General features: G+C 31.3%; 36 protein-coding genes and 1 tRNA gene. 19 read left to right on the top strand and 18 right to left on the bottom strand.

Annotation, left to right across the window (positions count from 1 at the left end):
* On the top strand, nt 1–740 hold a 740-nt coding region (locus OCU55_RS13475), incomplete at its 5' end, for an OmpL47-type beta-barrel domain-containing protein (protein WP_427847053.1).
* 269 nt (nt 741–1,009) lie between these two features.
* Here OCU55_RS13475 and polC read toward each other — a convergent pair.
* Entirely contained in the window at nt 1,010–5,353 is a 4,344-nt protein-coding gene (polC, locus tag OCU55_RS13470) for a DNA polymerase III subunit alpha (protein WP_261852832.1), read from the bottom strand.
* A gap of 441 nt (nt 5,354–5,794) precedes the next feature.
* On the opposite strand from polC, the gene ahpC reads away from it, so the two are divergent.
* Both ahpC and ahpF read left to right on the top strand, forming a co-directional pair.
* Entirely contained in the window at nt 5,795–6,358 is a 564-nt protein-coding gene (gene ahpC, locus OCU55_RS13465; RefSeq protein WP_261852831.1) for an alkyl hydroperoxide reductase subunit C, read from the top strand.
* A 10-nt stretch (nt 6,359–6,368) separates the two neighbouring features.
* Nucleotides 6,369–7,898 carry an alkyl hydroperoxide reductase subunit F gene (gene ahpF / locus OCU55_RS13460; RefSeq protein ID WP_280923802.1) on the top strand — a complete coding sequence of 510 codons (1,530 nt, stop codon included), beginning with the start codon at nt 6,369–6,371 and terminating at the stop codon, nt 7,896–7,898.
* 53 nt (nt 7,899–7,951) lie between these two features.
* On the opposite strand, the gene OCU55_RS13455 is transcribed toward ahpF, so the two are convergent.
* A complete protein-coding gene (locus OCU55_RS13455) occupies nt 7,952–8,458 on the bottom strand; it encodes a sterol desaturase family protein (protein WP_261852829.1) in 507 nt (168 codons plus the stop codon).
* Between the two features lie 263 nt (nt 8,459–8,721).
* Here OCU55_RS13455 and OCU55_RS13450 point away from each other — a divergent pair, with 263 nt between their 5' ends.
* The 8 genes from OCU55_RS13450 (at nt 8,722) to OCU55_RS13415 (ending at nt 18,714) form a co-directional block, all read left to right on the top strand.
* Entirely contained in the window at nt 8,722–10,302 is a 1,581-nt protein-coding gene (locus tag OCU55_RS13450; RefSeq protein ID WP_261852828.1) for a glycosyltransferase family 39 protein, read from the top strand.
* Between the two features lie 3 nt (nt 10,303–10,305).
* Complete coding sequence (locus OCU55_RS13445; RefSeq protein WP_261852827.1) at nt 10,306–10,491, top strand: hypothetical protein; 186 nt, start codon at nt 10,306–10,308, stop codon at nt 10,489–10,491.
* Nucleotides 10,492–10,875: 384 nt separating this feature from the next.
* Entirely contained in the window at nt 10,876–12,579 is a 1,704-nt protein-coding gene (locus OCU55_RS13440; protein WP_261852826.1) for an AMP-binding protein, read from the top strand.
* Nucleotides 12,572–12,799 carry an acyl carrier protein gene (locus OCU55_RS13435; protein ID WP_261852825.1) on the top strand — a complete coding sequence of 76 codons (228 nt, stop codon included), beginning with the start codon at nt 12,572–12,574 and terminating at the stop codon, nt 12,797–12,799. The genes OCU55_RS13440 and OCU55_RS13435 overlap by 8 nt, the downstream gene beginning before the upstream one ends.
* Nucleotides 12,796–13,338 carry a 4'-phosphopantetheinyl transferase family protein gene (locus OCU55_RS13430; RefSeq protein ID WP_261852824.1) on the top strand — a complete coding sequence of 181 codons (543 nt, stop codon included), beginning with the start codon at nt 12,796–12,798 and terminating at the stop codon, nt 13,336–13,338. The genes OCU55_RS13435 and OCU55_RS13430 overlap by 4 nt, the downstream gene beginning before the upstream one ends.
* Before the next feature lie 15 nt (nt 13,339–13,353).
* Nucleotides 13,354–14,058 (top strand): ABC transporter ATP-binding protein, encoded by a 705-nt coding sequence (locus OCU55_RS13425; RefSeq protein ID WP_261852823.1) that lies wholly within the window; start codon nt 13,354–13,356, stop codon nt 14,056–14,058.
* 1 nt (nt 14,059) lies between these two features.
* Nucleotides 14,060–17,314 (top strand): FtsX-like permease family protein, encoded by a 3,255-nt coding sequence (locus tag OCU55_RS13420; protein ID WP_261852822.1) that lies wholly within the window; start codon nt 14,060–14,062, stop codon nt 17,312–17,314.
* Between the two features lie 32 nt (nt 17,315–17,346).
* Nucleotides 17,347–18,714: a condensation domain-containing protein gene (locus tag OCU55_RS13415; RefSeq protein WP_261852821.1), complete on the top strand. Its 1,368-nt coding sequence runs from the start codon at nt 17,347–17,349 to the stop codon at nt 18,712–18,714.
* 66 nt (nt 18,715–18,780) lie between these two features.
* Here the strand turns inward: OCU55_RS13415 and OCU55_RS13410 are convergent, their stop codons facing one another.
* Nucleotides 18,781–19,074 (bottom strand): CD3324 family protein, encoded by a 294-nt coding sequence (locus OCU55_RS13410; RefSeq protein ID WP_261852820.1) that lies wholly within the window; start codon nt 19,072–19,074, stop codon nt 18,781–18,783.
* Nucleotides 19,075–19,891: 817 nt separating this feature from the next.
* On the opposite strand from OCU55_RS13410, the gene OCU55_RS13405 reads away from it, so the two are divergent.
* Entirely contained in the window at nt 19,892–20,551 is a 660-nt protein-coding gene (locus OCU55_RS13405; protein ID WP_261852819.1) for a FusB/FusC family EF-G-binding protein, read from the top strand.
* Between the two features lie 304 nt (nt 20,552–20,855).
* Here the strand turns inward: OCU55_RS13405 and OCU55_RS13400 are convergent, their stop codons facing one another.
* The 10 genes from OCU55_RS13400 to OCU55_RS13355 all read right to left on the bottom strand — a co-directional run bounded on the left by OCU55_RS13400 (nt 20,856) and on the right by OCU55_RS13355 (nt 29,429).
* Nucleotides 20,856–21,446, bottom strand: a complete 591-nt coding sequence (locus OCU55_RS13400; RefSeq protein WP_261852818.1) for a TetR/AcrR family transcriptional regulator — start codon at nt 21,444–21,446, stop codon at nt 20,856–20,858.
* 142 nt (nt 21,447–21,588) lie between these two features.
* On the bottom strand, nt 21,589–21,906 hold the full coding sequence (locus OCU55_RS13395) for a rhodanese-like domain-containing protein (protein ID WP_261852817.1): 318 nt from the start codon (nt 21,904–21,906) through the stop codon (nt 21,589–21,591).
* Nucleotides 21,907–22,049: 143 nt separating this feature from the next.
* Nucleotides 22,050–22,529 (bottom strand): 23S rRNA (pseudouridine(1915)-N(3))-methyltransferase RlmH, encoded by a 480-nt coding sequence (gene rlmH, locus OCU55_RS13390; protein ID WP_261852816.1) that lies wholly within the window; start codon nt 22,527–22,529, stop codon nt 22,050–22,052.
* Nucleotides 22,530–22,953: 424 nt separating this feature from the next.
* Complete coding sequence (locus tag OCU55_RS13385) at nt 22,954–23,595, bottom strand: lactate utilization protein (protein WP_261852815.1); 642 nt, start codon at nt 23,593–23,595, stop codon at nt 22,954–22,956.
* A 213-nt stretch (nt 23,596–23,808) separates the two neighbouring features.
* On the bottom strand, nt 23,809–25,806 hold the full coding sequence (locus OCU55_RS13380; protein ID WP_261852814.1) for a methyl-accepting chemotaxis protein: 1,998 nt from the start codon (nt 25,804–25,806) through the stop codon (nt 23,809–23,811).
* A gap of 242 nt (nt 25,807–26,048) precedes the next feature.
* Nucleotides 26,049–26,552 (bottom strand): SEC-C metal-binding domain-containing protein, encoded by a 504-nt coding sequence (locus OCU55_RS13375; protein WP_261852813.1) that lies wholly within the window; start codon nt 26,550–26,552, stop codon nt 26,049–26,051.
* An 82-nt stretch (nt 26,553–26,634) separates the two neighbouring features.
* Nucleotides 26,635–26,799 (bottom strand): CxxH/CxxC protein, encoded by a 165-nt coding sequence (locus OCU55_RS13370; protein WP_261852812.1) that lies wholly within the window; start codon nt 26,797–26,799, stop codon nt 26,635–26,637.
* Between the two features lie 26 nt (nt 26,800–26,825).
* On the bottom strand, nt 26,826–27,620 hold the full coding sequence (locus OCU55_RS13365; protein WP_261852811.1) for an MBL fold metallo-hydrolase: 795 nt from the start codon (nt 27,618–27,620) through the stop codon (nt 26,826–26,828).
* Between the two features lie 25 nt (nt 27,621–27,645).
* Nucleotides 27,646–28,908, bottom strand: coding sequence for a UDP-N-acetylglucosamine 1-carboxyvinyltransferase (gene murA / locus OCU55_RS13360; protein WP_261852810.1), 1,263 nt, complete (start codon nt 28,906–28,908; stop codon nt 27,646–27,648).
* A 356-nt stretch (nt 28,909–29,264) separates the two neighbouring features.
* Nucleotides 29,265–29,429, bottom strand: a complete 165-nt coding sequence (locus tag OCU55_RS13355) for a DUF1540 domain-containing protein (RefSeq protein WP_261852809.1) — start codon at nt 29,427–29,429, stop codon at nt 29,265–29,267.
* A 162-nt stretch (nt 29,430–29,591) separates the two neighbouring features.
* On the opposite strand from OCU55_RS13355, the gene OCU55_RS13350 reads away from it, so the two are divergent.
* From OCU55_RS13350 to OCU55_RS13330, 5 genes are all read left to right on the top strand, one after another.
* Entirely contained in the window at nt 29,592–30,140 is a 549-nt protein-coding gene (locus OCU55_RS13350) for a 2'-5' RNA ligase family protein (protein ID WP_261852808.1), read from the top strand.
* Nucleotides 30,141–30,509: 369 nt separating this feature from the next.
* Nucleotides 30,510–30,986, top strand: coding sequence for a dUTP diphosphatase (locus OCU55_RS13345; RefSeq protein WP_183279536.1), 477 nt, complete (start codon nt 30,510–30,512; stop codon nt 30,984–30,986).
* A 159-nt stretch (nt 30,987–31,145) separates the two neighbouring features.
* Complete coding sequence (locus OCU55_RS13340) at nt 31,146–31,574, top strand: DMT family transporter (protein WP_261852807.1); 429 nt, start codon at nt 31,146–31,148, stop codon at nt 31,572–31,574.
* 16 nt (nt 31,575–31,590) lie between these two features.
* The gene (locus OCU55_RS13335) at nt 31,591–32,406 is read left to right on the top strand and encodes an MBL fold metallo-hydrolase (protein WP_261853079.1); all 816 of its coding nucleotides are present in this window, start codon (nt 31,591–31,593) and stop codon (nt 32,404–32,406) included.
* A gap of 166 nt (nt 32,407–32,572) precedes the next feature.
* Nucleotides 32,573–33,766: a S8 family serine peptidase gene (locus OCU55_RS13330; RefSeq protein ID WP_261852806.1), complete on the top strand. Its 1,194-nt coding sequence runs from the start codon at nt 32,573–32,575 to the stop codon at nt 33,764–33,766.
* 40 nt (nt 33,767–33,806) lie between these two features.
* Here the strand turns inward: OCU55_RS13330 and OCU55_RS13325 are convergent, their stop codons facing one another.
* The gene (locus OCU55_RS13325) at nt 33,807–35,006 is read right to left on the bottom strand and encodes a peptidoglycan DD-metalloendopeptidase family protein (RefSeq protein WP_261852805.1); all 1,200 of its coding nucleotides are present in this window, start codon (nt 35,004–35,006) and stop codon (nt 33,807–33,809) included.
* Nucleotides 35,007–35,378: 372 nt separating this feature from the next.
* Here OCU55_RS13325 and OCU55_RS13320 point away from each other — a divergent pair, with 372 nt between their 5' ends.
* Entirely contained in the window at nt 35,379–36,380 is a 1,002-nt protein-coding gene (locus OCU55_RS13320; protein WP_261852804.1) for a DnaD domain protein, read from the top strand.
* Nucleotides 36,373–37,350 (top strand): ATP-binding protein, encoded by a 978-nt coding sequence (locus OCU55_RS13315; protein WP_261852803.1) that lies wholly within the window; start codon nt 36,373–36,375, stop codon nt 37,348–37,350. The genes OCU55_RS13320 and OCU55_RS13315 overlap by 8 nt, the downstream gene beginning before the upstream one ends.
* Before the next feature lie 60 nt (nt 37,351–37,410).
* On the opposite strand, the gene mglC is transcribed toward OCU55_RS13315, so the two are convergent.
* From mglC to OCU55_RS13295, 4 genes are all read right to left on the bottom strand, one after another.
* Entirely contained in the window at nt 37,411–38,442 is a 1,032-nt protein-coding gene (mglC, locus tag OCU55_RS13310; RefSeq protein ID WP_261852802.1) for a galactose/methyl galactoside ABC transporter permease MglC, read from the bottom strand.
* A gap of 17 nt (nt 38,443–38,459) precedes the next feature.
* Complete coding sequence (gene mglA, locus OCU55_RS13305) at nt 38,460–39,983, bottom strand: galactose/methyl galactoside ABC transporter ATP-binding protein MglA (RefSeq protein ID WP_261852801.1); 1,524 nt, start codon at nt 39,981–39,983, stop codon at nt 38,460–38,462.
* A 75-nt stretch (nt 39,984–40,058) separates the two neighbouring features.
* On the bottom strand, nt 40,059–41,102 hold the full coding sequence (gene mglB / locus OCU55_RS13300) for a galactose/glucose ABC transporter substrate-binding protein MglB (RefSeq protein WP_261852800.1): 1,044 nt from the start codon (nt 41,100–41,102) through the stop codon (nt 40,059–40,061).
* A 499-nt stretch (nt 41,103–41,601) separates the two neighbouring features.
* Nucleotides 41,602–41,676: transfer RNA gene (locus tag OCU55_RS13295), tRNA-Thr, on the bottom strand.
* Nucleotides 41,677–41,700 lie beyond the last annotated feature (24 nt).

Genomic DNA, 41,700 nt, shown 5'->3' with positions numbered 1-41,700 from the left:
ATGCTACTGATTCACAAAGTGTGGTTGCTAGAACTTTCTATTCAATTGATGGTTCTGATTACATCGAAGGTACTTCATTTACAATACAAACCGAAGGAATTCATACAGTTTCCTTCTACTCAGTAGATGCAGCAGGAAACATTGAATCAGCTAAAACTGCTTATGTGAAAATTGATAAAACTATTCCAACATTATCGATGTTATTAAGTGGAGAATATAAGCTTGGTACATTACTTCAGCTAAATTATAATGTATCAGATAATCTTTCCGGTATAGCTAGTGAAAAAATGTTGGTTTTCGCACCAAATCAAACTACTGGAGTAATCATGAATAATGGTTCGACTCTTAACCTCGATAAGCCTGGAGTTTATAAGGTTGTTATAACTGCAACCGATGCGGCTGGCAATAGCTATACAATAGAAAGACAATTTGTAGTTTACATTCCAGCAAACATTGAAGTAACATCTAAAGTCATTAAAGGAAATAATGGAGTATTTACTGTTCGTGTTGATCTTCCAACAGGATATTCCACTTGCGGATTAGATCTTAATACTGCAAAAGCTAACGGTGTAAGCGCACTTAATAGCAATAACGGATACTACAATCAAGCAAAAATCGGTCAATTTAAATTTGAACGTTCTGATTTTTCTTGGTCTTCTTCGGAAGTTGTTATTGAATTCCGTTGTTATATTAATGGCTATTTGGTTATAGGTCAAACCACTGTTAAAGTTCAAAAATAACTTTTCTTAAAACTTTTAATCCCTCTGTAAATAGCAGAGGGATTTTAACTTTACACAAGCTAACTATAAATTATGTTGAATTATTATTTTTCAATCGAATTAATATCACTTTTCTCATAGAATGAAAAGGCCCCAGGAAATCCCTGAGGCCTTTTTACTATATAAACTTATAAAAACTTTCAAGTTAGCTAAATTTCATAATTTCAACTACTTTAACAGCTTTTTAAGAGTAAGCAGTAAAAAACCACTTAACTTAAATATTTCATCTATTAAATCAAATCAAAGAAGCTCAACTGATCTTTTTCAGGAAGACCGTTTAAACATCCAAACTTTCTAAGTGAATCTATAGCTGAATTACCTATTTTAGCACGTTTCTTTAAATCTTCTATAGAATTTATCGGTGTATCTTCTTTTATTGCCTCTTGTATTGCATTGTATATTCCTTCTGCCGCTACATTTCCCATACCGGATATACTATTTATAGGAGGTCTTATCCCCTCTTCTTCTACAATAAAATTTGTAGAGTGAGACTTATATAAATCAATTGGAAGGAACTTAAGGCCTCTCTCATACATTTCCAAAACCAATTCTAAATCATCATACATATCTTTATCTTTAGGAGCTGCTTGAATGCCTTGCATTTCAATTTCCTTCATCTTAGCCTTAACTCTTTCTTTTCCAAATATCATAAACTCTGCATCAAAAGCCTTTGCTCTGATAGTAAAGAAAGCCGCATAATAAGCTTTAGGTATATGAACTTTAAACCAGGCTATTCTGAAAGCCATCATTACATAAGCCGCTGCATGGGCCTTAGGGAACATGTATTTTATCTTTCTACAAGAATCTATATACCACTCAGGAACTTGACATTCCCTCATGAGAGCCTCATATTCTGGCCATTTAGAATCCTTTAATGCCTTACCCTTACGCACTGTTTCCATTATCTTAAAGGCAGTGTTTGGAGGAAGACCTTTTTTAATAAGATAAATCATGATATCATCTCTCGTACATACTGCTTCACTTAAAGTTACTACTCCTTGATCAATTAAGTCTTTAGCATTTCCAAGCCATACGTCAGTACCATGTGATAATCCTGATATACATATCAGATCTGTAAAAGCTTTTGGCATAGTATCTAAAAGCATTCCTCTTACGAACTTAGTACCAAACTCAGGAATACCAAAGGTCCCCACCTTAGAATTTATCTGCTGTGGTGTTACTCCTAGTGCTTCAGTAGATGAGAATATAGACATAGTTTTCTTCTCATCCATCGGTATTGTTTTTGGATCTACTCCAGTTATATCTTGAAGCATTCTTATAACTGTCGGATCATCATGCCCAAGTATATCTAGCTTTAATAGATTCTGATCAATTGAGTGATAATCAAAATGTGTTGTTATAATATCCGAGTTCGGATCATCAGCAGGATGTTGAACTGGACAGAATTCAAAAATTTCTCTTCCCTTAGGTACAACGATAATTCCTCCTGGATGCTGTCCTGAAGTTCTTTTTATTCCTGTACAACCTTTGGAGATTCTCATAATTTCAGCCTTACTTACTGTCATATTCTTTTCATCAAAATACTTCTTTACATATCCAAAGGCTGTTTTTTCAGCAATAGTACCAATAGTTCCAGCTTTAAAAGTTGTTCCTTTTCCAAAGATAACTTCAGTATATTTATGAGCTTTTGCTTGATATTCACCTGAAAAGTTTAAGTCTATATCTGGTTCTTTATCTCCGTTAAAGCCAAGGAAGGTTTCAAAGGGAATATCTATTCCATCCTTGGCAAGTTGCTCCCCACAAACAGGACAAACTTCATCCGGCAAATCGAAACCATTCTTAAATCCATGATCCTCAAAATCAGAATACTTACATTTTGGACACCTATAATGAGGAGGTAATGCATTTACTTCTGTTATACCAGTCATGTATGCAACAACAGAAGAACCAACAGAACCTCTGGAACCAACCAAGTATCCATCTTCGTTAGATTTCCAAACTAGCTTTTGAGCTATTATATACATAACTGAGAATCCATTTTTAATAATAGAATCTAGCTCTTTCTCTAGCCTTTGCTCAACTAATTCAGGAAGGGGATCTCCATATAGTTCATTAGCCTTTTCGTAAGTAATGTCCTTTATAGTCTGCTCACAACCATCTATATGTGGAGTTGCCTTATCTGGAGATATTGGACTTATAGGGTCACACATATCAGCAATTTTATTAGTATTTGTAACTACTACTTCATACGCCTTTACTTTTCCTAAATAGTCGAATTCCTTAAGCATCTCTTCGGTTGTTCTCAGATATAGCGGTGCTTGATTATCTGCATCCTTAAAGCCCTGTCCTGCTTCAAGTATACGTCTGTATATCTCATCCTCAGGATCCATGAAATGCACATCTCCTGTAGCTACTACAAGCTTATTAAGCTTTTCACCAAGGGCAACAATTTTTTTATTTATTTCCTTTAGATAATTTCTATCAGGTACCTGCCCGTTTCTCACTAAATAGTCATTGTTTCCTATAGGCTGAATTTCTAAATAGTCATATTCTTCTGCAATAGCTTCGATTTCCTCATCAGATCTTCCAAGAAGTATTGCTTGATATAACTCACCATCACTGCAGGCACTGCCTATAATTAAGCCTTCTGAATATTTTTTGTACATGCTTTTTAATATACGCGGCTTTTTATAAAAATAATCTAAACTAGAGTAGGATACAAGCCTATATAAGTTCTTTAGACCCACATAATCTTTTGCAAATATTATTGCATGATGTGTTCTCAGCTTTTTATACTCTTCTTTTTTAGATTCTTCATCAGAACCATATAAGTCTATATCTTCGATAGTTGTTGCGCCTCTTTCCCTTAGCACTTCAAGCATTACCTCAAAAACCTTTACTGTAGTATCTACATCATCCAATGCTCTGTGAGCAACTTCTACTTTTATGCCAAGGTTTTTAGCAATCCTCCCCAGCTTATAACTCTTATACTCAGGGAAAAGTGCTTGAGCAAGAGATAAGGTATCTAAATATGTAAAATCAAAGTCATAGCCTAATACCTTTGCATTATGCTTTAGAAAACCAACATCAAATCCAGCATTATGAGCTACCAAAACACTTCCCTCGATAAACTCCAATAACTTAGGAAAAACCTTCTCTATGGTTTCTGCGTCTTTTACCATATCATCAGTTATATTGGTAACCTCAATAACCCTTTCAGGAATTGGTTTCTCAGGATTTACAAAGCAGCTGAATTGGTCTATTACCTTACCACCTTGATATTTCATTACTCCTATTTCAGTAATTTTTTCAGTTACTGGGGAAAAACCTGTAGTTTCTAGATCTAACACACAATAGATGGTATCAATATTTTGTCCTTTTGGATTTGTTACAGACGGCTTTTTATCTGGAGCTAGATAAGCCTCCACCCCATATAGAACCTTCATATCAGGATTATTTCTTCCTAGGAGCTTATGAGCTTCTGGAAAAGCCTGCACTACTCCATGATCTGTTATGGCAATTGACTTCATGCCCCAGCTCATAGCTCTCTTTATTAAATCAGTGGCACTGTTCATAGCATCCATTTGGCTCATCTGTGTATGCATATGAAGTTCTACTCTCTTAACTTCCGCATTATCCATCCTCTTAGCTCTCTTAATACCTTGAGTTTCAATTATAATATTGGCAATCATCTCAACTTCACCAGAGAACTTACTAAAGCTTGCACTTCCAACCAGTCTGACACCCTTTGCTTTTTTTAGCCTTGATAGTACAACCTCATATTCTCCTGGTTTTAAGAAAGACTTACAGGTCATAGAACTAGAACCATCGTATAAATCAAAAGACACCAGTGTCTTTCCACTTCTTAATTCCTTCGCTTCTATATTAGATATTTCACCTTCTAAAGCTATTCTTCCTTCATCCGGCGTAATATCAGTTATTTTTATCACAGGGTCCTTAATCTTAGAGCTTCTTCCTAGGATTACAAACGGATCCCCTTTCTTCCCATCCGATTCCTCTTTTACTTCTTCTTTTTTAGCCGGAGCTTCTTTAGGCGCATTATTGCTTTGTTCAGTTTTAATTTGTTTTATAGCAGCTAACATTTCTTTTTCACGTGCTTCCTCATGAAGAATTAAATCTTCATTATTTACCTTATCAACAAATTTTATATTATATGTAGTACCGTAAAGAGACTTTATAGCCTCACGAAGCTGCTTATCATAACTCATAGCTTTTAAAAAACCTGATGCTGCAATTTTAAAATCAAAATGTATGGTATTCTCATTCACATTATATTCACTGTTATTTATAATTGTCTTCAGCATAGGATGCTTATCTGCCATAAGGAGAATGATATTCCTAATTTCCTGTTCTATTGGCTTTTTATCCGTTCCATCAGCATAATTAACAGAAATTATAGAATCATTTAAAGAGAATCTTTTCTTTATAAATTTATTAAGTCTTTCAAATTCATTTACTTCAATATATTTATCTGAGCTGATTTTCATCTCCAGCCGTTTACTTTTCTTACTTAAGACTACTGATTCTACAATAGCAGTATTTATGTTACCACTTGTTTCATAGTCACTAAAAATTTCATTTATTCTTTTCATGGTATACTTTAACCCCTCTTCAAAACTTTTAGTACCTTATTATTATATAAAAAGACTTATTCTCTGTCATGTAGAAATAATATCTATATTCAAATTCCTTATTTAAAATCTTCTATACTTACACTTTATATCTTTAATTATAAACAATATATAACAAATGCAATCTTTATAAAAATTAATCATCTCTAATTGAAATTTATCTTTTATTACATACCTATAATCATCTTACTTCAATTGTTAGTTATTTATTAATGGGCATACTAACCTTGGGTTAAATAGTCCATGGAATAAATTAAGAAAATTTATACAAAACTATTGACAAATAATTGTTTAGTTTTATAATTAATATCAAGTAATAATTATTATTACTTAGAACCAATTACAATATGTATATAAAATCCAATTTTAATTATAAAACCAAATTTAGGAGGTATTTTTATTATGTCACTAATAGGAACAGAAGTAAAACCATTCAAAGCATCAGCTTATCAAAACGGTAAGTTTATAGACGTTACTGAAGCAGATTTTAAAGGAAAGTGGAGTGTAGTTTGTTTCTACCCTGCAGATTTTACATTTGTATGTCCAACTGAATTAGAGGACTTACAAGATAACTATGAAACTTTAAAGTCACTAGGAGTTGAAGTATATTCAGTTTCAACCGATACTCATTTTACTCACAAAGCATGGCACGACACTTCAGATACTATCAAGAAAATTACTTATACTATGATAGGAGATCCTTCACATACTGTATCACGTAATTTTGATGTATTAATCGAAGCAGATGGTTTAGCTGATCGTGGTACTTTTATAATAGATCCAGATGGTGTTATTCAAGCTCTTGAGATAAACGCTGGTGGTATAGGTCGTGATGCAAGCATTCTTGTTAATAAAATTAAAGCCGCTCAATACGTTAGAAATAATCCTGGTGAAGTTTGTCCTGCAAAATGGAAAGAAGGTTCTGAAACACTTAAACCAAGTCTTGATCTTGTAGGAAAGATTTAAGGAGAAGCTAATTATGCTTGATTCCGATATTAAAGGTCAATTAGCCCAATATCTTCAATTAATGGAGGGCGATGTCCTTATTAAAATCAGTGCAGGATCTGATAATATATCAAATGACATGATTTCACTAGTAGATGAACTAGCCTCTATGTCACAAAAAATCAAAGTAGAGAGAGTAGGATTACCAAAAACACCTAGCTTTAGTGTCAATCGTATGGGCGAAGACACAGGAGTAATTTTTGCCGGTATTCCTTTAGGCCATGAGTTTACTTCATTGGTGTTAGCTTTATTACAAGTTAGCGGAAGACCTCCAAAGGTTGACCAAAAAACAATTGATCAAATTAAAAACCTTAAAGGACAATACAATTTTGAATCTTACATCAGTTTAACATGCCACAATTGTCCAGAGGTAGTTCAGTCATTAAATCTAATGAGTATTCTTAACCCTAACATTACCCATACAATGATTGATGGTGGAGCTTTCAAAGAGGAAGTGGAAAGCAAAAATATAATGGCTGTCCCATCAGTGTTCTTAAATGGTGAATTCTTTGGCAGCGGACGTATGACTGTGGAAGAAATTCTTGCAAAGCTTGGTACTACTCAAGATCCATCAGAATTCAGTAACAAAGAGCCTTACGATATTCTTGTTGTTGGAGGTGGCCCAGCAGGAGCAAGTGCAGCCATTTACGCAGCACGTAAAGGAATTCGTACAGGAATCGTTGCTGAACGTTTCGGAGGTCAAGTAATGGATACTGTAGGAATTGAAAACTTTATAAGTATAAAATATACCGAAGGTCCTAAGCTTGCAGCAAGCCTTGAAGAACATGTAAAGGAATATGATGTTGATATCATGAATTTACAGCGAGTAAAAGGATTAACAAAAAAGGATTTAATAGAAGTAGAACTTGAAAATGGTGCTATTTTAAAGAGTAAAGCTGTAATAATTTCAACAGGTGCTCGTTGGCGTAATGTTAATGTTCCTGGAGAAAATGAGTTCAAAACAAAAGGCGTAGCATATTGCCCTCATTGTGACGCTCCTTTATTCAAAGGAAAACATGTAGCAGTAGTTGGAGGAGGCAATTCTGGTATCGAAGCAGCCATTGATCTTGCAGGAGTTGTAAATCATGTAACTGTTTTAGAATTCCTACCAGAACTAAAAGCTGATGCTGTACTTCAAGAACGTCTTTATAGCTTGAAAAATGTAACTGTTATAAAGAATGCTCAAACAAAAGAAATCACTGGTACTGATAAGGTAAATGGCATTACTTACATTGAACGCGATACTCAAAAAGTTAAGCATATTGAGTTACAAGGAGTATTTGTTCAAATTGGTCTTGTACCAAATACAGATTGGTTAGGTGATACAATTGAACGTAACCGCATAGGTGAGATAATTGTTGATAATCATGGTGCTACAAACGTACCTGGAATATTTGCTGCTGGAGATTGCACAAACAGCCCTTATAAACAGATAATTATTTCTATGGGCTCAGGCGCAAATGCAGCTCTAGGAGCATTCGATTACCTAATAAGAAATTAATATTAATCAAAAAATCGCTGAAGTAACTTTCTTCAGCGATTTTTTATCTTTATCTATACCTTTTTTATAGTTCTAAACATAACATCCCAGAAGCTAGTTCCAATTCCAAAATTATATCCATACATATAATGATGTATTCTATGATGCTCCTTTAATTTCTTAAACAACTTAAGTTTAAATACAAATAACTTCTTGTTCTTTTTGTGAAAATAATAATGCACAAATTCCTCCCATAGGTTGTAAACAATACACACTATAAGAAACAAAACTCCAAAAACCCTACTTTTCATAAATATTGCAATAGCTACTGGAAGATACAGTACTATATTTCTTAAAATTTCACCTAAGCTTGATAGAACTGTTTCCTTATCTATCACTTCAAGTTCATAGGAATCTATTCCATGAAATACTTTATGATGAACTTTCACATGTTCTTGCTCATAAGAATTGTGAAGTAGAAACCTATGAAGACAATATTCAACTAAAGAAGAATATAACAAGCCTAATATTATAGTCATTACTAATATAATTAAACTAGATAATTCTTTTATCTCGTACAAAATCTAGCCTCCTTTTTGTGGATTAGAATACTCTAAGACTACGCAAATGATAATAATTCTCACACCATTTATTATAAACTATTTTTAAAAATTTGTTAATAGTAACTACTTACCAAACATTGTATTTATATTTATACTATAAGTTATAGCTATAATATTTGTGAATAAGCATAAAAAGTATATATTGAATATATATTTTTTATGCTTTATTTAAGGTATCCACCTTATACTGCATATAGTTAACATCTAAAAGGAGGTTTAATATGATAGTGTTTTTTAAAAAGGGATTATATTTAATACTTGCTTTCTTTCTAGGAATATTTATAATATCTTCATTTTTTATTAGAGCAAAATATAGTTTTTCTGTATATGGAGATAACCCTATTTTAGAAAGACAGACCATTAGTATTTTTATTATCGTTATAGCAGGGCTAATTCTATTGAATATAGCATTATATAAACTGTGCTTAAAACTCAACAGGTATAGTAAAAAAGTAGTAATTCCAATTATCTTATTACTATCCTTTCTTGTGCAACTAGGTATTATATTTGAATTTACAGTTTTACCTACAGCTGATTCTCAAACAGTACTTTCATTAGCCTTAAACATGCTATATAACAATGATTATTCTTCATTCCAGGCTGGTGGGTATCTTTATATGTTTCCATTTAACTACTCCATAGTATTGTATTTAAAAACTTTATTAGCTATATTTCCAGATAATTATCTTGTTATAAAGATATTTAATATATTCTTTACTCTTGTTACGACTTTAATGATTTACTTAATATACAAGCAAATTAATTATAAATCAAAAGAAAATGACTACGGTGTTTTAGTATTTGGTGCTTTTTATATTCCAACATTACTGATGAGTAACTTCATATATAATGACATTATAGGAACATCCTTATTAACTAGTACTATATATTTTATAATTAGATTTGTAAGAGAAAAAACTATCAAACACATCATTATTTCCTCCATACTTTTATCGATGGGTAATTACTTAAGAGGAATAGGAGTTGTTTATCTCATAGCTGCGATTATCTATATTTTGCTGAGCTCAAAGAAATTAGGCTTAAAAAAAGTTGCAACAGCCCTATTAATAATAATTTCATTATTCAACATACCAAGTTGGACTCAAAATATAGCTCTTCAATTAACAAATATCGTTAGTGAATCTGTTACTATCAATTCTGCACCGGTCTATATGTGGCTAAACATGGGAATTAATATGGACAGGTTTGGTTTTTGGGACAATATGCAAAGTTATAATATATATCAACGACAAGCAAATTATAATAAAGAACAAAGTATTGAGTTATATAAACAGTCAATTGAAAATAAATTATCCAATGCGACCTTCAGTGATTTAGTAACCATGTATTATAAGAAAATTGTATGGACTTGGACGGAAGGAACCTATCAAATTGATAGATATGGCATTGGTGATGGAGGAACCACAAGCCAAAATCAAAGAATGAGTATGATGAGTGGTTATAGCTATACTACCTTTGCAACAGACTTGTTTAAAGGTAATTCACCATACAGATGCTCCTTGCTTTTAATACTGTATGTAATGAACTTTTTGATGTATTGCTTTATCCTTATTAGATTAATAAGTTCAATACAAAGCAAAAGATATGAGGAAGTATTCTTAGTCTTAGTGATATTAGGATTTATCGGATTTTATATACTATGGGAGATAAAATCCAGATATATATATCCAGTTTACCCATTGTTAATAGTTTTATCTTATATGGGCTTTAAAGATACTTACGACTTCTTTTTAGAAAACAACATAGTAAAACGTATTTTATCAATTAAAAGGAGACCATGAAATATGAGGAAGAAACTATATAATAGTCTATTTAAGATTGTCCTTTTACTTATTTGCTCCTTACCGCTTATATCTTGTGAAGCGATTAATGCTCAAAAAATAACAAATACCAGTACTAATCCAGGGCTGAACGGTGGAAATGGTTTTAATAATGATCCATCCTCTAAATTTAATGGACCTCATAACTAAAACTAAAGCCTCTAGCAATTTTTGCTAGAGGCTTTAGTTTTATACTATAAATTATATTAATAAGACATTAAAAATAATGTAATTAAAATAATTTTATAATCATATATATCTTTATCTACCGCTATATGAATACTATAGGGTTTTATGTTTAACTATCAATTCATGCATACCTTTAGGTTATAAGCGTATGCTTTTCCAATGGTCATGAATTAAGTTTATATGACAGAATCCTATGATTACAAACAATTCTTAATAAGTCTTCTATGCTTTTATAAACAGGCTATTTCAACTCTCTAACTAAAGTGATTTAATATTTTATACCATTTAAAAATATTAAATATTATCTCTTACCCTAAAAGTAATAAAACTAGGAGGATATTATGTATGTCCAAAAAATTTTACAAATCTGAACCTTTGCGGGATATTAGGGTACTCCTGAGAAGGTCTAGTAAACTTTATACTGATCAAATTGCTTATGAAGAAATCAAACCTCATAAACAAATCACCAAATATTCTTTCAATCAACTAGAAAGTGATGTAAATAGCCTAGGCACTAAGCTTATGCATATGCATATGCACGGTTATCATTTTGCTATTTTATCAGAAAACTCATATGCTTGGGTGGTCAGCTATCTTTCTATAATAAACGGCTTAGGTATTGTTATTCCTCTAGATAAGGAATTAACTGATGAAGATATTATTAAGCTTCTTATAAAAAGTGATACTGATGTAATCATATGCTCAAACACCTTCGCTTCATCAATGCAATATATCCTCACCCAATGCCCAAATATAAAAGACTGTATTATCATTAATCCCAAACAGGATTATCCAGAGTTTCTTTCACTAAATAAACTCATTGAAGAAGGTAAAGAATTAGTTGAAAACGGCAACAGAGAATATTTAGATACTCCCATTGACACAGAATCAATGTGTGAAGTAGTTTTCACTTCTGGAACCACTGGAGCAAACAAAGGTGTCATGCTAAGTCATAAGAACATTATGGCTGTTGTATATGGCTCGCTTTCTCTTATTGAAGCAAAAGGTGTTAGCTTTTCAGTACTTCCAATTAATCATACTTATGAATGTAGCTGTCATATCCTAGGTGGACTTTATAGCGGAATAACTATATGCTTTAATGATAGTTTAAAAAGGGTAATGGATAATATGAAACTCTTTAAACCAAATATGAGTTTGATGGTTCCCATATTTTTAGAATCCATGCATAAGAATATTTGGAAAGAGGCTAAAAGAACTGGTTTAGAAGCACATTTAAAATATGGTATAAAATTTAGTAATGTCATTAGAAAACTCGGTATTGATTTAAGAAGAAAACTATTTAAGCCTGTTTTAGATAACTTCGGAGGAAATTTATGTCAAATAGTATGTGGAGGAGCACCTTTACGCTTAGACATCATTGAATCCTTTGACTCTATGGGTATAGAAATTCTTAATGGATATGGTATAACTGAATGCGGTCCTCTTGTTGCCACCAACTCTTACATGTGGAAAAAAACAGGATCCGTAGGTCGTGTTATGCCTGGTTGCAAAGTTAGAATTAGTACACCTAATGAAAATGGCTATGGAGAAATTCAAGTAAAAGGCGATAACGTAATGCTTGGATATTACAATGATCCAGAAAGCACAAAACTTTCCTTCACTGAAGATGGTTGGTTCAAAACAGGAGACCTAGGTTATCTTGATAATTCAAACTTTTTATATATATGTGGAAGAGAGAAAAATCTAATTATCTTACCTAACGGTAAAAATGTTCATCCTGAAGAGATAGAAGATATAATTAGCAAAAATCTATCTTATGTTAAAGAAGTAGTAGTTTATTCATCTACTATATCTGAAAGCAATGAAGAATGTATCACAGCTTGTGTATATGTTGATGAAGATTTTATAAAATTAGCTAATATTGATATAAAAGATAAATTAAATCAAGACATCAGGCTTCTAAATAGAAACCTTCCCGTATATAAAAGAATAACAAATATTTTAGTTAGTGAGTCCGAATTTGAAAAAACAACTACAAGAAAAATAAAAAGAGCTTTAGTTTTAGAGAGGAGTGCTGAAAATGCTTAACTTGATCATAAGAACTATTCAAGAATTTGCAGATGTAGATGAAAGTCTCATTACAGAAGATACTAATTTCATTAGTGATCTTCATCTTACCTCCTATGACATTGTGGGTATAATCGGAAAAATAGAAAGTGACTTAGGTATAGAAATTCCAGATAGAGAAATTAGAAACCTAGACACTGTAGGAGAATTAATTAAATACTTAAATAACAAATTGCTATGATATATACATGTACTTTAAAAATTCAAACCTATGAAATTCACTCTAATATATCTCATCTTTTAGGACAAAAATTACTTACCTATGCCTTACAAGAGGAAAAATCAATCAAATATAGAGATGAACCTTTAACCTTAAATCCATGGGGCAAACCTAGCCTTAAAAATCATCCTAATATTCATTTTAATATCAGTCATAGTTTTAACTGCATAGCATGCGTAATTTCTGATACTTATGCAGTTGGAATTGATGTGGAAAAAATTCGCATATTCAACCCTTATGCTGCCAAAAAAGTATGTACTACTGAAGAAATTAAAAAAATATATTCTTCATCAAATCCAGACAGAGTGTTTTTTAAATTTTGGACTTTAAAAGAAAGCTACATTAAAGCTATAGGTAAAGGCCTTTCTCATCCTATGAAAGATATCAACTTTGAAATCTATCCTGATGGACAAATATTGTCCAATTTATCAGAGTGCAGATTTCATTTAATAGAAGATACTAATGAGTTTATAACAGCAGTTTGTTATTTAAACATATAGGAAAGGAAGTGAAATATGGATAATTTTATTGAATTTAAGAATGTAAAAAAAGTATACAAAATGGGTGAAATAGAAATTGAGGCTCTATCAGGAGTAGATTTTTCAATCAATAAAGGTGAATTTGTGATTATTGCAGGTGCAAGTGGTGCAGGAAAAAGTACCATTCTTAATATTTTAGGGGGAATGGATAACCTTTCTTCTGGGGAAATATTTGTTGATGGTGCTAATATAAGTCGTTATTCCACAAAGGAATTAATAACTTATAGGAGACATGATGTAGGATTTGTATTTCAATTCTACAACTTAGTTCCTAACCTTACTGCTAAAGAGAATGTAGAATTAGCTTCTCAAATAAGTAAAAATCCTTTGGATATTGATAAAGTTATTTCGGATGTTGGTCTTGATGACCGTAAAATTAATTTTCCTGCTCAGCTTTCCGGTGGTGAACAACAAAGAGTTGCAATAGCAAGAGCCTTAGCTAAAAATCCCAAACTACTGCTTTGTGATGAACCAACAGGAGCTCTAGATTACAAAACTGGTAAGGCTATTCTCAAACTACTTCAAGATACATGTAGAAATACCGGAATGACAGTAGTAATTATTACTCATAATCTTGCACTTACCGCTGTTGGTGATAAGGTCATTAAAGTAAAAAGTGGAAAGGTTGAATCAATCACACAAAATCAATTACCTATGGATGTAGAAAAGGTGGAATGGTAATATGAAGACTGCATTATGGAAAGATTTCTTTCGTGAAGTCCGAAGATCACTAAGTAGATTTATTTCTATTTTTGCTATAGTATTTATCGGAGTTGCCTTTTTTGCAGGAATAAAAGCCACATCTCCTGATATGAAGAACTCAATGGATCTATACTACGACAAATATAATTTCATGGATATTCGCATAATGTCAACCCTTGGACTTACAAATGATGATATAAATGCAATCAGCACTACCTCTAAGGTTGAAGCTGTTCAGCCTGGTTATTTTACAGATGTGGTTAGTACCATTAATTCAACTGAATTTGTTTTTACAGTGCATAGCCTACCTTCTGATAAAATCTACAATTCAGACAACAAATACATTAATGCCATTAAACTAACAGAAGGAAGATACCCTGAAAAATCTGGTGAATGTATAATTGAAGACTCTTCATCTATATTAGATTCTGGTCTTTCTATTGGCGATACAATTAAGGTAAGCTCCGGAAAAACCAAATCAATTACTGATGGAACTTTAATTACAGATGAATTTAAAATAGTTGGTAAAGCAATAACTCCTTATTATCTTTCTTTTGAAAAAGGTTCTTCAGAAATTGGAAGTGGAAAAGTCAACTTTTTCATGATGGTTTTAGATAAAGACTTTACTTTACCAGTTTATACAGAAGCACTAGTCATAGTTCAAAATGCTAAACAATTAAATTCCTTTAGTCCTGAGTACAAAAACCTTATATCAAAAGTAGTCACACCACTTGAAAATTTAGGTGCAGACAGAAGTATAATCAGACTTGATGAAGTAAAAAAAATGGCGATGGATGAACTGGAAAGAAATAAGAGGGAATTCGATGCACAAAAACAACTTTTTATAGATAAAATTAAAAAAGCAGAAGAGGATTTAAATGAAGCTCAGATGAAGTTGGTTGCAGGAAAAGCAAAACTTGAAACAGAAAGAAAAAACTTTCTTAATAACTATACTCAGGCTTCGAAACAAATTTCTGACGGTGAAATACAGTTAGCACAAGGTAGGCTTAAATATGAGCAAGGCCTTGCTGAATATAATAAAGCTCTGTCAGAACATGGTAAGGATATAGACAATTTGAACAAGGCAACACAAGAAGTAAATGATCTTCGTAGCCAAGCTAATACTCAAATCCAACAACTCAATAAAAGCTTGAATGACCCTACTGTTTCTGAAGGAGATAAACAATCTTTAACACAACTTATTCAATTTTATAAAGCTTTTCTTTCAATTATGGATTTAGGAATAAACCCACTTAATGAACTTAATGATTATACTCAAGGACAAGTAACGCGCTCTAAATCAGAACTTGACAGTGCAAAAAAAGAATTAGATCAAAAATCAGCTGAACTTGCAGCTGCCAAGAAAAGTCTTGAAGCTGGAAAAAAACAAGCCAATGCTCAATTCGCTTCATCTGAGCGACAGTTAAACCAAGGAACAACAGCTTACGAAAACGGAAAAGCTGAACTTGAAAAAGAAAAAGCTGATGGTCAAAAGAAACTCGATGAAGGTCAAGAAAAGATAATTCGTGCTGAGGATGAAATAGATAAGATATCAAAACCTCAATGGTATGTGCTAGATAGAAACTTTAACTATAGCTATGTAGACTATGAGAAAACAGCCGATAGAATAGATGCTATAGCAAAGATATTTCCTGTTTTTTTCTTTTTAGTAGCCAGTTTAGTATGCCTTACTACAATGACAAGAATGGTTGATGAGCAAAGAGGAACTATTGGTGCCTATAAAGCTCTTGGATATGGCAATAAATCAATAGCACTAAAATATGTACTATATGCAGCAATTGCAAGCTTTCTAGGAGGTGTACTAGGACTTTCCTTAGGAATGAATATTTTCCCATCAGTTATTTATAACGCTTGGTCGATGATGTATACACTTCCTCCTCTTAGAACCGTTACTCAAATTCCATTGATGGTTATTAGTGTTCTTATAGGTGTTTTAGTGACAACCCTTTCAGTACTAGGAGCCTGCTACAAAGAATTAAGAGAAACTCCAGCACTACTTATGCTCCCTAAATCACCAAAGCCAGGAAAAACAATTTTTCTCGAAAGAATTTCTCCTATTTGGAAGAGATTATCCTTCTCTCAAAAGGTTACCGCACGTAATCTATTTAGATATAAAAAGCGCTTTTTCATGACTATAATTGGTATTGCAGGTTGTTCTGCTCTACTACTTGCTGGATTTGGTTTAAGTAATTCTATAAGTCAGATTGTAAACAAACAATACAAAGAGATATTTACTTATGACTTGAACATGAACTATAAGCCAGGCTCCACCGAAGATGATCAGTCTCGTGTAATGGACACCCTTAAAATTAATAGTAATGTAAAGTCCTATCTTCCAGGTACTGAATTAAATGCTAAGGTTAAAAATGGTAAGGATGATATTTCTCTTACCCTCACTGTTCCAAGTGATAATTACAAATTTAGAAACTATATTACTTTAAGAGAAAGAACTACTCAAAAGCCAATAATCATTCCTGAAAAAGGAGTTATTATTAATGAAAAGCTAGCAAAAGAGCTAAATGTTCATATAGGAGATGCTATAGAACTAGACAATGGCGATGGCGCTACAAAAAAAGTAGAGATTTCAGCAATTACTGAAAACTATGTATTCCATTATGCATATATGTCAGCAGAATACTATAAGGAAATTTACCGTCTAGCTCCAAAAACAAATAATCTTATGATTAAACTAAATAAAACTAGTGCTGATGCAGAAAGTACTTTAGGAAGCTTACTGATTAAAGACGGCAGCGTCGCATCTGTTGAATTTTATTCTTCCGCAGCTGATAAATTTAATGATACTGTAAAAATACTAAATAACATTGTTATTGTCATAATTATGTCTGCAGGGTTGTTAGCATTTGTAGTTCTTTACAATCTTACTAACATTAACATTGGTGAAAGAATCAGAGAAATAGCTACCATTAAGGTATTGGGATTTTACAATAATGAGGTTTCATCTTATGTATACAGAGAGAATATGATACTTTCCATTATAGGTTCTGGTATAGGCCTTATCATAGGCATAATTCTTCACAGATTCATAATGGTTTCCATTGAACAAGATGGAATAATGTTTGGAAATCACATTAATGGAATCAGTTTTCTATATTCATTCTTGATTACATTAGGTTTTGTTATTCTAGTAAATATCTTTATGTATAGAAGATTAACAAATATCCCAATGGTTGAGTCTCTGAAGTCAATAGAGTAAGTTATCATCACATCTTAGACTTGGAGGAAAGTATGGAAAAAAAATATTATGATTTAAGTGCAGCTCAAAAAATATTACTTCTCAGCCAAAAGTATACTCTTCATAAACAAGTGAATAATGTCTGCACATCAATATTGATGGATACAGAGCTTGATTTTGAGATATTAAGGAAGGCTATACAAAAAGCATATGAAAGAAATGATTCCTTAAGAGTTAGGCTTATAAAATTAGATAAGGAAGTTAAACAATATTTCCTGGAAAATGAAGAACCATATATAGATTATCTAGACTTTAGAGGCAAGTCTCTAGAACAAATGGAAGATAAATTATATAAAATTGCTAGCAAACCAATAACTGGTTTTGGAAAACAACTTAGTAAAGTATACATGTTTCATTCCTTTGATGGAAGGTGTGGAATTTACTTTGCAGTAAGTCATATGATTTTAGATTCTTGGGCAATAACTACATTTTTTAAAGACGTTTTAGCACTATATGATACACTGATTAATCATACTGATTTACCTAAGCCGTTGTATTCTTATGAAGAACTCCTCATAAAAGATTTGGATTATAAAAATACAGAAACCTATAAAAAGGATCTTGAGTTTTGGAAAGAAACTCTCAACATTTCAGAACCAATATTTACTGATGTAAATGGATCCTCAGTGCTTGAAAAATATCGTACAAAACATAAAAATCCTAATTTACGTTATGCACAAATATTTAGCTTGTTTACAAAAGCTAAAAATGTAATGTTGTCAGTACCTAAAGAATTAGTAGCTTCTATGGAAGAATTTTGTACCTCAAATAAACTTCCAATGCAATCGTTAGTGCTACTAGCGTATTCAAACTACTTTTCAAAAGTAAATAATAACGAAAATGATATTAGCATACACACAGTAGTTGCAAGAAGAGGTACATTAAGAGAAAAAAACTCTGGTGGGACTAGAGTTCATTTTATGCCATTAAGGATTATTCTTAATGGCACTCACACCTTTAATGGCGCATGTGAACTCATAAGTGAAAAACAAAATGAAATCTATAGGCATTCATCAATTAGCCCACTTGAAATTATGGATCTATGGCATGAGTTGTTCAATATTCCTCAAATCGGCACATACTTTTCAACATCACTAACCTTTCAACCTGTAAAATTAGTGTCTCCTAATGGAGTTAAAATCGAAACAAAGTGGTACGGTAATGGTGCGGCTGCAAACCCTTTGTACTTGACAGTTATGGATGGAGATGGCACTGGATCACTTAAGTTTTACTATGAATATCAAACTCATAAAATATCTTTTGATACAATACAGAAGCTTCATGCTCATATGCTTAAGGTCTTTGAAGCTGGAACAAGTAATCCCTATATAACCATAGATGCATTACTAAATATCGATTAAATTAATAAAGGCCAGTAGCTATTTTTGTTTTATCAAATCTAGCTATAGGCCTTTTAAACTTATTTATCATTCTGTATTAGTATTAACCATAATCTTCTTTTGCTGACCAATAATTCTTCTTATACTTTTATCTGAAAGATAAAACTTCTGGGATAAATCTAAAATTGAGGCACCTCTTATATATCTTAAATAAATTTCTTCATTTCTTCTTTTTAAAGAACTTCTTGAACCACTATTTTCTCCCCACTTCTTTTGCTCTTCTTCTCTTCTAGGTATATATAAATATTCACCATTCACATATTCTTGAATAATTTTCACTATATTATCTGGCAAAACATTGTATGCATTACTATATTTCATATCTTTACTCCTCCAAAAATTTATTTTTTGTTGAAGCAAAGACCAAAAAAACTGTTACAAAGCTATGTTTGCAACAGTTTACTCTTAATATAAAGGAATAAATGTATGAAATTATCTATTAAATTACCCAATGCTGAATAATTGAATGCTAATTAAAGCTCTTTAATGAAAATCAAAAAGAACTTAAATAAGACCACAAAATTCAACATCAGCTATTTTAACAAATTAATCTCCAAGCAAAGCATAGCCGATCTAATTTTTATGGCCTTCGCAAGGAGTTTTCCTTAATCCCAATTCATGTTTGTAAATCATACTATTTACACCTTTCATAAATAATCATATCTAATTATCTTAATAAATTACATCTATATTATACTGTCTTTTTATAAAGTTCTCAATCAGAATTTTATACCTTTATATAAAAAGACAATCTATGTCTTGCTTATACTTTACGAACCCCTTACCTTCATTACCAGATACTGTACGCTGATAATAGTTAAAGGTATATTTCTATGCTCATAATCATTACAGAATTATTAATTAGATTGAGCACTTATTTTAAGTCATGTTATTATTTTATTAAAGAAATATAATAAAGGTTATACTCTTTGATTTAACATAAGCTTTATAGGTGTACTATATTTAGTTCATATATTTAGTTCATACGTTTAATTCAAGATGATTATTGAAACTTTAATTTGTAGCAATAATGATGATTTTTAGTATTACTCTTATATAGAGTTGAACAAAAATACTATTATATTTACTTAACTAATGATAAAAAATAATATATTTTAGAAAAGAGGTAATGAATTTTATGAAAGTTTTTATAAAGAAACATCAATATAATTATATAAAGAGATGCTTAAATGACTTAAGTAATACTTACAAGACTTGCTCAGACAGCAATGTCATTGATGCTTTTAAATCATATACACAGGATAAAATCCTTAATCTTTTTACCAATTTAACTGAAGAAGAAAAAGAACTTCTTAGCCTTAACAAAATAACCGATCCATCTTATATCAATAATTATTTATCTGATTTGAATCAATATGTGTATGGTATGCCTGTAATCACAAATGCACAAATCGGTAAATTGTTTAAAAAAGAAAAGAAACTTAAACTGCCAGACTTAAATCAAGAAAATTCAAAGAATGTATACTTAGGTTGGATTGATAAATCCACTAACAAATTATTTGTAGCCTACAATATGGATGAGAAGCTCATAGGTATGGCATGTAGGATAACAAGCACTGACTCTAAAAAAGCTAATATATGTTCTTTATGCAATTGTATACACGTAGAAAATGAAGTAGCCTTTGTTTCACCTATCTGTAAGACATCTAACGCTTCAGAAGGTGGCTATAAATCAATAGGCTTTACTGTATGTTTGGATAGTGAGAAATGTAACGATCGAATAGAATCCATAGAAAAGCTTGAAGATATCTTAAAGGAAGTTAACAATATAAAGTGATAAGTACATATTTAGTTTTGTATGGGTACCTAAATAATACCTATAATGATTAACACGTGCTTATTAAAAAATGATAAACAATAATTAATGCCATCCCCACTCCCCTCTCAGACATAAATATCAACTTTGTCATTTATTGAAAATATATATCGCAATACATTACAATTTACCTAGGAAAATTAACAAGAAGCAAATTTATGAGTTTTATTGAGTTATAATTTTATATCATTCTAATATAACTGTAATTCAGATTATTATATAAGAAATGACCGACTTATTGTCGGCCATTTTTCATATAAAGTATTTATCTATTGGAGTTCTTAAGTCCTCTTATTAGAAGATTTATAACAGATTCTATATTTTGTTTTCTGTCAGAATCTTCGAATGAGTTTGGATGAATAAAAACACTGGTTGCAAGATATACGGATCTCGCCTCTTTATAAGGAGATTCTGAAAAAAATATACCTTCTGTAATTCCTTGTACTATAATCTCCTCAATACGTTTAATTCCCTCTTCTTTACTCTTTTCTATTACCTCCATTGAGCTCTGGGCTAGTTTTATGTAATTTGCAAACATCTCCGGATCATTAATGGCACTACGATGCTTAGCTTCAACGAAACTTTCGAGTAACTTACTAAGTTTAGCATCTGCAGGACTATCTTCTTTTAATATGTCATTTGACGGAGCATGCAACTGTGCAAGCCAACGATCAGTAACAGCATTGAATAGAGCTGCCTTTCCATTGTAATATCTATAAATAGCAGCGTGGCTTACTTTTAATAATTTTGCCACGTCAGTGATATTCGCTTTATCTGGTCCGAAACGGCGAATTACTTCTTCTGTTGCATTAAGGATTATTTCTTTATCTAACGATATTTTATCCAAATTTATCACCGCTTTCTTATTTTATTTTTAATTATATCATTTTTAGTTTTACGCTTCAACTTACATCAATTGTAACTAAGTTAAGCAGCATATTTTTACTCTTTGTAAGCTGCTAATCTATACTCTATTTTTATCAATTTCATAATCCTTTTTATATAGTAAGCTCGTAAGCTTCAAAACCTTCTGATAATAATATAAGTAATGCTGTTTTTCCAAGCGTGGTACCAGCAGTCCAGTCATATACAACATACGTTTTGCTTTTATTCAATTCATCTAAATGGTTTCCTAATTCTTTTGCAGGCATTGCAATAGCCCCTTTTATCTGGTCTTGTTTTACCTGTGCCTGAGCGTTACGAACATCTAATATGACATATGGCGAATCCTCTTTTCCAATGCTTTCTAACACAGTAAAATGATTTATATATAAGCTAAGGTATGTTTGTAATAATTCGATTTTTTTTGTTTGCATCTTTTATTTCTCCAAACGACTATAATAACTTATTTTAAACTTTCTCTTTATTCTAAAAAAAATAACCCACGACAACACATTTTCTTCATTGTCGTGGGTTTCATGGCGAAGGCGAACCATACCAAACTTAGTAAAAACCTCCTTTACTTGTGGTACGGTTCCCCCTTCATTATCCTATAAGCTCTATATATCTGCTCTAGTAGCATAACTCTAAATAATTGGTGGGGAAAAGTCATCTTAGAAAAACAGAGCTTATAATTGGCTCTTTGTATAACTTCTCTTGATAAACCTAACGATCCTCCTATCACAAAGCACAATTGACTTTCACCATTAACACCTAAGTCACCTATAAGGGTAGAAAATTCTTCTGATGATATCATATTTCCCTTCAGATCTAAAGCCACTACATACATTGTATCTTTTATAGATTTTAGTATTAGCTGACCTTCTTTTTCCTTTATTTGAAGCTCTTCCTTCTCAGATGCATTGTCTGGAGTCTTTTCATCTGGAAGTTCTATGATATCAAGTTTACAATATCTTTTAAGTCTCTTTGAATATTCATCTATAGCATCTTTTAAATATTTTTCTTTTATTTTACCTACTGTTATTAAGGTTATGTTCATAAATGTATATCTCCTAATCTACTTTTATCGCTTAGTTAATAAATCCATACTTAATATTATTTCTTATTCATTATATATTTACTAAGTAAAAGAGTAAACAATCCCTTTGATAGTGAAATGTTAACCTAATCTTATTTAGCTAATCTACTAGTTTGCCTCTTCTGATGCATATGTGATGAAAATCCACCAGCGTATACATTTCTCTTTAACCTGCATAATATTTAAAATCTTATCTATATAACTTTTTAACTTTTTAAATATTTGCTCCTAAAATGCGGTTTTCAATATATCACCACATTTCTTACATACTAAAAAGGATCTTTAACAGACTGTTCAGCTATTAAAGATCTTTTTATTATAAGTTATGCTTAAAAATATCATTGAAAATAAGCGGTTATGCCAGCGTTGCTATATGAGCGAGCTACTAGAAGCCTAAGCTCTCATTTAGTATTAATACGTGCATTCTTGTGTTATCACCTTGTCTTTTTATTACAGTGTATTCATTGCATATTCTATCATTACTGCTGCAATTCATACAGTAGCCAACCTTGGCACAAGGAGTATTCCTATTAAGTCTTTTTGCATTTATAGGTGCTGATATTCTCTTATTTCTTTCAATCGCCTCATCAAGGTTCTTAACTATTTTATTTACTCCACATACAACTATAACCTTGTCTGGGCCAAAAAGCATAGCTGCAATTCTATTTCCTCCACCATCTACATTAAATAGTTCCCCAGCTTCAGTTAAGGCATTAGTACTAGTAAAAAAAGCATCTGCACTAAAAGTTTTTCTATGAACTTCTTTCATCTCTTCTTTTGTAATGCCTTTAACTGCTCTATCTAAGAAGTTATATCTGCCACTTCTAAGATGATCAAGTAATCCAGTCTCAGTAAGCGTAGCAGAACCTCCGCAGCTAACTGTAGCTTCTTCTGAAACTAACTCTTTAATTTTCTCTAATAGCTCGTCTCTATTTTTTATATAATATCCATTAATATTATTTTTATTTAACGCTTCTATTGTTCTCTCTATCTTTTTTTCATTTGACCAACAAACATTTAAATCCATATCCTTACCCCCAAATACATTTAAATTTAGCATCAATAAACAATAATTTAAGCCTTTTATCTTTTAGTGATTATCTCTTATCATTAAATAATTATATCATATTGAAATACAATAATAGGGCTTCTAGAGTCTAATGTAGAAAATATCATTAAAAAAATTCAGCACTAATTAATAAAATCAGTGCTGAATTTTATAGTTATATACTTGTTTCTATTATAGTTTAAACTTGTCTATTTTTTCTTCTAATGTAACTGATATCTCTTTTAATACTTCTGCATTTTGATTGAACTCATCCATTGTAGCTGATATTTCTTCTGTAGATGCAGAAACCTCTTCTGTACTTGCTGCAGTTTCTTCAGATATAGCTGACATACTTTGCATGTTTTCCATTATCTGATCTTTGCTCTTGTCCACTACATCTATAGATGTTTTTACATTGGTTATAGACTCAGATAACAAACCCATAAATTCAGATATAGTTTGAAGATTCTCTTTAGTCTGTTCAACAGCTTCTGATTGACTGCTGATTGCTGCTTTTGTATTTTCCATTGCATTAAGTGCATTTCTTGATTTTGAGTCTACTAAGTCTATTATGGAACCAATTTCCTTAGTTGATTCTGTTACTTGTTCAGCCAGTTTTCTTATTTCATCAGCAACTACTGCAAATCCTCTTCCTGCTTCACCTGCTCTAGCAGCTTCAATCGCTGCGTTTAGGGCAAGCAAATTAGTTTGTTCTGCAATCTCATTTATGATATTAGTAAAGGATTTGATAGTCCCTACAGAGCTTGTCATATCATTTACTGCTTCTTCAATATTTTGTGATGATTTGTTTGTTTCTACAGACTTTTCACTAAGCACATCCATAGTGGTTATTCCGTCATTAGTCATATCTTTGGTTACCATTGCTAAGCTAGTCATGTTCTCTATTTGCTCATAAGTAACCTTAAGTTCACTTATAAGTTTTTGAAGTTCATAAACTCCTTCTTCAATATCCTTAGCTTGCTCTGAACTTCCCGCAGCAACCTGATCTACAGTTTTTGCTACATCACCAATAGCAGTGGTAACATCTTCGCTCATTGTTGCTATTGTTACAGCTGTACTTTCCATTGTTAAGGATGACTCTTTTACACCTGATATTAACGCATTCATCCCAGTTGTCATCTCATTAAAGCTATCAGCTAATTGGCTAAACTCATCCTTAGTGTTTATAACAACCTTATGTGTTAAATCACCATTTGCCGCTTTATTTAATCCTTGTCTTATCTTATTTATATTTCTTGCTATATATGTACTTATTACATATGCAACAGCTATGTTAATTACTAAAGTTATTATCATATCTATTATAGAAGTATTTACTAGAACTTTAGTATCTTTAGCAAGCTCACTTTCATTCATAGATGCAAATATAATCCATCCTGTAACTTTGTTCTTATTATAGCTTATATATTTCTTAGCTCCATTAAACGTATATTCCTCGAATCCATTTTCACTTTTTTCAACCTTACTCCAGAAACTTTGTTTCTTAGCTTCATCAGTTCCAACTAAACTTGCAGTAGGGTGAGAAACTAATACCCCTTGACTGTCAGATATGAAAATGTAACCTTCTTCTCCTACTTTTACATTTGAAAAAGTTTTAGCTAACTTTTCTAAACTCAAATCTATAGCAACTACACCTATAACTTGTCCATCTTTTTCAATTGTTTTGGATAACGAAATAACTAACTTACCTGTAGCCGCATCCTTATAAGGAGAACTAAATGAAACTTTTCCTTTATTGTTTATAGCATCTGTATACCAAGGTCTTGTAGTAGGGTCATATCCACTTGGCATAGTAGTTTGAGGATATATAGTCATCTTTTTATTGGCCAAACCTACATAAGCATTTATTATATCTAGGTTTTTATCCTTAAACCCCTTAAGTATGTTTAACACAGTAGTATCATTATCACTTTTTATATCCTCTAAACCAGACATTGTATCTATAGAGTTAGAAAATATCGAAAAGTAATTATCAATTATCTTGTTAGTTAAATCCACCTCTTGATTAGTGGTCACTTTTAACTTACTATGTAGTGTATTGTTTGACTGATAATTTGCTATTAAAGCGAATGCTAATAGAGGGATCTGACATATTAAAATAAAAAATATTATTAACTTCACTCTTATACTTCTAAGACCTAAACTATTCTTTTGCTTTTCTTTCTTCATACTTTCCTCCTGACTTTTATTTGCAAGATTTAAATAAAACTATAGCACTATTACATAAATAACTGCTTGCCTGTATAATTATATCCAAATACTACTTGCATACTTAATTATCGTTATTATTGATAACTCATTAACAGTTTCCTATTATTTTTATTAGTATATCATTCACCTGAAACACGGAAAAGGTTCAGTAGATATATCTACCGAACCCTTTTTATTAATACCTAGTATAAAACTAGTATCTATTCACCTTTACCGCAGCACTTTTTATATTTCTTTCCACTTCCACATGGACATGGATCATTTCTACCGATCTTATTTTCATTTCTTGCTATTTTTGATTCTCTATACTGAACAGCTATTTCTTTTCTCTTTTCTACTGAGAATATTCCATCCCATTGAGGAAGATCATAAAGATAGTCAGCTTTAGCATCTAACATATTAAAATATAGTTGTTCAAAATCTATATCAAACACTAGTTCTTGGTCAGCACCTATGTTTTCAAGATCATAAGGATTTTTAAGACTTTCGTTTATACCATCAACGAACCCCATTACAAATTCTGATGTTGTGCTATAATCTTTAGCTAACTCTTCAATTGTAGCCTTCTTTACTGTATTGTGACTACCAAGCAGTTCAGTGTATATTCTTCTTTCTATATCACTATATTCTGACCAAAAAGCTGCTTCCCCTTTAGTCTTAACATAATCTACAACCATATCAGTCCATTGACTATATAAACTCATTATATTATCTCCTTCTTAATGTTATTCTATTGAAATTATACTAATTACTTCTATGTTTTTCAAGATTATAATTTATAATTTGCTACTTTTCCCCACTAATCTTGTATACAGCCTTAGAATTGCAGTAATTGCAGCTTCCTGTATCAGTATTTTCAAGGTTAGGGAATGTCTCAAACTGGTCTATGTACTCATCTATTGCAACATCTACATGGTCTTCACAACTTAGCTTTTCAATATAATCACTCATTATATCATACCCTTCCTATTTTAAAGTTATTTAAGCTCGATATAACTACTTGGTTTATGTCTATCTGCTAAAGTTAGATAAACATCTTTGCCATCTTTTATATTGTTATCATTCAATACATTTAATACTGTTTGGAAAGCTAAATCCGGATGATTATTAGTATTACTTAAATGTCCTAATATTATCTTCTTAGGCTTATCTCCTCTAAATATATCTACAATTGCTTTGCCACAATCCTCATTTGAGAGATGTCCTATTTCACTTAATATTCTCCTCTTTAAAGGATACGGATACGGTCCATATTTAAGCATCTGTATGTCATGATTACTTTCCAGAAGTATAACTTCAGAATCTTTTATATTTTCCTTTATCTCCTCAGTGAATGTACCAAAATCTGTTGCAACACTTACCGATCTTCCTTTAGACCTTATAGTATACCCCATAGGACCTGCTGCATCATGAGGTATATTAAAGCATCTAATTTCCAAGTCTTTTACTTCAATTGTACTTCTTTTATCTATAATTCTGATATTTTCTTCTTTTATCTTGCCTACTTGATTCTCCATGGCATTCCAAGTAGCTTCATTTGCATATATAGGAATATTGTACTTCCTAGATAAAACTCCTATACCTTTAATATGATCTGAATGCTCATGGGTTATAAATATTCCATCTATTTCGGAAGGATTCTGTCCTATTTCACTTAAAGCTGAATCGATTTTCTTCCCTGGCAGCCCAGCATCTATTAGCACTTTTCCGCTATCTGAACGCACAAATATACTATTGCCACTACTACCACTGTATAATGAGCAAAATATCATGCCTTTTCCCCCATGATTCTATTTTTTATTCCTCTTGAATTCTATATATATCTGCACCTAATTCTCTAAACTTAGTTTCTATATGCGGATATCCTCTATCAATGTGTTCAATACTGCATATCTCAGTTTTTCCTTCTGCAACTAGTCCAGCAATAACCATTGCTGCCCCAGCTCTAAGATCTGTAGCCTTTACAATTGCTCCTGTTAACTTACTTACACCTTCTAAAACAGCAACTCTTCCTTCAACTTTCACAGATGCACCCATCTTCTTAAGTTCATCAAGGTGTTTTAATCTACTTTCCCATATTGTTTCTGTTATCATGCTTCTTCCATCAGCCACGCAAAGAAGCGTAGACATAGGTTGTTGAACGTCTGTTGGAAATCCAGGGTATGGTGCAGTCTTTATGCTAACCCCTCTTAATGGTTTATCCACTGCAACTCTAATACTGTCATCGCCTTCTTCAATTATTGCACCCATCTCTAAAAGTTTTGCAGTTATTGATTCAAGATGCTTTGGAATAACATTTGTTATTGTGATATCACCTTTAGTTGCAGCAGCAGCAATCATGAAAGTACCTGCTTCAATTTGATCAGGTATAACACTATAATTGTGTCCTTTCATAGACTCTACTCCTCTTATCCTTATTATATCTGTTCCAGCACCTTTTATATCAGCGCCCATTGAATTAAGGAAGTTTGCTACATCTACTACATGTGGCTCTTTTGCAACATTTTCTAATACCGTTACACCTTCAGCCATTGTTGCTGCTATCATAACGTTAATAGTAGCTCCAACACTTACAACATCAAAAAATATATTAGCTCCAACTAATCTATCTGCTTTTATGTTTACAGCACCATGCTCTATGATAACTTCTGCGCCCATAGCTTCGAAGCCTTTTATATGTTGATCGATAGGTCTAACCCCTATAGGGCATCCTCCTGGTAAATCAACCTTTGCTCTCTTAAATCTTGATAACATAGCACCTATAAAATAGTAAGAAGCTCTCATAGCTCTGACATCTGCTGTACACGCTTCTACCGTATTCATATCTGATGAATCTATCTCTAAAGTATTATTATCTATCTTATTTACAGTACATCCTAAACCTTTAAGTATTCTCTCTAAGCAGTGAACATCTTCTATATCAGGTATATTATCTATTATAGATTTTCCTTCACTTGCTAATATAGCTGCAGGTAATATAGCTACAGCTGCATTCTTTGCACCAGCAATTTCTACTACTCCCCTAAGCTTGTAGCCTCCATTTATAACTAACCTTTCCATACTACTTCACCCTTGCTCACTTATTTTATATATATAAATTCCCCTAACTAAAGAACAATTATCCAAATAATGCCTTACAATTTTCAACAAAATAATACATAGATATTGTCAAAAATCACTAAATAAAGCACTTGTCCATAGTTTCCATTATATCATAACGTAATAATAATTAAAGTGATTTTTTATGTTGATGTCGTGGAAAAATGTACCTTTATGAATTTTTCAAATAAATTTCTATATTTATGTAATAATTTTAATAAATATTCATTTTATTTACAAATAAAAAATCATTAATACATTCTTTTATTGTAAAAAAAAGAACAATGCTATTTAGCATTGCCCTTTTTTATCATTTTTTATCTTCCTTCTTCTTCAAAACTTCCACAATCTGTACATTCTACGTCTTCAGCTTTTGGAGTATGTTTTACAACCATTATTTGATCTAGGCTACAAAAATTCTTGTCCTTAGCATGGTATTTACACTCTGCAACTACACATCCAATACTATCATTATGTTTCATGGCTTTATCCTCCTAGATAATACTAAATTTAAATTTTTGCAAAATTACAATTTGCATATCTATTTTAAGTATTCGCATATTTTTTTATACCTTGTAATATGTTATAATTTATAACAAAGTCTGTATATTATATAATGAGAATTGTATTGAAAGAGGTTAAACATGAGGTATTATTTAGTTGCGCTATTCGATGATGACTCCTATAAATCAATAGAACCTATACAAAAAAATCTTTCTAAAAAATATAGGTTATATAAAAACTTACCAACCTTACACATTACATTAGAAGTAATAGAAAATCCAAATTTAGATAAATTAGATGAAGTAATTTCTAAAATAATTAGGCCTTACAAGAAATTTAAAGTTGAACTTAAAGATATTATTTGTTTTGGTGAACCTTATAAGTCTGTCAATTTAAAAGTAGAAAATAAAGGTTATATAAAGAGACTAGCTAGAAATATAAATGATACTTTAAAACTACATGGTTTTTCAGTAAGAGAAAATATAAGCGACTGGGATCTACATGTCTCACTAGCAAATACTAACTTTGCTCAAAGAGAGTGGAAAAAACAAGAGTATGAAATAGCTTGCAGTACCGCAAAAATAGAGGGTTTTTATAATATGGCTAAGATAAATCGAGTAGAATTATGGAAACCAGTTAACAATAAAAAAGATATGATTATTAAAACTTATACTTTAAAAACTTATTAATTATATATAACCTAGTGTCTTATACTGTTCGATAATAATTTATTTTCATGAAAATAGTAAATTAAATTTATTTATAAAGCTTTAATATTTTAGTTTAAAAATGCTACATCACAAATGCTGTAGCATTTTTTTCATTGTTTTTATATTTATCTATAAAAACATTAATTTTTGGAAAATATAACTTTGACAATTTAAAGTTAATATACTTTACCCCATCTTAATAGTTTATGATTTGATAGCCTAATTTATATATTTTTTTAGAAAATAAAATATTTTTAAACTGTATTCGTTTACTGAACTTTTCATTTGTCAAAAGATTTTGTACAATATTATCGTGGCGTTTGCCCAAGAAGATAGGGGGATATACATATGAATCTTAATAAGTTTTTTACAAAACAAAAAGAACTAAATAAGACATTACTCCTCGACCCAAATTTAAATGACTATAAACTTACTCAAAGAAAGTTTTTAGAACTTCAGATAAAGATAGGCGTATTAGCAGAAGAAACTAAATGTTATAAGTATTGGGTTGAAAAAGATGTGAAGTTAGTAAAATCTTCAGTATTAGACAATTACATAAATTGTTTAAGCAGCATTCTAACAATTGGAATAGACGAGAAATATGATGAAGTAGAAGAACTAGTAATTAAACCTAATGATTATTGTTTAAGTGACCAATTTTTAAACTTATTCATAGATGTTAATGACTTAATAATCTCTCCGTCAAAAGATCACTACCAAACATTATTAGAAGATTATCTAAGCCTTGGAACAAGCCTTTGTTTCTCAGAAAAACAAATTGAAGAATTATTTATAAACAATAGCTTACGTAAAGTAGCCCTTTAAGGGCTTTTTTTTATTGTATAGAAAGCTATAAAATATTCATGTCAGCTAAGCCTATATATTTCAATTACCTTAGAAGCTTTTATGGCTATACAATAAAAAAGAAGTTTGTATATGTTTTATGCTTTAATGGTTACAATAATTCCTGAGGTGATTTTTCTTATGGGAATTATTTTTTCTATAATAGCTGGAATTGCTATGAGTTTACAAGGAGTATTTAATACTAGAGTTGAATCAAGGATTGGTACTTGGGAGACAAATGCTATTGTCCAAGGATCTGCATTCGTAATTACCATTATTTTAGCTTTAACAATAGGAAAAGGCAGTTTCAAAAATATTAAAGATGTTAGTAAAATATACCTCCTCGGAGGTGTGCTCGGTGTAATTATTATATTTACTGTCATAGAAGGCATAAAAAATCTTGGAGCAACCTACTCCATAGCAACTATATTAATAGCCCAGCTTACAGCAGCCGCATTAATAGATGCCTTTGGCCTGTTCGAATGCAAAAAAATTTCTTTCGGCTTAAATGAAATACTTGGAGTAATGATAATGATTGCTGGTATAATAATATTTAAATGGAAAAGATAAAAAAGGTAGGATACTTATTATGATATTTTCTAATTTAATATTTTTATCTAAAATGGCTTGGAAAAATATAAAAACTTATACTAAACCAATGGAAGAAGCTCACAGGGGACAGATTAAAGAGAACTCTGTAAGGTGGTTAGGTCATGCAACTTCACTAATAAACATAAACAACAACATAATAATGACTGACCCATTGTTCAATTCATTCTTAGGTCACATAAAAAGACAAGTAAAGGTTCCAGATGATATTAACTATCTGAAGGTAAATTATATATTGTTATCTCACGGTCATACTGACCATATAAACTTTCCATCTCTAAGAAAATTAAATAGAAATGCTATTGTTTTATGTCCTAAAGGTTATAAATATATATTAAAACTTATAGGTTTTAAAAAAGTTTTTGCTATAAGTCCTGGTGAAATTTACTCTGACACCAACGTATCTATAAAAGCCTTTGAGGCAAAGCATGATGGCAGAAGATTCTATATAGGAAAAAATAGCTATTCCAACTCTTATTTAATAACTTCAGGTAACAAACAGGTTTTTTATGCTGGAGATACTGCATTTACAGAAGAATTTAAAAACTTAGATGCTAATATAGCTTTAATGCCTGTAGGCTGCTATAAACCAGATAGATTTTCAGAAATGCATTGTACACCTGAGGAGAGCTATAAAATGTTTAAGATGATGAATTGTCATAAGATGGTTCCAATTCATTACAAGACCTTTATACTATCCTTAGAAGACTTCAAAGAGACTTATGATAGATTAGTTTCTTTAAATGATGCTAATATAAAGATAATTAATATAGGTCAATGTATAGATTTTTAGAATCTTATATAATTTTTAAACTATATCATATGTATCGTATAGCAAATTTGCACTCTTACATATAATATATTGTATGAGATTTCCAATTTTACAATTTAACTGTTTTATGAGTCTTATAGATAGTTATGATACGAGAAATCTTTTAACAATATTAAAGGAGTGTATAATGTTTTCTTTAAAAAGCAAGCTTGATACTTCTCTGAGATATTATATGTCAAAAGAATATTTTAAAAAATATAGAGTTATTATAAAATATAAATCTTTTAGCGATACTATCTTAAAAAGAATATCCTCATTTAAAGGTACTATCATAAATAAGATCGATTGGCTAAACCTTATTACAGCTGAAGTGTCTCCTAGAGCTATAGATAGACTTATTGAATACCCTGAAGTTGAGTATGTTAGTCTAGACGGATATTGTTTACTATGTGGAACTAGTGTAGCTTCAGCAAACAACGTAAATTTAGGTGGAAGATATAAATTCACAGGAAGAGGAATAGGCATAGGGATAGTAGATACCGGTGTATTTCCTCACCCTGATCTTCTAAGCCCAATGAATAAGATACGACTTTTTGTTGATCTTATAAATGACTTCAAGTACCCATACGATGATAATGGCCATGGAACGTTTATAAGTGGCATATTATGTGGAAGCGGAGGTAATTCAGACGGTTTATATAAAGGTATTGCTGATAAAGCTAATCTTTATTGTTATAAAGCCTTTAATGGTACTGGAAAGGGATATGTTTCAGATATCCTTTTTGCTATCAATTCTTTAATATCCTCATCTGAAGATGAAAACATAAGACTAATTCTTCTTCCATTTGAACTAGCAAATGATAACATATTTTATTTACAACAATTTGATAAACTCTTAGGATTAGCAATATCCAAAAACTTAATTCCGATAGTTCCTTCTGGCAGTAATCCCAGCAAAGAATATTCAATAAGGGGATTAGCTACATTAAGTAATTGCTTAACTATAGGCGGATTAGATACATCTAAAACTATCAAACCTTATTCCTATTCGTCGGCTGGTCCTGTAGGTAAACTACAAAAACCAGAAGTTTCTGCTGGTTGCGTAAATATTCAATCTTTAAATTGTGATAAAAACTATATTTCGGAAAGAAATGGATTAAAAATATATCCATCAAAACTCACTGAACCTTATGCAACATATTCTGGAACATCATGCTCCGCGGCATATGTTTGTGGTGTATGTGCATTATTACTAGAGAAAAACCCATTGCTTACCTTTAATGATATTAGATCATTACTACAAATATCTGCAGACTCACACGAGCTTCCAAGATATGCTGAAGGTGATGGAACTTTAAACTTAGATAAATTATTGACTTAACCAAAAGCACTAAGTATTTTAAAAGCTTAGTGCTTTTCTATTACTTTATATATTTATTAGGATTTATAGCAGTTCCATTAACCCTTAACTCAAAGTGAAGATGCGGTCCAGTACTTCTTCCCGTAGTTCCTACTTTACCGATTATATCTCCTCTTTTTATTTTCTGCCCAGGCTTCACCAGTACCTTACTGCAGTGTCCATATATAGTTTCTATCCCGCCCCCATGATCAACTACTATCATATTACCGTATACATTATTATAGGAAGTTTCTTTTACCATACCATCTAAGGCAGCCCCTATAGGATCCCCTACATTTGAAGCTATGTCTATCCCATGATGTACCTCCCCCCATCTAGCTCCAAAATTTGAACTAATACTGCCTCTTGATGGCTTTGATAAAAAAGCTACGCCTGATGGTATAGGATTTTTTATTCCTGTATGTATAACAGTGTCTATTGGTTTCATTACAACCTTCTCACTTATTTTCTCTGTATTGATTTTCTTACCATTTATATATGTACTTTCTTCCTCAACTTCATTCTTTCCATTAATACCTTTATCCACCTTAGATTCACCAATAAATAAATCCTCGCTTGAATTTATTATAGTAGATGGTTCTACATCTATCATATTTTTGTCTTTCGTCTTTACTTCAACTTTTACTAATGGTTCTTCACTATCTTTATCTGTTTCAATTATTTTATTTACTACCTCATCAGTAGGCAAAACATTTGATACAGATGTCTTCTCTTCTATATACTCACTATTAGTATCAATACTTATTGATACTATGTCGCTTTTATCTATCTTACCTATATCTATGTACCTGTCTGCTACCTTCTCTAATATCTGCTTACCTTCCTCTTTATTAGCTATATACCCTATATATCTTTTTCCTAGAACAAATCTAAATGCAGTTATATTTAATTTTAGATTTTTAACTATGTTCTCTTTTAATTCATTTAATGTATATTCAGATACTACATTTCCACTTGATTTTTTAAAAGATATATTATTAGATTCCTCTATAGTAGTACCAAACCTTTTGTTTACATCACCTTTTACTTGATTGAAGGCTTCCTTTGCTTCCTCCCTATCATTTACACAAGCAATATATACTCCATTTTCATAAAAGCAATAATAATCTACCTTATTAAGCACATTTATATAAATGACAGCTGGTACTACCAATAAAATTATTGCTTTTATTAAGAAAAGTTTAATACGTCTACTACCCATTTTATATACCTTTTTCCTTTCATGTAATATATTTTTAATGGTAAAAAATCAGCATTCTTCTTTAATATCTCCTATAGTAAGCTTTATTATGCATTACTTTATGTATGATTTGATGCAATGACGAGCAAACTAGTATTAGTTATTAATTGGCAGGCTATCATTATTGAGAGAACCTTTCCCCTCTGTTATAATATAATTACATAAGAGTTTATCATTTTATAATGATATATATGGATGTATCACTTCGTAATAAAACTTATTATTTTTAAATTCTCTCACCAGAACCCGTGAGAGTTTTAAAAATAGATTTCAGATTGAAGTGTTTCATCTCTAATGACATACAAATTACATTGAATGGAGGGTTATTACCCTATGAGTACATTTATGCTTAAAAATTCTCCTGTACAATTTACTCCCGTAAGCAATATTTTTCTAGAAAAGTATATGCCAAAAGCAAGAGGTGAATTTGTAAAAGTTTACCTAATGATGCTAAAGTATAGTATTTCAGGTGAATTAGGAGTTAGCTCATCCATTATAGCTTCTAACTTAAATCTTTTAGAATCAGATATAATGAATGCCTTAAACTATTGGCATGACGAAGGTATAATACAATTGGTTCCTATAGACAAAATGAATAATTTCAATATAAAGTTTATAGAATTAAGTGGTGATGAAAATACTGAATCTACACTTAACTTACTAGATGAATTAAATAAGAACAGTACTAAAGATATGCTTAAGGAAGTTGAAAGGCTACTAGCTAGACCACTATCCCCTAAGGAAATGTCAACATATCTTGGGTTACAAAATGATTTTGCTTTCTCTTCAGAAATGATATTAATGCTTATAGAATACTGCGTATCCAAAGGAAAGTCTGACTCTAGATATATAGAAAAGGTTGCATTAGCTTGGCATGATAGCGGAATAAAAAATATAGAAGATGTTCATGCTTATATTACTAAAAGTGAAGATAAATGGATAAAAATAAGAAAAATACTAGCTTATTTAGGAATAAAAAACGCAGAAGTCATGAAGCCTCAAGAAGAACTTATGGAGAAATGGATGTTTACATACAACTTTTCTAATGAAGTTATATTAAAGGCTTGTGAAATATGTTTTGAAAGGTTAAACAGGGCTGACTTTAGATATATTGATGGTATATTAACTCGCTGGAATAATGACGGTATAAAAACTCTTGAAGATGTAGCAACTAAAAACTTACCTTCAAAAACTAGTAACAATAGATCTAACAATAGCACTAACAATTATGACAACGGCAAAAAGAGTAATTTGAAGTTTACAGATTACGAGCAGAGAACATACGATTATGATTCATTAGAAAGAAAGTTATTAGGATGGGATAATAATGATTAACGAATATAAAGGTCAACTAACAGATATATATACAAAAATAAGAGAACAAGAAGCTGCTGCTTTAAGGAAACGTAGAGAAATAATAAAAAATGAACACCCTGAAATACTGGATTTAGATAATGAAATAGGCAAAATGTGCATAAGATTATCTATAAATGCACTAAGATCAAAAGATGAATCACCACAAAACTTTGAAGAGTTAAAGGATGCAATAACCGAGTTAAGAGCTAGAAAATATGAATTATTAGTATCTCATGGATATAATCCTGAATACTTGAACCTGCATTATAGATGTAGTAAATGCAAGGATACAGGTTATATTGTGACTGAAAGATGCTCATGTTATAAACAAAAATTAGTTAGCCTTCAATACAAAGCTTCTGGGCTTGAGAATGCTATAAAAGAGGAAAACTTTGATACCTTTAACTTAAACTATTACCCTTCTCATAGAATTGGAGATGAAAAATTTTCTCCTAGAAAAAACATAGAGACTATACTTAATTCGATTACTACTGACTATCTTCCTAACTTCTCCAAGAGGGATGATAACTTATTATTTTACGGTACATCCGGAACAGGTAAGACATTCCTTTCTAACTGTATCGCAAAGGAACTACTGGACCAAGGCTACTTAGTAGTATATAGAACATCTGATGAACTTATTAAAGATTTAAAAGAAATTAGATTTAATAACAATCTAGCTGTAGAAGATCTTTTAATTAATTGCGACTTGCTTGTGATTGATGACTTAGGTGCAGAGCAAATAACTGAATTCTCTGTTACAGAGCTGTTTACACTACTAAATAAAAAGTTATTAAATAAAAAGAAGATGCTTATTTCAACAAATATGTCACTACAAACATTGACTAAGTATTACGCAGAAAGAATAACCTCTCGTCTTTTTGGAAACTTCAAACTTTTCAAGTTCTACTCTGAGGATATAAGAGTTAAGAAAAACTTGGCTAGATAATTTCCTAAAAGATAAAGAAGCAATGATTATATTATCATTGCTTCTTTTATTTATAAAATATTATTTTTTCTTTATATATTTTCTGATATCAATTGCAACTGCACTTACTATAATTAAACCTTTTACAATATATTGATAGTAAGGGTTAACACCTATAAACGCTAATCCATAGTTAATAACTTGGAATATTAATACTCCTGTTATTATGCCAGGAACTGTTCCTATACCACCAGCTGTAGAAACTCCACCTACAACGCAGGCTGCTATAGCATCAAGTTCATACATGTTACCAGTATTATTTGTAGCACTACCAACACGTCCAGCTTCTAGAGATCCTGCAAATCCATAAAGAGCTCCTGCTAAGAAATATATTAATAATAGATATTTAACTACATTAACACCAGATACAGTAGCAGCTTCAGGGTTTCCACCAATTGCATACATATTCTTACCGAATCTAGTTTTATTCCATAATAACCATACTATAAGAGTTACTATTATTGCATAAATAATAAGATAAGGTATTTCAAACTTCGTTCCAGTACCTATACTACCTAAAACAAAATTAGAGAAGTCCTTGTCCAAACCACCTATTGGTTGAGCTCCGTATGGAGGACGGTCAAAGTATATTGAGTTAAGTCCATAAACTATGATCATCATACCTAGAGTTGCTATAAAAGGTGGAACTTGAAAAATTGAAACTACAACACCATTTAAAAGACCGATTATACCACATGCTAGCATAGCTACTACTATTGGTACTACTACCGGTAACTTTTGAAGATGAGGATACATACGATACGCATAATCTGTAGCTTGAAGCATTGATGCAGAAAGTACTGCCGATAAACCTACCATACGTCCTGCTGATAAATCTGTACCTTGCGTAATTAATATACCACCAACACCTAAAGCTATTATAATACGAGTAGATGCCTGAGCTAATATATTACGGAAGTTATTTATGCTTAAAAAATCAGGAGATATAGCTACTATAACTACCAGTAATGCAATTAGAACTATATAAATAACATTATTCATTAACCAAGTCTTGTCAAACTTACCTTTTAAAGAAAATTTCTGTTTTTCCATATTCAATTCCCCCTACCCTATAAGTACATTGCTGATAAACGCATAATTTCTTCTTGTGATGTATTTCTTGTTTCGACTATACCTGCAAGTCTTCCATTACTCATTACTAAAATTCTATCTGTTACTCCTAGTAGTTCTGGCATTTCAGAGGATACCATTATAATTCCTTTTCCTTCTTTAGCTAGTTCATTCATCAACTGATATATTTCAAATTTAGCTCCAACATCAATACCTCTAGTTGGTTCATCTAACATCAGTATTTCTGGTTTTGTAAGTAACCAACGTCCTATTATTACCTTTTGTTGATTTCCTCCAGATAGTTTTCCTATATATGTTTTCTGCGAAGGTGTCTTTACTCTCATGGAATCTATTACCCACTGAGTATCTTTCTCTATGTTCTTGTCAGATAATATTCCAAATTTGTTTATATAACTATCAACATTGGCTATTATAGAATTGAAACTTATAGGAAGCCTATCAAATATACCTGTAACACGTCTCTCTTCAGTAACTAATGCAAATCCATTTTGCATAGCCTTCTGAGGAGATTTATTGCTTATTTCTTTTCCATGAAGAGTTATTTTTCCTGATTCAATCTTTCTCATCCCAAATAAACTTTCTATAAGTTCCGTTCTTTTTGCTCCAACAAGGCCGGCAACCCCTAGGATTTCCCCTTCTCTAAGGTCAAAACTTATATCTTTTAAGGATGGTTGCGTTTGTGCAACTAAATTATTAACCTCTAATATTACTTTACCAGGCTTATTTACTTTTTCAGGGAAACGATTTGATAAATCTCTACCTACCATCATTTTTATAATCAAATCCATTGTTAGATCTCTGGCATGTTCTGTTGAAATCCACTGACCATCTCTCATTATTGTAACTTCATCAGATATCTTTAGAATTTCTTCCATTTTATGTGATATATATATGATAGCAACATTTCTATCTCTCAATTTATTAATTATTTTAAACAGATGATTTACTTCCTTTTCAGTTAGTGATGATGTAGGTTCATCCATAACTATAATTTTAGAATCATAAGATACTGCCTTAGCTATCTCAACCATCTGCATTTGAGATACTGATAAAGTATTTACCTTACTTCTAGGATCAACTTCTATTTCCAATTCATCAAATATTCTTTTTGTATCTTCATACATTTTATTTTCATCTATAAAAGGTCCTTTGTGAGGATATCTACCAAGCCAAATATTGTCCATTATATTACGCTGTCTAACCTGATTTAATTCCTGATGAACCATTGAAACTCCATTATCTAAAGCTTGTTTAGAGTTTTGAAATTGAACCCTTTGACCATTAAAAAATATTTCTCCTTCATTCGGATGATAAATACCAAAGAGGCATTTCATTAGAGTTGACTTCCCTGCTCCATTTTCGCCCATCAATGCATGTACCGTTCCTGGTCTAACACTTAAATTTACTCCCGCTAATGCTTTAACACCAGGAAATTCTTTTACTATATTTCTCATTTCTAGAATAAATTCTTGCTTTGATCCTGCTTCAACCGCATTGCTCATGGTTTACACCTCCATATAATTCATTACTGAAATAAGTATGAGACACACCTTATGTGTGCCTCATACATGGTGTTTTTATTTGTAAGCGTCCTGTCCTACAGATATATTATCTTTAGTTACGATAATATAAGGAACACGAACTGCTTTATTATCATCTAGTTGCCACTTTGTTCCATCAGTAGGATTCTTTCCATTTGCTGCATTTATAGCCAAGTCAAGAGTTGCTTGACCTTGGTTCTTAGCATCATTAAGTACTGAACCAACCATCTTACCTTCATTTATCTTTGTTAATGCTTCTGGTATAGCATCAACACCAACTATTGGCATAAATTTGTTAGCATCTTTGAAATATCCTGCTTTTTCTAGTGATGCATAAGCACCTAAAGCCATGGCATCGTTGTTAGCTATAACAAATTCTATCTTATCACCGAACTTTGATATCCATGCATCCATCTTGTCAGTTGCCTTTGCAGTATCCCACATAGCAGTATCTATAGCTAATTCTTCAACATCTATACCTTTTTTCTTTATTTCATCAACAACATATTTAGTACGAGCTTCTGCATCTGGATGTCCTGGTTCACCTTTTAATAATACGTATTGAATCTTTCCATCCTTATTCTTGTCCCATTTATCCTTATTCTTTGTCCATTGATCTACTACTAAATCACCTTGTAATATACCTGATTCTGCTGATTTAGTTCCTACATACCAAGCTTTATCGTAGCTCTTTAATGCAGTAGCTTCTGGCTCTTTATTAAAGAACACTACTGGTAAGTTCGCTTTCTTTGCTTTGTCTATTATAGTTGGAGCAGCCTTTGGATCTACTAAGTTAATTGCTAGTGATTTTACTCCCTTAGAAATCAAAGTATCAACTTGCTCATTTTGCTTTGATTGGTCATTTTGTGAGTCATTCATTGATAATGTAGCTTTTCCATTAGCACCTGTATCAATTGATCTTCTTACATATGACATAAAGTTGTCATCATATTTATATATTGTAACTCCGACCTTTGGTAGTCCACTATCCTTGCTTGTCTCATTCTTTGTTGATGAGCATCCAGCTAAAGTTAGCGAAAGTGCTGCTGTAATAGTTAATAATAATACTTTTTTGTTCATAAATGATCCCCCCATAAACTATTCTCAATTCATACCCGTTTGTAATTGTTTACAAATTTATTTTAGTAAAATTTAGTCGTACTGTCAATATATTTTTTTGTACTTTTACACAAATATTTTTTTATTAATTGTTGATATTAATAAAACTATTTGATATGATTACATTTTTACTGTATTTTTCTTTCAAGTAATCATTTACATATAATTTTTTTACTAAATTTATTGTATTTGTTTACTATTTTTTATGTGCAATATTATATAACTATGATGACTACTATAAAAATTATAGATAAACTACTTCTTATTAGAATGAGGGGTTGTTCTTCATTAGATATTATCTCTTTTACTTATAATCACTATTAGTAGAAACGCTTAAAACCTATTTTATTCTAAAAGAATATTTTAACTGTAGAGCCTAAAAATTTTATACTTTCCTAAGAAAAATAATATTATTTACAAAACAAAAAAGACATCTTACTATCGTAAGATGTCTTTATCTTGGAGCTGGCAATAGGAATCGAACCTACAACCTGCTGATTACAAGTCAGCTGCTCTACCGTTGAGCCATGCCAGCATCAAATTGGCGACTCAGAAGGGG

Source organism: Clostridium folliculivorans, assembly GCF_024341905.1.
Classification (GTDB): Bacteria; Bacillota; Clostridia; order Clostridiales; family Clostridiaceae; genus Clostridium_AR; species Clostridium_AR folliculivorans.
This window is presented reverse-complemented; position numbering and strand designations above follow the sequence as displayed.

What these genes read in the sequence shown, in the direction of transcription:
- ahpC (WP_261852831.1), top strand. Translation starts at nt 5,795, where the DNA reads ATGTCACTAATAGGAACAGAAGTAAAACCATTCAAAGCATCAGCTTAT.
- OCU55_RS13415 (WP_261852821.1), top strand. Translation starts at nt 17,347, where the DNA reads ATGGAAAAAAAATATTATGATTTAAGTGCAGCTCAAAAAATATTACTT.
- OCU55_RS13340 (WP_261852807.1), top strand. Translation starts at nt 31,146, where the DNA reads ATGGGAATTATTTTTTCTATAATAGCTGGAATTGCTATGAGTTTACAA.
- OCU55_RS13410 (WP_261852820.1), bottom strand. Translation starts at nt 19,074, where the DNA reads ATGAAATATAGTAATGCATACAATGTTTTGCCAGATAATATAGTGAAA.
- OCU55_RS13325 (WP_261852805.1), bottom strand. Translation starts at nt 35,006, where the DNA reads ATGGGTAGTAGACGTATTAAACTTTTCTTAATAAAAGCAATAATTTTA.
- OCU55_RS13405 (WP_261852819.1), top strand. Translation starts at nt 19,892, where the DNA reads ATGAAAGTTTTTATAAAGAAACATCAATATAATTATATAAAGAGATGC.
- OCU55_RS13420 (WP_261852822.1), top strand. Translation starts at nt 14,060, where the DNA reads ATGAAGACTGCATTATGGAAAGATTTCTTTCGTGAAGTCCGAAGATCA.
- murA (WP_261852810.1), bottom strand. Translation starts at nt 28,908, where the DNA reads ATGGAAAGGTTAGTTATAAATGGAGGCTACAAGCTTAGGGGAGTAGTA.
- OCU55_RS13315 (WP_261852803.1), top strand. Translation starts at nt 36,373, where the DNA reads ATGATTAACGAATATAAAGGTCAACTAACAGATATATATACAAAAATA.
- OCU55_RS13435 (WP_261852825.1), top strand. Translation starts at nt 12,572, where the DNA reads ATGCTTAACTTGATCATAAGAACTATTCAAGAATTTGCAGATGTAGAT.
- OCU55_RS13330 (WP_261852806.1), top strand. Translation starts at nt 32,573, where the DNA reads ATGTTTTCTTTAAAAAGCAAGCTTGATACTTCTCTGAGATATTATATG.
- mglA (WP_261852801.1), bottom strand. Translation starts at nt 39,983, where the DNA reads ATGAGCAATGCGGTTGAAGCAGGATCAAAGCAAGAATTTATTCTAGAA.
- OCU55_RS13355 (WP_261852809.1), bottom strand. Translation starts at nt 29,429, where the DNA reads ATGAAACATAATGATAGTATTGGATGTGTAGTTGCAGAGTGTAAATAC.
- OCU55_RS13385 (WP_261852815.1), bottom strand. Translation starts at nt 23,595, where the DNA reads ATGGATTTAAATGTTTGTTGGTCAAATGAAAAAAAGATAGAGAGAACA.
- OCU55_RS13320 (WP_261852804.1), top strand. Translation starts at nt 35,379, where the DNA reads ATGAGTACATTTATGCTTAAAAATTCTCCTGTACAATTTACTCCCGTA.
- polC (WP_261852832.1), bottom strand. Translation starts at nt 5,353, where the DNA reads ATGAAAAGAATAAATGAAATTTTTAGTGACTATGAAACAAGTGGTAAC.
- OCU55_RS13445 (WP_261852827.1), top strand. Translation starts at nt 10,306, where the DNA reads ATGAGGAAGAAACTATATAATAGTCTATTTAAGATTGTCCTTTTACTT.
- OCU55_RS13365 (WP_261852811.1), bottom strand. Translation starts at nt 27,620, where the DNA reads ATGATATTTTGCTCATTATACAGTGGTAGTAGTGGCAATAGTATATTT.
- OCU55_RS13395 (WP_261852817.1), bottom strand. Translation starts at nt 21,906, where the DNA reads ATGCAAACAAAAAAAATCGAATTATTACAAACATACCTTAGCTTATAT.
- OCU55_RS13370 (WP_261852812.1), bottom strand. Translation starts at nt 26,799, where the DNA reads ATGAGTGATTATATTGAAAAGCTAAGTTGTGAAGACCATGTAGATGTT.
- OCU55_RS13425 (WP_261852823.1), top strand. Translation starts at nt 13,354, where the DNA reads ATGGATAATTTTATTGAATTTAAGAATGTAAAAAAAGTATACAAAATG.
- OCU55_RS13350 (WP_261852808.1), top strand. Translation starts at nt 29,592, where the DNA reads ATGAGGTATTATTTAGTTGCGCTATTCGATGATGACTCCTATAAATCA.
- OCU55_RS13450 (WP_261852828.1), top strand. Translation starts at nt 8,722, where the DNA reads ATGATAGTGTTTTTTAAAAAGGGATTATATTTAATACTTGCTTTCTTT.
- mglC (WP_261852802.1), bottom strand. Translation starts at nt 38,442, where the DNA reads ATGGAAAAACAGAAATTTTCTTTAAAAGGTAAGTTTGACAAGACTTGG.
- OCU55_RS13345 (WP_183279536.1), top strand. Translation starts at nt 30,510, where the DNA reads ATGAATCTTAATAAGTTTTTTACAAAACAAAAAGAACTAAATAAGACA.
- OCU55_RS13430 (WP_261852824.1), top strand. Translation starts at nt 12,796, where the DNA reads ATGATATATACATGTACTTTAAAAATTCAAACCTATGAAATTCACTCT.
- OCU55_RS13380 (WP_261852814.1), bottom strand. Translation starts at nt 25,806, where the DNA reads ATGAAGAAAGAAAAGCAAAAGAATAGTTTAGGTCTTAGAAGTATAAGA.
- rlmH (WP_261852816.1), bottom strand. Translation starts at nt 22,529, where the DNA reads ATGAACATAACCTTAATAACAGTAGGTAAAATAAAAGAAAAATATTTA.
- OCU55_RS13440 (WP_261852826.1), top strand. Translation starts at nt 10,876, where the DNA reads ATGTCCAAAAAATTTTACAAATCTGAACCTTTGCGGGATATTAGGGTA.
- mglB (WP_261852800.1), bottom strand. Translation starts at nt 41,102, where the DNA reads ATGAACAAAAAAGTATTATTATTAACTATTACAGCAGCACTTTCGCTA.
- OCU55_RS13375 (WP_261852813.1), bottom strand. Translation starts at nt 26,552, where the DNA reads ATGAGTTTATATAGTCAATGGACTGATATGGTTGTAGATTATGTTAAG.